Origin of the sequence: Arhodomonas aquaeolei DSM 8974 (assembly GCF_000374645.1) — a bacterium.
Classification (GTDB): Bacteria; Pseudomonadota; Gammaproteobacteria; order Nitrococcales; family Nitrococcaceae; genus Arhodomonas; species Arhodomonas aquaeolei.
Genome location: NZ_KB894813.1, coordinates 56,428 through 112,659, shown reverse-complemented (window position 1 = coordinate 112,659; position 56,232 = coordinate 56,428). Strand labels below are relative to the sequence as shown.

Here is a 56,232-nt window from a genome sequence, read left to right as displayed (position 1 = left end):
CCCGGGTCTCGAGCTCCAGCAGGTATTCGTCGGCGTTGCGGGCGAGGCCGCGGAGCTCGTCGAGCTCGTCGTCGTAGCCGTCGGCGATCACCCCGCCGTCGCGGATGACTACCGGCGGCTGGTTCACCACGGCGCGTTCCAGGTGCTCCAGTAGCGCCTCGCGGGGCGCGAGGTCGGCGCGGAGCTGGAGCAGTAGCTCCGCGTCCATCCCGGCAAGGGCGGTCTGCACCGCGGGGAGCCGGCGCAGGGCCTCGCGCAGGCCGGTGAGGTCCCGGGGCCGGGCAGAGCGCATGCCAATGCGCGCGGCGATGCGCTCGACGTCGGCGAGGCCGGCGAGGGCGTCGCGCACCGCGCCGGTGCCCGCCGTCTCCAGCAGCATGCCGATGGCTTCCTGGCGGGCATTGAGGACCGTGCGGTCGCGCAGCGGGCGGTGGATCCAGCGGCGCAGCAGCCGCGCGCCCATGCCGGTCACGGTGGTGTCGAGCACCCAGGCCAGGGTGTGCTCGGTACCGCCGCCGAGGTTGTAGTCCAGCTCCAGGTTGCGGCGGCTCGCCGCATCCATGGCCACCGATTCGTCGCGGTTCTCCACCTGGATGGCGCGGATGTGGGGCAGCGCCGAGCGCTGGGTCTCGCTGACGTACTGAAGCAGGCAGCCGGCGGCGGCGATGGCGCGGTCCAGGCCGGCCACCCCGAAGCCGGCGAGGTCCCGGGTGTCGAAGTGCCGGGTGAGGGTGCGCTCGGCGCCGTCGCGCTCGAACTGCCAGGGCGGGCGGCGGGTGAGCCCGGCGCGCTGGGCGAGGGGGGCCGGCGGAGCGTGCTCCTCGCTGACCAGCACCTCCGCGGGCTGGAGGCGCTCGATTTCGGCCACCAGGGCCTCCTCGCCGTTGACCTCGGTGACCACGAAGCGCCCGCTGGAGAGCTCCAGCGCGGCGAGGCCATACTCGTCGTCACCGGCGGCGACGCTGAGCAGGAGGTTGCTGCGGCGCTCCTCGAGCAGGGCCTCGTCGGTGAGCGTGCCCGGCGTGACCACGCGCACCACGCGCCGCTCCACCGGGCCCTTGCTGGTGTTGGGGTCGCCGATCTGTTCGCAGATCGCCACTGACTCGCCGAGGCGCACCAGCCGGGCGAGGTAGGATTCGTAGGCGTGGACCGGCACCCCGGCCATGGGGATGGGCTCGCCGGCAGATTCGCCCCGGGTGGTCAGGGTGATGTCCAGCAGCTCCGCCGCCCGGCGCGCATCGTCGTAGAAGAGCTCGTAGAAGTCGCCCATGCGGTAGAACAGCAGGATATCCGGGTGCTCGGCCTTGATCCGGAGGAACTGCTGCATCATCGGTGTGTGCTTGCGCGACGCGGTGGCGTTGTCGGTCATACTGGTGATGGCGTGCTTTCCGCGCTGGGTCGGTGGATCACGGCAGGTGTGGCTGCCGGCGACGGGTGCGCGGCAGTATACCGCCCGTACCGCGCGCTGTGCAGCGCGGTCGCGGGCACACCACGGCAGACGGGAGACAGGAATGACGGGAATCGACGGTGACGGTCCGGGCATCGGTGTGGACGACGCGGGGCTCGACGACCGTGCCCGGCGCCTGGGCGCGGCGCTCGCGGCGCACGGCTGGCTGGTCAGCGCCGCGGAGTCCTGCACCGGCGGCTGGATCGGCAAGGTGCTCACCGACATCCCCGGGAGTTCGGCGTGGTTCGAGCGCGGCTTCATCGTCTACGGCAACGCCGCCAAGCGCGACCTCCTCGGCGTGCCCGCGGCGACGCTGGAGGCGGATGGGGCGGTGAGCGAGGCCACCGCGGCGGCGATGGTACGCGGCGTGCTCACCGTTTCCGACGCCGCGCTCGCCGTGGCGGTCACCGGCGTGGCCGGCCCGGACGGCGGCACGCCGGAGCGCCCGGTGGGCACCGTCTGGTTTGCCTGGGGCCGCCGTGGTGGCGGCGTGCAGTGCCGCTGCCACAGATTCGACGGCGACCGCGAGGCGGTACGCCGGCAGAGCGTGGCGGTCGCGCTGGACGGGCTTATCGAGGCCACCGGGGCGTGAGCGGCGAGGTCCCGCACCAGCGCCTGTTCTTCGCGCTGTGGCCATCGGCGGGCGTGCGCCGGCGTCTCGAGGCGGTAGCGTGGCGGGTGCAGCGGGGGCGGCGGGTACCAGCGATCAACCTTCATCTCACCCTGGTCTTCCTGGGGCGCTGCGACGCGGCGGCACGGGTGCGTGCGGTCACCGCGGCGAACGTCCTTGCCGCCTCGGTACCGGCGGCGTTCCGGCTGCACCTGGACCGGGCGGGGGTGTGGCGGCGGCAGGGGATCGCCTATCTGGCGCCGGGCGCTCCGCCGGAGGCACTGGGGGATCTGGCAGAGGGGCTGGCCTCGACGCTGGCGGCCCACGGGCTGCCGCGGGAGCGGCGCCGGTTCCGGCCCCACGTGACCCTGGCACGCCGCGCCGGGACGCCGCCGCCGGAGCCCGATCCTGTCGACTGGCCGGTCACGGGATTCCGCCTGCTCTCCTCCGAGCAGGGGCCGGACGGGGTGCGCTATCGGTGTCTGGGGCACTGGCCGCTCGCCGGGCGCGGGGTGGGAGGCGAACCCCCTTTGTGAAATAATGACCGGTCATTTGGCATAGGCGCTGGGCTTCAGTCGCAGAGGAAAAACATGGACGAAGACCGCAAGAAGGCCCTCGGCGTCGCGCTGGGGCAGATCGAGAAGCAGTTCGGCAAGGGGGCCGTCATGCGCATGGGCGATGCGCGGGCGGTGGACGTGCCGGTGGTCTCCACCGGATCGCTGACCCTGGACCTCGCGCTCGGTGTCGGCGGTCTGCCGCGGGGGCGGGTGGTCGAGGTCTACGGGCCGGAGTCTTCCGGCAAGACCACGCTCACCCTGCACGCGGTTGCCGAGGCGCAGCGGGCCGGCGGTACGGCGGCGTTCGTCGACGCCGAGCACGCCCTCGATCCGGACTACGCCGAGAAGCTCGGGGTCGACGTCGACGAGCTGCTGGTCTCGCAGCCGGATACCGGTGAGCAGGCGCTGGAGATCGCGGACATGCTCGTGCGCTCCGGGGCGCTGGACATCGTCGTGGTCGACTCGGTGGCGGCACTCACGCCGAAGGCCGAGATCGAGGGCGAGATGGGCGACTCCCACGTGGGCCTGCAGGCGCGGCTGATGTCCCAGGCGCTGCGCAAGCTCACCGCCAACATCAAGCGCTCGAACACGCTGGTGGTGTTCATCAACCAGATCCGCATGAAGATCGGGGTGATGTTCGGCAGCCCGGAGACCACCACCGGCGGCAATGCACTTAAGTTCTACTCCTCCGTGCGCCTGGATATCCGTCGTCTCGGTGCGATCAAGAAGGGCGACGAGGTCATCGGCAACGAGACCCGCGTGAAGGTGGTGAAGAACAAGATGGCGCCGCCGTTCAAGCAGGCGGAATTCGAGATCCTTTACGGCGAAGGCATCTCGCGCCACGGCGAGCTCATCGACCTGGGCGTCAAGCACGGCCTGGTGGACAAGGCGGGTGCCTGGTATTCGTACAACGGCGACCGCATCGGCCAGGGCAAGGACAACGTCCGCAACTTCCTCAAGGACAACCCGGACATCGCCGACGAGATCGACGGCAAGCTCCGTGAGATGCTGCTGGGTCGCCCGGCTGCCGAGGAGACGGCCGAAGAGGAGAGCGGCGCCTCCGGCGGCGACGGCGCCTGAGCCGTCACGCATGGACGACGGGGACGACGGCGATCTCTGCGGGGAGGTCCGCGAACGCGCCGTGCGGCTGCTCGCCCGCCGCGAGCACTCGCGCCGCGAGCTCTGCCGCAAGCTCGAGCAGCGCGGCTACGACGCGGACCTTGTCGGGGAGGTGGTCGAGACGCTGGCCGGCGAGCGGCTGGTCAGCGACGAACGTTTCGCCGGGGAATACGTGCGCTCCCGCAGCGCCCAGGGATACGGCCCGCTGCGCATCCGTGCGGAGCTCGCCCGCCGCGGCGTTGACGATGCGCTGATCGACCCGCATCTGCCGGATGAGGACTTCTGGCTGGAGCAGTTGCGGGCGATCCACGACAAGCGGTTCGGGCCCCGCCCCCCCGAGGGGCTGCGCGAGAAGGCCCGGCGCGGGCGTTACCTGTCCAACCGCGGCTTCAGCGCGGACCAGGTACGGCGCGTACTGGGTGGGCTCGCCGACGACGAGTAGACCCGCCGCGTACTTGCAAATGGCTGAGGGGACATGATCAAGACGAGCGCAGAGATCCGCCAGGCCTTCCTGGACTTCTTCCACGAGCGCGGCCACGAGGTCGTGCCGAGCTCGCCGCTGGTGCCGGGCAACGACCCGACGCTGCTGTTTACCAACGCGGGGATGGTGCCTTTCAAGGACGTCTTCCTGGGCCGTGAGCAGCGCGGCTACACGCGCGCGGTAAGCAGCCAGCGCTGCGTGCGCGCCGGCGGCAAGCACAACGACCTCGAGAACGTCGGCTACACCGCCCGGCATCACACCTTCTTCGAGATGCTGGGCAACTTCAGCTTCGGCGACTACTTCAAGCGCGAGGCGATCGGTTATGCCTGGACCTTCCTCACCGAGGTCATCGGCCTGCCGGCCGAGCGGCTGTGGGTGACGGTGTACGAGGAGGACGACGAGGCCGCCGATATCTGGCTCAAGGAGATCGGCGTCGACCCGTCCCGGTTCTCGCGTATCGGCGCCCACGACAACTTCTGGTCCATGGGCGATACCGGTCCCTGCGGGCCGTGCTCGGAGATCTTCTACGACCACGGCCCCGAGGTGCCCGGCGGCCCACCCGGTTCTCCGGACGAGGATGGCGACCGCTACATCGAGATCTGGAATCTCGTGTTCATGCAGTATGACCGGGACGCCGACGGCAACATGGCACCCCTGCCCAAGCCATCCATCGATACCGGCATGGGCCTGGAGCGTATCGCCGCGGTGGTCCAGGGTGTGCACAACAACTTCGACATCGACCTGTTCAGGCGTCTGGTCACCGCCGCGGGTGAGGTCACCGGCTGCGAGGATCACACCAACAGCTCGCTGCGAGTGATCGCCGATCACATCCGCGCCTGTGCCTTCCTGATCGTCGATGGCGTGTTCCCGAGCAACGAGGGGCGCGGCTACGTGCTTCGCCGCATCATCCGTCGCGCGGTGCGCCACGGCTACAAGCTCGGTGTGAGCCGGACGTTCTTCCATCGCCTGGTGCAGCCGCTGGTCGACGAAATGGGGGCGGCGTTCCCGGAACTCGTCCGCGGCCAGCCACAGGCCGAGCGCATCCTCCGCCAGGAGGAGGAGCGCTTCCGCGAGACCCTGGAGCAGGGCCTCAAGCTCCTCGAGGAGGACCTGCGCGACCTCAGGGGCACCGTGATTCCCGGCGAGACGGTGTTCAAGCTCTATGACACCTATGGCTTCCCGGTGGACCTCACCGCCGACATCGCCCGCGAACGGGACCTCGAGGTGGATACCGAGGGCTTCGACCGAGCCATGGCCGAGCAGCGCGAGCGCGCCCGGGCGGCGAGCAACTTCAAGGCCGATCACGGTGGCGGCGCGGACTACGAGGGCAGCTCGGAATTCACCGGCTACGATCACCTGCGCGACAGTGCCCACGTCGATGCCCTGTACGCCAAGGGCCGGGCGGTGAATACCCTGGAGACCGGCGACGAGGGCATGATCATCCTCGACCGCACGCCCTTCTACGCCGAGTCCGGCGGCCAGGTCGGTGATCGCGGAACGATCAGCGGCGAGGGCTTCGAGTTCGAGGTTCGGGATACCGTGAAGTACGGCGACGCCCACGGCCATGTCGGCGTGGTCCGCCGGGGGCGCGTGCAGGCCGGCGACGGCGCTAGCGCCCACGTGGACGAGGCCCGTCGGCAGGCCACGGTGCTCAACCACTCGGCCACGCACCTGCTCCACGCCGCGTTGCGGGAGATCCTCGGCGAGCATGTCACCCAGAAGGGCTCGCTGGTGGCCCCCGATCGCCTGCGTTTCGACTTCGGCCACTTCGAGTCGGTGAGCGCGGAACAGCAGGAGAGCATCGAGCGCCGGGTCAACCAGTGGATCCGTGCCAACGAGCCCGCGGACGTCCGCCACATGACCTACGACGAGGCCATCGACTTCGGGGCGGTGGCGCTGTTCGGCGAGAAGTACGGTGACGACGTGCGGGTCATGCGCTTCGGCGATTTCTCCACTGAGCTCTGTGGCGGTACTCACGTCGGCCGCACCGGCGACATCGGCTTCTTCAAGATCATCTCCGAGGTCGGCATTTCCGCGGGCGTGCGCCGAATCGAGGCGGTGACCGGCGAGGGGGCGCTGGCCTGGGCCCAGGCCGCGGAACGGCGTATCGACGCGGTGGCTGAGCGCCTGCGCGCCAGCCCCGAAAACATCGAGGTGCGCCTCGGGCAGGTGCTCGATCGCAACCGCGAGCTGGAGAAGGCGCTGGAACAGGCCAGGGCCCGGCTCGCCAGCCAGACGGGCAGCGATCTGGTGGACAGGGCCGTCGAGGTCGGCGGCGTGCGCGTGCTTGCCGAACAGGTCAACGCCGCGGACGCCAAGGCACTGCGGAACACCCTGGACCAGCTCAAGAACAAGCTCGGCAGTGGCGTGATCGTGCTCGCCGGGGTCGACGGGGAGAAGGTCCGCATCGTGGCCGGTGTCACCTCGGACCTTACCGACCGGGTGCGCGCCGGGGATATGGTCAACCGCGTCGCCGAACGCGTCGGCGGCCGCGGCGGCGGTCGCGCCGACTTCGCCCAGGCGGGCGGTAACGACCCCTCCAGGCTGGGCGAGGCGCTCGGTGCCGTATCCGGCTGGGTCGGCGAGGCCCTCGGCGAGACGGCCGGGTAACTGACAAACCCATTCAGGAAACACGGACATGTCACTGATAGTTCAGAAATATGGTGGCAGCTCGGTCGGCGATATCGAGCGCATCGAGCATGTCGCCCGCAAGGCCATCGCCACCCGGGATGCAGGGCACAAGGTCGTGGTCGTGGTCTCGGCCATGAAGGGCGAGACCGACCGGCTCATGGAGCTGGCGCATGCGGCCTCGCAGTCCGAGTCCCCGCGCCCGCGGGAGCTCGATCTGCTGCTGTCCACCGGCGAGCAGGTAACGATCTCGCTGCTCACCATGGTACTGGAGCGCCTCGGTGCGCCGGCGCGCTGCTATACCGGGCCACAGGTACGCATCCTTACGGACAGCGCCTTCAGCAAGGCGCGCATCCAGGACATCGATGACGAGCGGATTCGTGAGGACCTCGACGAGGGCCGCATTGTGGTGGTCGCCGGTTTCCAGGGCGTCGACGAGAACGGCTCGGTTACCACCCTGGGCCGTGGCGGCTCCGATACCACGGCGGTCGCCCTGGCCGCGGCGCTCGAGGCCGACGAATGCCAGATCTACACCGACGTCGACGGTGTCTACACCACCGATCCGCGGGTCGTGCCCCAGGCGCGCCGACTCGATCGCATCACCTTCGAGGAGATGCTGGAGATGGCGAGCCTCGGCTCGAAGGTGCTGCAGATCCGCGCCGTCGAGTTCGCGGGTAAGTACAAGGTGCCCCTGCGTGTCCTCTCCACGTTCGAGGAGGGGCCGGGCACACTGATCATGTATGAGGAAGAAGGCATGGAAGAACCGCTTATCTCGGGGATCGCGTTCAACCGCGACGAGTCGAAGATCACGGTCATCGGCGTGCCGGATCATCCGGGTATCGCCGCGCAGCTGCTGGGCCCGATCTCGCGGGCGAACATCAACGTGGACATGATCGTGCAGAACATCAGCAACGAGGGGCTGACGGACTTCACGTTCACCGTTCACCGCAACGAGTACGAGAACGCCCTCAAGATCCTGCGCGAGCAGGCGGAACAGCTGAACGTGCGCGAGGTCTATGGAGATACGGGCATCGTCAAGCTCTCGATCGTGGGTGTGGGCATGCGCTCCCACGCGGCGGTGGCGAGCCGGATGTTCGACGCCCTGGCGGCGGAAGGGATCAACATCCAGATGATCTCCACCTCCGAGATCAAGGTCTCGGTCGTTATCGACGAGAAGTACCTCGAGCTCGGCGTGCGTGCGCTGCACCGGGCGTTCGAGCTGGATAACAAGGAGGGCGAGACGGTTCGCGTGGAAGGCGAGCCGCAGTAACGCCTCGACGAACGAGTCGTCCCGCCGTCCGGCATGGATCGCCGATGGACGGCGTGACGTTCGTGTTTTTCGGGTTCACTGTGTACAACGAGAGTATCGGCAGCTCGCGAAACCCTGCCGACCGCTATTGCGGGACATGACAGGGGGGCTAAGGGGGGCCGTTTCGGCAAGGAAGTGATCAAGGAATGTTGATTCTTACACGACGAGTCGGGGAAACGCTGATGATCGGCGACGATGTCACCGTGACGGTGCTCGGCGTCAAGGGCAATCAGGTGCGTATAGGCGTTAACGCGCCGCGGGATGTATCCGTGCATCGCGAGGAGATCTACGACCGCATCCAGCACGAGGATGAACCGGGCGCCCAGGACGAGAGTGCCGGCGAGAGGGACTGAACCGGGTTTACGCAGCGGGGCAATTTGCGTAAGCTTTGCCCCCGTTGCCGCCGACGCGGCATAGCCCCCGGAGAGATGGCCGAGTGGCTGAAGGCGCTCCCCTGCTAAGGGAGTATGGGCTAACGCCCATCGAGGGTTCGAATCCCTCTCTCTCCGCCAGATATGAAGCCCGGCAGGGTCTGCCACCCCTGCCGGGCTTTTTTCGTTTCCGCCCGCTGTCGCGTCCCGGGTGCCGCCGTGACTAACCCGTCCCGGATTAGTACCTTGGCGGGGCGGTCCGTGTGGCGGGCGCGGCCTTCGGCAGGGAAGGGGATAACGGTGAGAACAGGACTGCGCTGGTTTCGTGACGTCGTACTGCTCCTCGTGCTGGCACTCGCTGCCGCTACCGCCGCCGCTCAGACGGGCGCCGTCCCGGCCGGTGGTGGTGGGGCGTCCGCGGAGAACGGGGGCCGGCCGGACTACGCGGCGCTCGCGGATATGCTCGAGGACAAGCAGGCCCGCGAGCAGCTGATCGGCGAGCTGCGCCGTCTGGCCCGCAAACAGCAGGATGAGGGCGGCTCGCAGGGCGGGGAAGAGGGCGAGTCCGGTGCTATCGCGCCGGACAGCCCGGTCGCGCGTATACGTTCGCTGCCGCAGCGCGTCGCCTCGGTCACCGAGGCCGCGGTGCATGGCGTGATCGAGCGTGTCTCCAGCGCCGCCACCGCCGTTGCCGCCGCTGCGGCCGCACTCTGGCGGCCGGGTCGGGATTACGGCGAGCTGCTTCGCGGCGTGCTGCCCTTCGCGGGCCTGGTGGTGGCGACCTTCGTCATCTTCTCCGTGCTTCGCCGGCTCGCGGCCCCGCTGTACCGGCGCGTCGCCTCGTGGGCGGCGGCGGGCTACCGGCGTCACCCCGGCCGGGCACTGACCGGCGTGGTCGTGGGCGTGGTGGTCGACGCGTTGACCATCGTCGCAGCGGCGGTCGCCGCCTACGTCATTGCGTTGTCGCTGCCGGGTGGAGGCACCCGGCTTCCCCACTGGGCGGCGCTGTTCGTCAACGCCTTCATCGTGGTCGAAGGGCTGCGGGTGGTGGTGCGCGCGGTCCTCTCGCCGCGTTTCGACGGCCTGCGGCCGGTGCCGCTGGCCACGGAGCAGGCGCGCTACGTCTACGTGCGCGCGGGCCGGGTCATCGCCTGGCTCGGCTACGGTCTGCTGCTGGCCCTGCCGCTGGCGAACCGTCACGCCACGGTGGCGGAGACGGAGCGTACGGTGGGACTCGTCGTCATGGCGGTGGGTTACATGTACGTGCTGGTGCTCGTGTTCCGGCACCGGCGCTCGGTCGGCGGCGTGATTCAGCGCGCAGCGGCCCACGCGCGTACCGGCCCGGGACGGGCCCTGCTGGGCGGGCTGGCCCGGACCTGGCATCTGATCGCCGCCGTCTATGCCACGGTGCTGTTCGTGGGCGGTCAGGTCGATCCGGCGGGGACCCTGGCCTTCGTGGTGCGTGCCACGGGCATGAGCCTCGCGATGGCACTGGCGGGACTGCTGGCGGCGGACGGACTGGGCCGGCTCAAGCGCCGGCATATCCGACTGCCGGAGGACTGGCAGCGGCGCATGCCGATGCTGGAGCATCGCCTGAACGCCTACGTGCCCGCGATGGTGAGCGCTGCCCGCGGGGTGGTGACGTTCATCGTGGCCCTGGGGGTGCTGGATGCATGGTCGGTGATGGATATCGGCGCGTGGTTCGACTCGCCGTTCGGCCTCGCCGTGATCCAGGTGGCGGTCCGTGTGGCGATCACACTGCTTATCGCCGCGGCGGTATGGGTGGCCATCGCCAGCGTCATCGAGCATCGCATGAGTCCGGAGACCGGGACCGGCGAGCCCAGCGCGCGGGAGAAGACCCTGCTGGCACTGTTCAGCAACGCGGCGGTGATCGCCATCGTGGCGATGACGGTGATGATCACGCTCTCCCAGATCGGTATCAACATCGGTCCGTTGCTGGCCGGCGCCGGTGTGCTCGGTCTCGCCATCGGCTTCGGTGCCCAGAAGCTGGTCCAGGACATCATCACCGGTGTGTTCATCCAGCTCGAAAACGCCATGAACACCGGGGACGTGGTGACGATCTCGGGGGTGACGGGCACGGTCGAGAAGCTCACCGTGCGCTCGGTGGGGGTGCGCGACCTCGCCGGCACGTACCACCTGATCCCGTTCTCGTCGGTGGATAATGTCGCCAACTACATGCGCGGCTTCGCCTATCACATGGGCGAGTACGGCATCGCCTACCGCGAGGACATCGACGAGGCCATCGCCTCGCTGCGCTCGGCGTTCGAGGAGCTGCGCAGCGATGCCACGCTGGGCCCGGAGATCCTGGAGGACGTGGAGATCGACGGCGTCACCGCGCTCGCCGACAGCTCGGTGAATATCCGCGTACGCATTCGCACCACGCCGGGCAACCAGTGGGCGGTGGGACGCGCCTACAACCGCCTGGTCAAGCGCCACTTCGACCATGCCGGCATTGAGATCCCGTTCCCGCACATGACGATGTACTTCGGCCAGGACAAGGACGGCTCCGCGCCGCCGGCGAACGTGGTGCTCGGCGAGACCTCGACCGTCACGCGGCGGGACACCCGCCAGGACACACCGGCGGAGAACCGCCCCGAGGACCTCGGCACGAGCACCTCCGGGCCGGATGCGCCCGGGGACGGACGCTGACGCCGCGCCGACGATGGCTCAGCGGTGGCGCGCGGGGCCCTCGCGGAGGGCGTCGCGGGCCTCCCGGGCCTCCGGATCGTGGGGCAGGCGGCGGGGCCTGGCGAGCCACTCACGGCCGCGGAGCATGAGGTTGAAGTAGATGCCGGGCATCCATTTCTCCTTGAGCATCCACATGCTCCAGCGCGGCACCGTCGGATCCAGCGGGAATGTCGGCAGCAGCTTGCCGCCGTAGCCGAACTCCGCGAGGATCACCCGACCGCGAGCGACGGTCAGCGGGCAGGAACCGTAGCCGTCGTAGACGGCGCGGCAGCGCAGCCCGTCCAGGGTGGCGATGACGTTCTCCGCGACCACCGGTGCCTGCTTGCGCACCGCCGCGGCGGTCTTGGCGTTGGGCGCGCCACAGGCGTCGCCGAGGCCGAAGACGTTGCCGTAGCGCACGTGCTGCAGGGTCTCCGGATCGACGTCGATCCATCCGCCGGCATTGGCGAGCGGGCCCTCGCGCACCACGTCCGGCGCGGTCTGGGGCGGGCAGACGTGGAGCATGTCGAAGTCTTTGTCCACCAGCCGCTCGTTGCCACTGGCGTCCTGCACGCGGAAGCGCGCGGTCCGCGCCGGGCCGTCGACGGCGACGAGGTTGCTGTTGAACGCCAGATCGATGCCGTAGCGCTCGACGTAGCGCATCAGCGGCGGCACGAACGTCTCGACGCCGAAGAGCACGGCGCCGGCGCTGTTGAACTCGACGTCGATGGCGTCGAGCACCCCGCGGCGACGCCACTCATCGCACGCGAGATACATCGCCTTCTGCGGGGCCCCCGCGCACTTGATGGGCATCGGTGGCTGGGTGAACAGCGCCCGCCCGCCATGCAGGCCCTGTACGAGATCCCAGGTGTAGGAGGCCATCTCGTAGCGATAGTTGGAGGTTACACCGTTGCGGCCGAGGGTCTCCGACAGGCCCTCGATGGCGGCCCAATCCAGCCGGATCCCCGGAGCAGCGACCAGCGTCCGGTAACTCAGGCGCTCGCCGTCCTCCAGTACCACCCGGTTCTGCCCGGGCTCGAAGGCCGCGACCGCGGCCCGGATCCAGCGCGCGCCCGCGGGCATGAGGTCGGCCATGGGGCGTACCGTCTGCTCGCGCCTGAAGACACCGCCACCGACGAGCGTCCAGCCCGGCTGGTAGTAGTGCTGCTCGCGGGGCTCGATAACTGCGATATCCAGCGCCGGACGCCGGGCCAGCAGGCTGGCGGCGGTGGCAAGGCCGGCGGCACCGCCGCCGACGATGAGCACGTCGTACCGGCGGCCGTTGCCGGTGTCGGTGGCCTCGCCGGTGGTGTCGGCGGACCAGGCCGCTTCCAGTCGCGGGCGCAGGCCGGACAGGTCATAGCCCGCAGTGGCGCACGTGGCGAGCACCGCGTCCGGCGCGAGGTGGCGGGCCTCGTTCAGGGCCCAGAGGCTGGTGGAGCGTGAGCCGGTGCGGCAGAAGGCAACCACCGGGCCGCGGGCATTGGCGAGGATCGTCGCGAACGCGCGGACGTCGTCGTCCGTGATCTGACCGGAGACCACCGGGACGTAGTGATAGGCGATGCCGAGGCGCTCGGCGGCCGCCGCGAGCTCGGCACCGGCAGGCTGATCCCCGCTCTCGCCGTCGGGACGGTTGTTGATGACGGTCTGCACGCCCTCGGCGGCGAGCGCGCCGAGGTCGCTCGCCCGGAGCTGGGTGGTCACCGCGTAGAACGGCGACAGCGGTTTTCTCGTCTCCACGGTCTCTCTCCTCCCTGCCGTGGAACGCGCGGGCTCAGAGCGCGTTCAGCGGTATCTTGATATAGCGCACGCCGTTGGATTCCGCCGGCGGAAAGGCACCGGCGCGCATGTTGATCTGGACGGACGGCAGGATCAGCCGCGGCATGTCGAGGGTGGCGTCGCGTTCGGTGCGCATCTGCACGAACGTCTCCTCGTCCACGTCGTCATGGACGTGCACGTTGGTGGCGCGCTCCTCGGCCACGGTGGTCTCCCAGCGGTACTCATCCCGGCCCGGGGCCTTGTAGTCGTGGCACATGAACAGCCGCGTCTCGCCGGGCAGCGAGAGCACGCGGCGGATGGAGCGGTAGAGCTGGCGGGCGTCGCCGCCGGGGAAGTCCGCACGGGCGGTGCCGTAGTCGGGCATGAACAGGGTGTCGCCCACGAAGGCGGCGTCGCCGATGGCGTAGGTCATGCACGCGGGGGTGTGTCCCGGGGTGTGCAGGGCGCGGGCCTCGATTCCGCCGATGCGGAACGTCTCCTCGTCGGCGAAGAGGTGGTCGAACTGGCTGCCGTCGCGGGCGAACGCGGCCTCGACGTTGAAGAGGTCGCCGAAGACGTTCTGCACCGTCGTAATGTTGGCGCCGATGCCGATGGCACCGCCGAGCCGTTCCCGGAGGTAGGGGGCGGCGGTGAGGTGATCGGCGTGGACGTGGGTCTCCAGGATCCAGGTCGCGCGCAGGTCGTTCTCCTGGACGAACGCGACGATGCGATCGGCGCTGTCGTGGCTGGTGCGCCCGGAGTTGGGGGCGTAGTCGAGCACGGAGTCCACGATGGCGCATTCGCGGCTCGCCGGGTCGGCGACCACGTAGCTCACCGTGAACGTCTCCTCGTCGAAGAAGGCGGTGACGTCGGGCTGGCTCATCACGGGATACTCCTCTGTCCGGATGGTCCGATGCGGGACCCATAGGAGAGCTATAGGTCCGTCCGGGGGATAAGTCAATAAATGGTTATATATATATAATTAAATCAGATATAAGGCGGCCGATGTCCGTTCGGTGTCGGGCTCCGGGCGGCAGATCTCGTGGCGCAGAACGGCGATTCCCGTGCGGACGATGAGCCCGGCGACGACCGCGGTCACGAGCGCGAGCAGGGCACAGGCGAGCACGAGCACCCAGCTCCGGCTGTCGCTGGCATGGAGGCCGAACGCGGCGACCGTCATCGCCGCCAGCGGGAACGAATACGCCCACCACGAGATCGCGAAGCGCAGCCGCGTGAAGCGCCGCCACTGGGTGAGCAGGAGCAGCAGCAGGAACAGCCCGGTGTGGAAGAGCACGCGGGCAAAGGCATCCACGCCACCGGTGAGCTGCACGTAGGCCACGAAGCCCACCGCCGGCGGGGCGACGAGGATGAACAGCGTCGGCATCAGCGTCGCCGGCAGCGGCTGGTGGAAGATCATGCGGTAGACCACGATGGTCAGCAGCACCAGCCAGAACATCACGCCCACGCTGAAGAAGAACCACGACAGCTCCGCCAGTCCCAGGGGTACGCCGGCGATCGGCACCAGGATGTTGCCCACCGCGGGGATGAACCATGCCGGACTCACGTGGACGATCTCGAAGCGCTCCTGGTGGAGCCAGGCGCCGACGATGTAGAGGGTGAACGCGAGCTGCGCGGCCGCGCCCGCACCCCACAGCCACGGCGCCACGGCCGGGGCGTGGACCAGCGCCAGCGTGCCCAGCAGCACCAGGCTGATGGAGATCGTCGGGAAGAAGCTCAGCTTCACCGGGTGGTGCAGCTCGGCGAGGACATCGGCGCGCCGGCGCAGCAGTTTCGCCGCGTAGACGCCGAGCAGCACGATGAACACCGCCGCGACCGAGGTCGCGAGCACCGGCGCCACCGCCGCGGGCACACCGGTGACCCGGGCGGCGCGTTCCCAGGCGATGGCCAGGCCGGCGAGCCCCATGACGATGGCGAACATGCTCACCGGGAAATGACCGAGCCGATCCCCCGGTCCGGGGGCGAGTGCTTTCATGGCCTTACTCCCGCGGGCGCTGCCGCCGGGGCGCCGGCCGTGCGCGTGACCGTCGGGGGCGACCCCCGTACGGCCGCGGGGCACGCTCCGGCGCCGTGTCATGGTCTCAGGGCCGGAGCATGGCCCGCCGGTCCGCCGAACGGGTCCAGGCGTGGAGCGAGCCGTCGTAGAGCGCGGTGTCGTCCCGGCCGCCGATCTCACTGATCGCGAACCAGGCCATGGACGAGACGTGGCCGGAGTTGCAGTAGGCGATCACCGGCTGATCCTCGCCCACGTCCATCGCCGCGAGGATCCGGCGCACCGCCTCGCCGTCGCGCCAGTAGTGGATGCCGTCGCGGCTGACGGAAAACAGGTCGAACGGTACCGGACGGGCACCGGGCAGATGGCCGAGGCCGTCGACGTAGTCCTTGCCGGCGAGGCCGGTGTACTGCGTCAGCGGACGATTGTCCACCAGGGTGGCGCCGCCGTTCTCCAGGACGTCGGCCACGTCCGCGGTGGAGACCCGGATGCCGGGACGGGCCAGACGGGCCGCGAAGTCGCCGTCTCCCGGCAGGCCGGCCGGGGAGTCGGCGGTCCCGCCGCCGGCGGCGGCCCAGGCCGCGGCACCGCCGTCCAGCACCGCGACGTCGTCGTGACCGTAGTAGCGCAGGGCCCAGTACAGCCGTGCGGCGACGGTCATGTCCCCGGCGACCCGGGTGCCGGCGGGGGCGATCACGACGGTCCCGCCGGCGTCGACGCCGGCGTCGCGCATCAGTGCGGTGAAGGTGCCGGCGTCGGGGACGAGGTAGTCCACCGGGCCGTCGTCGGTCTCGCGCTCCACGGCGATGTCGCCGTAGGGCACGAACACGGCGCCGGCGATGTGGCCGACCCCGTCGAAGAGCGCCGGGTCCTTGGCGGTCTCGATCACGGTCACCTCTTCGCGGTGCGCCCCCAGCCAGTCGGCGGAGACCAGCGGAGCGGTGGCCGCGAGCAGGGCCGTCGGCAGCAGCATCAGCGCAGCCGCGGCGGCGTTGCGCAGCGTGCGCAGCAGTCGGACGTCGTTCATGGTGTCACCTCCAGGGGCGCGTTCGCCGGTTCAGAACGTGAACAGCCGGGTGGCCGGGTCGGCCATCACTGCACCGATATCCGACGGCGTGGCAGCGCCGACGCCGGGGCGCAGGTCCCGGTCGGAGAGGCCCTCCGTGGGCAGGTAGATGGCGCAGACGTCCACCCGCACACCGGCGTCGACGAGCCCGCCGAGCATCTGCCGGGGCGCCATGTCCGGTGGCTGGACGGTTTCGCCGCCCTCGTCGGAGGCGGACACCGCCATGCCGCCGGCGGCGTCGCACAGCAGGATCCGGGCGTCGCCGCCGTCGCGGACCCACTGGCGGGTGAGGATCAGCGCCATGGCCTGCGTCTGGGGGCTGTCCGCGGTGATGACGGTGAGCAGCCGCCGTTCCGCCGCGTCGGCGACGCCGGCGGTGACGAGCAGGGCGATGAAGACGAGCAGGGGCTTGAGGGGTGCGCGCATGGGGACCTCCCGTTTACCGGTTGCCGTGCCCCGGGGCGATTCCCCGGGGCCTGGCGGAGAGTCTCCGGCGCGCGGCGTGCCGCGGTCAGTGACTATGTCACAGTACCGCGGCGCTCCCGCCGGGAGCGCTCATGTCGCGGCCCTGGCGGACGGCCTCGTCGAGGGTGGGTGTGAAGACCAGGCGGTCCGGCACCGGCCGGATCCGGGCGCGGGCCAGGGTGCGCAGCGGCTGGAACTGCAGGTCGGCGACGATCACACGGGTACCGGCCTCCGACATGCGCTCGACGAAACGCTCGAGCGCGCTGACCCCGCCGGCGTCGAGCACCGGCACGCCGTCCATGTAGACGATCACCCCGTCCCGCCCCGCCGCCTCCGCCTCCAGCTCGGCGAACACCCGTTCCGCGGCGGCGAAGAACAGCGCGCCGGTGACCTTGAACACCGCCCAGCCGGCCGGGACGGCATGTGAGCGTAAGCGCGACGACGACGTGATGTCGGTGACGCGGGTCATGGTCGCGACGTCGCGCATGAACAGCAGCGCGGCGAGGACCACGCCGACACCGATGGCGATGACCATGTCGAAGACCACCGTCAGCCCGAGGCAGGTGGCGAGCACCGCGATGTCCCCGCCGGGGGCGCGGCGGACGAGCCGCACCACCTTGTGTGCCTCGCTCATCTGCCAGGCGACCATCATCAGCAGCGCCGCCATGGAGGCCATGGGCAGATAGGCCAGCCACGGCGCCAGGACCACCAGGGCAGCTAGGACCACCAGCGCATGGATCACGCTGGCGACGGGACTCTCCGCCCCGGCGCGGTAATTGGCGCTGGAGCGCGCGATCGCCGCGGTCGCGGTGATGCCCCCGAACAGCGGCGCCACCAGGTTGCCCAGGCCCTGGCCGAGCAGCTCGCCGTTGGCGCTGTGCCGCCGGCCGGTCATGCCGTCGAGGACCACCGCGCAGAGCAGTGACTCGATGGCGCCCAGCGCGGCGATGGAGAACGCCGCGGGCAGGAGCGCGCGCACGCGCTCCAGCGTCCACGCGACGGGCTCGCCGCCGGGGCCCGGCTGGTTCCAGGGCCAGGTGAACTCCGGCAGCACCGCGGGGATGCCCATGCCGAGGGTGCCGTCGGCATGGGTGAAGGTGAAGCGCGAGCCGATGGTCTCCACCGGATCGCCGCCGGCAGCGAACAGCGCGGCGACGGCGACGCCGGCGAGCACCGCGGGCAGGTGTCCGGGCACCGGCAGGCGCAGCCGCGGCCAGATCACGAGCACCGCGAGGGTCACCGCGCTCACGGTGGTGGTTGCCGGGTCCAGCCCCGGTAGTGCCGCGGCGAGGTGGGTGAGCTTCTCCGGGTAGAACTCCGGCAGCGCGCCGGTCTCCAGGCCGAAGAAGTCCGGGATCTGCAGCGTGGCGATCACCACGGCGATGCCCGCGGTGAAGCCCAGCGTGACCGGGGGCGGGATGTACTCGATCAGCCGGCCCAGCCGCGCCAGCCCCATGGCGACGAGGATCACCGCCGCCATCAGCGAGGCGGTGAGCAGGCCGGCCAGCCCGTACGTCTGCGAGATCGGGTAGAGGATAACTACGAAGGCGGCGGTGGGGCCGGAGACGCTGTAGCGCGAACCGCCGGTGAGGGCGATGACGACGCCCGCGACGATCGCAGTGTAGAGCCCGTGCTGCGGCGGTACGCCGCTGGCGATGGCGAGCGCCATGGACAGCGGGATGGCGATGATGCCCACGCTCACGCCGGCGAGGGCGTCGGCGCGCAGGCGGGTCAGGGTGTAGCGCTCGCGCAGGCAGGCCTGTCGGAACGCGCTCGCAATGGAGACGCGGGTCAGATGGGCGCGGTGGGGCATCGGGTGGTGGTCCGGGATGTTAAACGTATTTCTATTTTATGTGCTTATATATAACAATCAATGTTAATATGGTTAACATAATAGATCTGGAGATGGACCGTGGAGAACCGTACGGCGCGGCTGACGCTGCTGATCGATCCGAAGAAGAAGGCCGTTTTCGAGCGGCTGTGTGCGGAAGCGGACGTGACCCCCTCGCAGATGGTGCGTCAGTTCATCCGTGACTACATCGAGACGCGCCTGGGGCCGGACTGGCGCGAGCAGGTACTGGGAGAGGAGAGCGGAGCGGGGCATTCACCGGGGCATGGCAAGCGCTGACACCGCGGCCCGGTCCGGGGCGGTGGTGGGCGAATGCCACGGCACGACGCAGGGCACCACCGCGGCTGGCGCCGTCGTCCCGTGCTTTGGGTGGGACGGTGAGTCGTGATTCAGGGCACCAGCAGCCGGCGAACCGGTGCCGGCAGGGTCTCCGGATCGAGCGCGTCGAGGGTGTTCTTGGCGGCGAGCCCCAGCTCGGTATCGCCCTCGACGATCAGCTCGCGCTGGAAGAACGCGGTATCCGGGTCCAGTTGCCCGCGCACGAGGGCGACGAACACCGACAACGGTCCGTGGATGGTCGTCTCCGCCGGGGTTTGCGGCGGCAGGACCAGCAGCCGGCCGGCAATCAGCGTCATCGGCCAGATCACGCCGGCGTCGTCGGCGGCGACGGCGAGCACCCGGGCCTCCATGAAGTCGAAACGCGCGTCCGCGATCGCCTCCGCCAGGGCATGATTGAGCGCGTCCTCGATGATCGCGCGCTGCAGGCTGGTCGGCACCGTCCGGGTGAGTATCCGCGCGGCGTTGGGCAGGAGGGCGTGCAACCGCATGCGTGACTCCGCTGTGGGGTAGCGACAAAGCGCTTCAACATAGCACCGTGTGGCCACGACGGGTTTGCGCTGGCTCAAAGGCATGGCGGCGGCGATACGCTAGCGTGTGGCGATTGCCAACCCGCCGATCATTGAGGAGCCACGATGGAGCTCGTCTGCCCCGCCGGAAGCCTCCCCGCGCTGCGCAACGCCGTGGCGGCCGGTGCGGACGCCGTGTATACCGGCTTTCGCGACGCCACCAACGCCCGGCACTTCGCGGGCCTGAACTTCACCCAGAACGACCTGGAGCGCGGCATCGCCGAGGCCCACGCCCGCGGCTGCCGCGTGTTCCTCGCCGTGAACACCTATCCGCAGCCGGGCAGCTGGTCCGCGTGGGAGGCGGCCGTGGATCGTGCCGCGGAGCTCGGCGTCGATGCGCTCATCGCAGCCGACGTCGGGGTGCTCGACTATGCCAGCCGGCGCCACCCGGCGCTGCCGCTGCATCTGTCGGTGCAGGCGTCGGCGACCAACGCGGAGGCGTTGGCCTTCTACCACCGCCACTTCAATATCCGCCGCGCGGTGCTGCCGCGGGTACTGTCCGTGCGCCAGGTCGCCCAGGTGGCCGCGGAGTCGCCGGTGCCCGTGGAGGTCTTCGGCTTCGGCAGCCTGTGCATCATGGTCGAGGGGCGCTGCCTGCTCTCCAGCTACGCCACCGGGCGTTCGCCCAACACCTACGGCGCCTGCTCGCCGGCCTCCCACGTGCGCTGGCAGGTCACCGGCGACGGCCTGGAGGCGCGGGTCAACGGGGTGCTGGTGGACCGTTACGGCAGCGGCGAGCGCGCCGGTTACCCAACCATCTGCAAGGGGCGTTTCCAGCTCGACGGCGCGGCACCGTGGCACGTGCTGGAGGAGCCGACCAGCCTGAGCACGGTGGACATCCTCCCGGAGCTCGCGGAGGCTGGTGTCGCCGCGATCAAGGTCGAGGGCCGCCAGCGCAGCCCGGCCTATGTCCGCCAGGTCACCGAGGTCCTGCGCGAGGCCATCGATGCCTGCATGGCCGGGCGGACCGGTGCGCCCCGGAAGGAATGGCAGGAGCGCCTGCGCAGTGTCTCCGAGGGCGCGCAGGTCACCCTGGGCGCCTATCACCGGCAGTGGGGGTGAGCACGATGAACGCAACCGGCACACCGCGCCTGTCCCTGGCTCCGATCCCGTATTTCTGGAGCCGTGAGGCGGTGATGGCCTTCTACGAGGCCGCCCGCGACTGGCCCGTGGACGTGGTCTATCTCGGCGAGACCGTCTGCCCGAAGCGCCGCCGCCTGCGCAGCACCGACTACTTCGCCATCGGCGAGTCCCTCGCGGCTGCCGGCAAGGAGGTGGTGATCTCCACGCTCACGCTCATCGAGGCGGGCTCGGAGCTGGGCGGCCTGCGCAGCCTCTGCCGGGACAGCCCGTTCACGGTCGAGGCCAACGACATGGCCGCAGTGGGCGTACTCGAGCGCGAGAGCCGTGGATTCGTGGCGGGCCCCACCCTGAACCTCTACAACGCCGCGGCGCTCGAGCGCATGCGCGCCGCCGGCGCCAGGCGCTGGGTGCTGCCCGTGGAGCTCGGCGCGCAGACCGCCGGGGCGCTGACCTCGGCGGTGCCGGCGCTGGAGTCGGAGATCCTGGCGTGGGGACGGCTGCCCCTGGCGTGGTCAGCGCGCTGTTTCACCGCGCGGGCCGAGAACCGCTCCCGGGACGACTGCGGCTTCGCCTGTGGCGATGACCCGGACGGGCGGGTGGTGCGAACCCAGGATGGCCAGCCGTTCCTCACCCTTAACGGCATCCAGACCCAGTCGGCGATGACGCAGAACCTCGCCGCCGACTATCCGGCGCTGTGCAACGCCGGCGCCGGCGTGCTTCGGCTGGTCCCCCAGAGTCACGACATGGAACAGGTGGTCGCGGGCTTCGATGCGCTGCGCAACGGCGCCGCGCCGGAGAAAGTGGCCGAGGAGCTCGCGCCACTTACCGGCGTCGGCGGTTGCAACGGCTACTGGCATGGCGCCGCCGGACTGGTGGAAGGGGCGGCTGAATCCTGACCGGGGGTGCTGCTGCGCGCCCACCGTTGTGTGATATTCTCCACACATGCGTGTTGCACCGCGGTGCCGGCGGTGCCCGAAACGCCTCGTCGAATCATGCAGGCTATTGGGTGAAGGGATCATGCGACAGGGACAGCAGCACTCCGCCACAGGGGACAGCGGCAACGCCATTACCTGTCGGCGTTGCGGTTTGTACCGGATCTGTTTTGCGCGCCGGCTCGAGGGCGGCGAGCGTCACGAACGCCAGGGGGTCGTCCGGCGCGGTCATGAGCCGTTGCGGGCCGGCCAGCCCGTGGACGGTGCGCGCCTGAAGGGGCTCTCGGTGCTCCGCTCAGGGGCGCTCAAGCGCTGCCGCTACAGCCGCAACGGCGAGGAGATCATCGCCGGCTTCTACTTCCCCGGCGAGACGCTGGGCCTGGAATGGTCCCCGGCCGGCCAGGAGGAGGAGCGCTACGTGGCGCTGGAGCAGGCCCACGTCTGCCATATCCCCTGGCAGCGGATCGAGGGCCTCATGGAGGAGGACGGCGACGTCCGCGAGGCGGTCAACCAGATGCTCCGCGAGGAGATCACCGTCGAGCGTGAGCGGCTGCTGCGCGCGTGCCGCGGCTCCGCCCGCCAGCGCGTGGCCGCGTTCCTGCTGGATCTCGCCGAGCGCCGGCAGCGGCGTTCGTTATCCGCGGATCGGATCCGTCTGGGCATGGGCCGTCGCGAGATCGCCGCCTATCTCGACCTCACGATCGAGACGGTGAGCCGCACGCTCTCGCAGTTCAAGCGCGCGGGCATGATCCAGCTCGAGGGGCGGCGGCTGCAGCTGATGAACGGCGAGGCACTGGCCGCGGCGGCGGACGGTGTCGAGGGCGAGCGCCTCTGCGGCTGAGCGGCGTTCGGGGCGATTGTCTGAGCCCCGGAATGCTGGTAGTCTCTCGCCGCCGTCATGACGATGGCGGCGTCACAATGGTGGTGGCGTCGGTCCCCCCGCGACGACAGACTGCGAACCCCGTCAGGCCCGGAAGGGAGCAGCGGTAGCAGTGGACTCGGGCGCCGGGGTGCGGCTGGCGTCGCCGCCACCCAATCCCTCCGGCGGGTTTCCCCGCATCGGCGCGTGAACCCCGCCGTCGGGCGGTGCTAGAATCGCCGTCTCGACAGCTTCGGCGAATCCCATGGCCTACCAGGTTCTCGCACGCAAATGGCGTCCGCGCACCTTCGCGGAGTTGGTCGGGCAGACCCCCGTGCGGCGGGCGCTCGCCAACGCCATCGCGAACGATCGTCTCCATCACGCGTACCTGTTTACCGGCACTCGCGGCGTGGGCAAGACCACGATCGCGCGCATCTTCGCCAAGTGCCTGAACTGCGAGCGCGAGGGCGTTACCACCGAGCCCTGCGGCGAGTGCGAGGCCTGCCGGGAGATCGACGAGGGCCGCTTCGTCGACCTGATCGAGGTGGATGCCGCCTCGCGCACCGGCGTCGACGATACCCGGGAGCTGCTGGACAACGTCCAGTACACCCCCACGCGCGGGCGCTACAAGATCTACCTCGTCGACGAGGTCCACATGTTCTCGCGGCACAGCTTCAATGCGCTGCTCAAGACGCTGGAGGAGCCGCCGCCCCACGTGAAGTTCCTGCTGGCCACCACGGACCCGCAGAAGCTGCCCGTGACCATTCTCTCCCGGTGCCTGCAGTTCAATCTCAAGCACCTGCCGGCCTCGCTCATCGCCGAGCACCTGAACGACATCCTCGAGCGCGAGGGCATCGGCGCGGAGTCCGGTGCGGTGATGCGCCTGGCCCGCGCCGCCGACGGCAGCATGCGCGACGGCCTGAGCCTGCTGGACCAGGCGCTGGGGTATGGCGGCGGCCAGGTCACGGACGACGACGTCCGTGCCATGCTCGGCAGTCTGGACAGCGAGTTCGTGCTGTCGCTGCTGGAGGCGGTGGCGGACGAGGATGCCGGCGCAGTGATGGGGGTCATCGCCGAGATGGCCGAACGCGCCCCGGATTTCGCGGAGGGCATTAACGAGGTCCTCGCCGCGCTGCACCGGCTGAGCGTCATCCAGCTCGCCCCGGACGCCCTGGGCAGTGAGGCGCCGGAGGACGAGCGCCTGCACCGCCTCGCCGAGCGGCTGAGCCCGGAGGACGTGCAGCTCTTCTACCAGATCGCGCTCCATGGCCGCCGTGACCTGCCCTGGGCGCCGGAGGCGCGCACGGGCTTCGAGATGGCCATGCTGCGCATGCTCGCCTTCCGCCCGGCGGACGTGCCGGCCGGCGAGGCGGGGCAGGGCGGTGGCCGGCCCGCGTCGCCGCCGGCGGCTAAGCCCCGGAACGATCCCCACCGGGCAACGGATCCGGCGGCGGCGCCGCGCGCCGTTGCCACGGGCAGGACCGGCCCACCGGCGGCCGCGGAGGCACCGTCAGGGCGCCCCCGGTCCGCCGGGGCGCCGACGAGCGTACCGGCCGGCGAGCGCGCGGGGCCGGCCGCGGCCGCGTCGCCCGGGAGTGCGACAGTCGCGGAACCCCACGCCAGCTCTGTGGAACCACCGGCCCCGGCCGCGAAGGCTACGGCTACCGAGCCCGCGCCGGAAGCGGCGTCAGCGCCGGGACCGGCGGCGGGCTACGGCGACGACGTCGACTGGAGCACCGTGGTCGCGGGGCTCCGTGTCGGCGGCATGGTACGTGCACTCGCCCAGCACTGCCGCTGGGGCGGACGAGAGGGCGATTGCATCCGGCTGTATATTGAAGAGGGTCACCAGCACCTCAACAATGAGTCCATGCGCACCCGCCTGGCGCGGGTGCTGGGCGAGTACTTCGGCGAGAGCCTGCGCCTGGAGATCCGCGAGGGCAGCGCCGAGGGCGAGACGCCGGCGGAGGGCGCGCAGCGCGCACGCCAGGCCCGCGAGGTCGCCGCGCGGGAGAGCATCGAAACGGACCCCAACGTAACCGCGATCCGGGAGGCGTTCGACGGCGAGGTCGTCACCGAGAGCGTTCGCCCCCTGGACCGAGAACAGGAGTAACGGCAATGAAGGGTGGCATCGGGAACCTGATGAAGCAGGCCCAGCAGATGCAGGAGAAGCTCCAGAAAGCCCAGGAGGAGCTTCAGCACATGGAGATCACCGGCGAGGCCGGCGGCGGCATGGTCCAGGTGGTCATGACCGGGCGCCACGAGGTTCGCCGGGTGAGTATCGACGAGAGCGTCTACGACGATCGCGAGATGGTCGAGGACCTGGTCGCGGCGGCCTTCAACGATGCCGCCCAGAAGCTCGAGCGGGTGAGCAAGGAGAAGATGGAAGGCTTCACCGAGGGCATGGGCCTGCCCCCGGGGATGAACCTCCCGTTCTGAGCCGATGAGCTTCTCGCCCCTCGTCTCGGAGCTCATGGACGCGCTGCGCGAGCTGCCCGGGGTAGGTCCCCGTTCGGCGCAGCGCATGGCGCTGCACCTGCTCCAGCGTGACCGTGATGCCGCCCGCCGGATCGCGGCCGCCGTCACCGCGGCGGCGGACCGCGTGGGCGAGTGCGAGCACTGCCGCATTCTCACCGAGGAGCGGGTGTGCGCCCTGTGCGCGAGCACCCGCCGCGACCACGGCGTGCTCTGTATCGTCGAGAACCCGGCGGATGTCTATGCGCTGGAGGAGGCCACCGACTACGGCGGCCTGTACTTCGTGCTCAAGGGCCAGCTCTCGCCGCTGGACGGCATCGGCCCCGAGGAGCTGGGCCTGGACGTGCTCGAAGGCCGCTTCGCCGACGGCGGCGTGCGCGAGATCATCCTCGCGACCAATCCCACCGTCGAGGGCGAGGCCACCGCCCACTACCTCGCGGAGATGGCCCACGGTCACGGCGTGAACGTCAGCCGCATCGCCCACGGTGTGCCGCTGGGCGGCGAGCTGGAGTACGTTGACGCGGGTACGCTCTCCCACGCCTTCGCGGGACGGCGACGCTACGACTGACCGCCGGCCTCAGCCGTCCCCGGCCTCCGCGAGCAGCACTGCCAGGGTTTCGAGCCGTTCCGGTGCGATCTCGCCGCGCTCCCGCGCGGCGGCCACCGCACAGCCGGGCTCGCCGGCATGACGGCAGTCGTTGAAGCGGCAGCGCCCGGCATGCCGTGCCACCTCCGGAAACGCGGTGAGCACCGTCGCCGCGGGCACGTGGTCCAGACGCAGGGTGCGCACCCCCGGGGAATCGATGATCGCGCCGCCGTCCGGCAGCGGAAAGAGGGTGGTCGCGGTGGTGGTGTGGCGGCCCTGTCCGCTCGCCGCGGAGAGCGCCCCGATGCGCAGCGCGAGCTCTGGGAGCAGGGCGTTGATGAGCGAGGACTTGCCCACCCCCGAGTGCCCTACGAGTATCGCGGTGTGGCCGGCTAGGGCGGTGCGCAATGCCTCCAGCCCCTCGCCGGAGCGCGCGCTGACGTACAGCGGTGTCAGCCCGAGCTCATCACGGTAGAAGGCGAGCGTCGCCTCGACCCGGCCGCGCGCCGCGTCGTCCAGGGCGTCGGCCTTGTTCACCACCAGCAGGGGCGCGACGTCCGCATGGGCGGCGAGCACGAGATAGCGGTCGAGGAGCAGGCGCTCGAGGCCGGGGGGATCGGCGAGCACGATCACGAGGCGGTCGACATTGGCCACGAGCGGCCGCGGACGGCCGCGGAAATCGCCGCGTTCGATAACGCTCTCCCGGGGCACGACCGCCTCGATCACGCCACCGCCGTCGGTGTGCGCGACGCGCACGCGGTCGCCGCACACGGGGCGGGCGTTGGTGCGGCGGCGCATCAGGCAGGCGAGCAGCTCACCGTCGCCGGTCTCGACGATGACCTCCCGGCCGTAGCTCACGACCACGCGCGCTGTTGTGTTTCCGCTCATCGCCTCCAGCAACCGTCGCCCCGCGGCCGGCACCGCAGGATAGCCTCTGATAGAATGCGGCACAATTCGCGCGGACCACGGGAATCAGGCATGCCGCACTCCCCGGACAACCTCATCTGGATCGATCTGGAGATGACCGGTCTGGACACCGACCGGGACCACATCATCGAGATCGCCACGATCGTCACCGACCGGACCCTGAACATCCTCGCCGAGGGCCCGGTGCTCGCGATCCACCAGAGCGATGAGGTCCTCAACGCCATGGACGAGTGGAACACCCGCCAGCACGGCAGCTCCGGGCTGACCGACCGGGTGCGCCAGAGCTCGGTGGACGAGGCCGAAGCGGAGGCGGAGACCCTGGCGTTCCTGCGCCAGTGGGTGCCCGCCGGCGTCTCGCCGATGTGCGGCAACAGCATCTGCCAGGACCGGCGCTTCCTGCACCGCTGCATGCCGGAGCTCGAGACCTACTTCCACTACCGCAACCTGGACGTGAGCACACTCAAGGAGCTCGCGCGGCGGTGGACGCCGGAGATCCTGAACGGATTCAGCAAGCGCAGTTCGCACCTGGCCATGGATGACATCCGCGATTCCATCGCCGAGCTGCGTTATTACCGCGAGCACTTCCTCTGCGTGCCCCGGGACGAGGACGGCTACTGACGCCGCTCCGGGCACGCCCGACCGTCACCATGCGCCGGCGCCCGCCGGGCGCGGCGCCCCAGAGGGGGAACGCACCGATGCGCTTCGAGGGTTCCGAACGCTACGTCGCCACCGGCGACCTCACCATGGCGGTCAACGCCGCCGCCACGCTCAAGCGCCCGCTGCTGATCAAGGGCGAGCCGGGTACCGGCAAGACGCTGCTCGCCGAGGAGGTGGCGACGGCGCTGGGAATGCCGTACTACGAGTGGCACATCAAGTCGACGTCCAAGGCCCAGCAGGGGCTCTACGAGTACGACGCGGTCTCGCGCCTGCGCGACTCCCAGCTCGGTGACGAGCGGGTCCACGACATCGCCAACTACATTGTCCCGGGCCCGGTCTGGCGCGCCTTCGAGTCGGAGCGGCCGCCGGTGCTGCTCATCGACGAGATCGACAAGGCGGACATCGAGTTCCCCAATGACCTGCTGCGTGAGCTCGACCGCATGGAGTTCCACGTCTACGAGACGCAGCAGACGGTGACCGCCCGTCACCGCCCGGTGATCATCATCACCAGCAACAACGAGAAGGAGCTGCCGGACGCCTTCCTGCGCCGGTGCTTTTTCCACTACATCAGCTTCCCCGACCGGGAGACCATGGAGCGCATCGTCCAGGTGCACTTCCCGGGCCTCAAGGGCGGCCTGGTGCGCGAGGCCCTGGAGCTGTTCTTCGGCCTGCGCGAGATGCCCGGCGTGAAGAAGCGGCCCTCGACCTCGGAGCTGCTGGACTGGCTCAAGCTGCTGATGGCCGAGGACGTGGATGCCTCGGTGCTGCGCGAGAGCAACCAGGAGAAGACCCTGCCGCCGCTGTACGGGGCGCTGCTGAAGAACGAGCAGGACACCCAGCTGTTCGAGCGGCTGATGTTCATGGCCCGCCGTCGCCGGCAGGGCTGAGCCGGAGGGGCATCATGCTGATCTCGTTCCTGCAGGCGCTGCGCGAGGCGGGGCTGCGGGTGAGTGTCACCGAGTTCCTCACCCTGCTCGAGGCGCTGCAGGCCCGGGTCACGCCGGGCAGCGTCGAGGACTTCTACTTCCTGGCACGGGCGTGCCTGGTCAAGGACGAGACGCGTTTCGACCGCTTCGATCAGGTCTTCTCCGCGTGGTTCAGCGGCGTCGAGGACATCGCCTCGGCGCTGGGCGCCGACATTCCCGAGGAGTGGCTGCGGCGCCAGGCGGAGCTGAGCCTGAGCGAAGCGGAGAAGGCCGAGCTGGAGGGCATGGGCTGGGACGAGCTCATGCGCACCCTGCGCGAGCGCCTCGCCGAGCAGAGCGAGCGTCACCAGGGAGGCAACAAGTGGATCGGCACCGCGGGCCGCTCGCCCTACGGCGCCTGGGGCTACAACCCGGAGGGCGTGCGCATCGGCCAGGACCGCTCCCGTCACCGCCGCGCGGTGAAGGTCTGGGACCAGCGCACCTTCCGCAACCTGGACGGCGACCAGGCCCTGGAGTCGCGTAACCTCAAGCTCGCGCTGCGGCGCCTGCGCCGTTTCGCCCGCGAGGGCGCCGGCGAGGAGCTGGACCTGGACGACACTATCCACGCCACCGCGCGCCGCGGCGGCCAGCTCGACCTGCGAATGGTGCCCGAACGCCACAACGCCGCGCGGGTGCTGGTGTTCTTCGATATCGGCGGGTCCATGGACGACCACGTCGCGATCTGCGAGGCACTGTTCTCGGCGGCACGCAGCGAGTTCAAGCACCTGACCTACTACTACTTCCACAACTGCCCCTACGAGACGCTCTGGCGCGACGCCACCCGTCGGCACGCGGACGCGGTGCCCACCCACGAGATCCTGCACACCTTCGATCCCGACTACCGCGTGATCATCGTTGGCGACGCCGCCATGAGCCCCTACGAGGTAAAGCTCCCCGGGGCTGGTGTCGAACACTGGAACGAGGAATCCGGCGAGACCTGGCTGCGGCGGATCGTGGATACCTTCCCGCATCTCGTGTGGCTGAACCCGGAGCCGTCCCGGTTCTGGGATGCGACCCAGTCCAATACCATGATCCGCGAGGTCATCGGCGAGCGGATGTATCCGCTCACCCCGGACGGCCTCGAGGCCGCGATGCAGGCACTCAACCGATGAGGGCGTGATCCATGCGAGAAGTCCTGGTGCTCCGCCACGCCATCGCCGAGGACCGCGACGAGGCGGCACGGCTCGGCGTTACGGACGAACGGCGCGCGCTTACCGAGCGGGGTATCCGCCGGATGCGGGAGGTCGCCGCCGGGCTTGCCCGCGTCGCCGATCCCCCGGCGCGGATACTGCACAGCCCACTGCGCCGCGCGGTGGAGACTGCGGAGCTCCTCGCGGTGGTGTTCCCTAAGGCACGCCTGGTCGAGACGCGGGCCCTGGCGCCGGGCGCGGGCGAGGCGGCGGTCTACGAGATGCTTGCCCAGGGCGAGGACGGTGTCGCCATCGTCGGCCACGAGCCCGATCTCGGCGAGTGGCTGGGCTCGGCACTCGGGGGCCGGACGGGGCCGGCGATCCCGCTCAAGAAGGCGGGGAGTGCCCTGGTGCGTTTCCCGGGGGTACCAACGCCCGGGCGCGGTGGGCTGCGCTGGCTGCTGCCGCCGCGTCTCGCCCGGCAGTTGGGCGAGACGTGATGGCGGATAACGGCGAGCGGCGCGAGGTCGCCGCGGTGGACCTCGGCTCCAACAGCTTCCACCTCGTGGTCGCGCGTGTGCGTGACGGCCACCTGACGGTGCTCGACCGCCTGCGTGAACCCGTTCGCCTCGCCGCCGGACTCACCGCGGAGAAGGGGCTGGACACGGCCGCACGCGAACGCGCGCTCGCCTGTCTGGCCCGTTTTGGTCAACGGCTCCAGCCATTGCCGCCGGAGGCCGTACGGATCGTGGGGACCAACACCCTGCGTAGCGCCCGGGCGGCGACGGCCTTCGTCGAGGAGGCGGAGGCGCTGCTCGGCCACGAAATCGAGGTGATCTCGGGCTTCGAGGAGGCCCGGCTGATCTATCTCGGCGTGGCCCACAGCCTGGCCGAGGGCGGCGAGCGCCGGCTGGTCGTGGATATCGGCGGCGGCAGCACCGAGCTGGTACTGGGTGAGCGGCTGGTACCGGGCTACATGGAGAGCCTGCACATGGGCTGCGTGAGCTTCACGCAGCGGTTCTTCCCGGACGGGCGGATCACCCGGCGTGCCATGGAGGAGGCGCGGATGGCCGCGCTCATGGAGCTGGAGCCGGTGCAGGGGCATTTCCTCGCCCGGGGCTGGGACCGCGCTGTCGGTGCCTCCGGCACCATCCGCGCGATCGCCGGCGCGCTGCGCGAGCAGGGCTGGACCGACGGCACTGTGACCTTCGCCGGCCTGCAGCGTCTGACCAAGGCGCTGTGCAAGGCCGGCAGCCTGGACGATATCGATTTCAAGGGTGTCAGCCAGCGCCGGGCCCAGGTGCTGCCCGGCGGCGTCGCGGTGCTGGGGGCCGTGTTCGAGGCCCTGGGGATCGAGGGCATGGAGGCCGCCGACGGTGCCTTGCGCGAGGGCGTACTCTACGATCTGGTCGGGCGTATCCGCCACCAGGACGTGCGCGAGGCGACAGTGGAGGCGCTGGCGGCGCGCTATCACGTGGACGTGGCCCACGCCCGGCGAGTGGAGCGTACCGCCACGGCGCTGCTGTGCGATGTGGCGGCCGAATGGGCGCTGGAGGACGCCGCCGCGGCGCGCATGCTTGCCTGGGCGGCCTGGCTGCACGAGGTCGGCCTGGACATCTCCCACAGCCAATACCACAAGCACGGCGCCTACATCCTGCATTACAGCGACATGCCCGGCTTCTCCCGGGAGGAGCAGGTCAAGCTCGCCGCCCTGGTAAGGGTGCACCGGCGCAAGTTCGCGGCGTCCGCCTTCCGTGACCTCCACGGCGAGCGCGCGCGGCGGGCCCGGGGCCTGGCGGTGCTCCTGCGCCTGGCGGTGCTCCTGCACCGCGGGCGGGGCGCGGCGGCGCTGCCGGCCGTCCGCCTCGCGGCGGAGGGCGCCGACCGTCTGCGCCTGACCTTCCCTGAGGGCTGGCTGGACGATTACCCGCTGGCCGCCGCCGACCTGGCGGCGGAGCAGGATTACCTGGCCTCCGCCGGGGTGGAGCTGGTTGTCGGGGGCTGAGCCGCCGGGACCGCCGCCACGGGGACTGCGGCGGCGGTCCGGTCCAGGCGGAACCGCCTCATGGCAGGGCAGGGTGGCCGCGATGCCCGCTCAGCCGCCCTCGCTGTAGCGGCGCAGCAGCTCGAGCTGCGCGGCGTAGGGCGCCTCGCCTTCGGCCGGCGTGCAGCGGTGGTACTGGCCGTCGGGCTGCAGCTCCCAGGCCTGGTAGTTGTCCTCGAGGTAGCACTGCAGCTCCTCGAGAATGCGCTGACGCAGGTCCGGGTCGACGATGGGGAAGCAGGTCTCCACCCGGCGGAAGAAGTTGCGCTCCATCCAGTCGGCGCTGCTGCAGTAGAGTTCGGGGGCGTCACCGTTGGCGAAGTAGAACACCCGGGTGTGCTCCAGGAAGCGGCCGATCACCGAGCGCACGCGGATGTTGGTGGACACGCCTGGCACGCCGGGGCGCAGCGAGCACATCCCGCGCACGATCAGGTCGATCTCCACGCCCTCCATGGCCGCCGCGTACAGGGCCTGGATGGTGCGTGACTCCACCAGTGAATTCACCTTGACGATGATCCGGCCCGGCCGTCCGGCGCGGGCATGGGCCGCCTCGCGCTCGATCTTGGCGAGCATGCTCTCGTGCAGCGTGAACGGCGACTCCAGCAGCTTCGAAAGCGTGCTCACCTTGCCCAGGCTGGTGAGCTGCAGGAACACCCGGTGGACGTCCTCACCCATCACCGGGTCGGCGGTGAACAGCCCGTAGTCCGTGTACAGCCGCGCCGTGCGCGAGTGGTAGTTGCCGGTTCCCAGGTGCATGTAGTGGCGCAGCTGGCCGCCCTCGCGGCGCACGACCAGGATCATCTTGGCGTGGGTCTTGTGTCCGACCACGCCGTAGACGACGTGCGCGCCGGCCTCCTGGAGGCGGTTGGCGAGCTTGATGTTCGCTTCCTCGTCGAAGCGCGCGCGCAGCTCCACCACCACGGTCACCTCCTTGCCCGCGCGGGCGGCGGCGACCAGGTGATCCACGATCACCGAGTCCGGGCCCGTGCGGTAGAGGGTCTGCTTGATGGCGAGCACCTCCGGGTCCGATGCCGCCTGGCGGATGAACTCCACCACCGGCGCGAAGGACTCGTAGGGGTGGTGGAGGAGCACGTCGCGGTCGCGGAGGACCTTGAACAGGTCGCTGGCGTGGGCGAGCTGGGCCGGCAACCCCGGGGTGAATGAGGCGTACTTGAGCTCCGGACGGTCGATGAGGTCGTAGACCGCGAGCAGGCGGTTGAGGTTCACCGGTCCGTTGACCTGGTAGAGGTCGTCCCGCGTCAGCTCGAACTCCTCGAGCAGGTAGTCCGACATGTGTGCCGGACAGTTGGCCGCCACCTCCAGGCGCACGGCGTCGCCGTAGCGGCGCGAGGGCAGCTCGCCCTCCATTGCCCGGAGCAGGTCGTCCACTTCCTCCTCGTCGACGAACAGGTCGCTGTTGCGCGTCACCCGGAACTGGTAGCAGCCGCGCGCGTCCATCCCGGGGAACAGGTCGTTGACGTGGGCGTGGATGATCGAGGAGAGGAATACGAAGTCCCAGCCGCCGTCCTCGGAGAGCTCCGGCGGGAGCTGGATGATGCGCGGCAGTGCCCGCGGTGCCTGGACCACGGCAAGCCCGCTGTTGCGCCCGAAAGCGTCCTTGCCGTCCAGGGCCACGATGAAATTCAGGCTCTTGTTGAGCACCTGCGGGAACGGGTGTGCCGGATCGAGCCCGAGGGGGCTGAGGATCGGGAGCAGCGAATGGTAGAAGTAGTCCTTCACCCAGGCCGCCTGCTCGCGGCTCCACTCCGAGCGGCGCAGGAAGCGGATCCCCGCGTTGTCGAGGGCGGGGATGAGCTCGTCGTTGAGCACGCGGTACTGCTCGGCGACGATCTCGTGGGTGCGTACGCCGATCTCGCGCAGCACCTCCTGCGCGGTCCGGTTGTCCGGGCCGGACTGGGAGGCGCCCATCTCCATGGCCTGTTTCAGGCCCGCGACCCGGATCTCGAAGAACTCGTCGAGGTTGCTGCTGGCGATACAGAGGAACTTGACCCGTTCCAGCAGCGGATTGGTGGTATCGCGGGACTGCTCAAGGACCCGGCGGTTGAACTCCAGCAGGCTGAGCTGGCGGTTGAAGTACAGCTCGGGGCTCCTGAGATCGGGCGTGTCCATGGAGGGCACTCTACTCCGTCGTCGTTGATGTGTCTGGGTTTGCCGCGGGCGTATACGCCCACTCGCGCCATGATAGGGGAGGCGCTTGAAAGTCGTGTTAAACGCCCCCAGCCCTTATTCGACAACCCATCCCCAAGGACCTCGATAATGCCTCACGACGAGAGCAACAAAAAGCGGTTCCGGCGCTGGCCGCCCCGTGTCGGGCGCAGCCGTCCCCGTCCGTCCGGGCGCGACGACACCGTCTCCGAAGAAGGCGCCACTGCGCGCAGCCTCACGCCGACCCCGGCGCCCGCGCCGGAGTCCCCTGAACCCGCCGGCCCGGCCTACCGCCAGACGGGGAACAAGGAGGTGAAGGTGAGCTTCCGTAACCGTCGCCGGCGTACGCACATCCCGCGGGAGGCGGGAGAGTAACCCCCGGCGTTATATCGCGTTCCTTTCGCAGCCTCTGCCCCGGGACGCCGGGCGCCGCCGCCCGGCGTCCCGGGGCCGTTGCAGTCCCCCGGCGGAATCGTCCGCACCGGGTGATGAGATCTGTTTACGTCGGGCGGGTGCGACGCCTCCGTCCGAACGCACCCTACGGTTGTGCTGACCGACAGTGATTCCCGGGCGGGAAGCGGGTGCGGCGGTTGCCATACGCTAGCGTATGGAGTAATCTCGCCGATGCTTGCCATACGGCAGCGTATGGACTAGGGTTCGCCTTATGAGCACGATCAGGCAGACACTGACCGCAGACGACTGGGCCGAGGCCGCGCTCGACGCGCTGGCCGAGGACGGTGTGCGTGCAGTGGCCGTGGAGCCGCTGGCACGGCGCCTGGGCGTGACCAAGGGCAGCTTCTACTGGCATTTCGCGAGCCGCCGGATGTTGCTCCAGGCAGCCTTGGCCCTGTGGGAGCGCCGCGAGACCGATGAGGTCCTCGCCCGCGCCGCCGAAGAGACCGATCCGCGCAAGCGCCTGGCACGGCTGTTCCGCGAGGCGGACGGCAGCCGCCGGGCGGGCCGGCTCTATCTTGCGCTGGCCAACGCCACCGACAGCCCGCTGATCACCGAGGTGGTCCGCCGGGTGATGGCGCACCGGCTCGCCTTCCTGCGCGAGTGCTATGCCGCGATGGGTGCGGACGCCGAGACGGCGGCCGCGCGCGCGGCGATGGCGTATTCGATGTTCCTCGGCATGCTTCAGCTGCGCCGGGATGCCCCCGAGGCCATCCCGGAGGGCGAGCGCTTCCATGAGTACATGCATCTGGTCGGGGAGGCGCTGATCCCCGGCTACGAGCGCGCGCTGGTCCGGCGCTGAGCCGGCTGCGCCCGCGCGCGTCCGAACAAGGAATGCGGGCCCCGCCGGGGCCGGGAGGAGTGTCTCATGTACGCCCTGATCGCCATCCTGGCCGCGGTCGCGGCCATCCTCGTCGTCTGCTATCGCGGTATTGGCCTGCGTGGCGCGACCGCCGTGGCGGCGCTCTACCTGGCCGGCCTTTGGATCACCGGCGGGATCGGCGTTATCGCCGCCATCGTGCTCGCCGTGCTCGGTGCGGTGCCGGCGGTGGTGCTCAACAGCCCCTCTCTGCGCCGGCGCGTGATCACGCGCCACCTTTTCCCCGTCTTTCAGCGGGTGTTGCCCGGCATGAGCCGGACCGAGCAGGAGGCCCTGGAGGCGGGTGACACCTGGTGGGAAACGGATCTCTTCCGCGGCAACCCGGACTGGCGGCGCCTCCACGGTATGCAGGTGACCTCGCTGACCGACGCGGAGCAGGCCTTCCTGGACGGCCCCGTGGCGACGCTGTGCGGCATGCTCGACGAGGACGACATCGTCCGTCGCGAGCACGATCTCCCCGAGGCCGCCTGGCGCTATATCCGCGACGAGGGCTTCTTCGGGATGATCATCCCCGAGGCCTACGGCGGCCTCGCGTTCTCCTCGCTGGCGCAGTCCACCATCGTCTCCCGCATTGCCAGCCGCAGCCTCTCGGCGGCGGTGACCGTCATGGTCCCCAACTCCCTGGGGCCCGGTGAGCTGCTGATGAAGTACGGCACCGACGACCAGAAGTCGTACTGGCTGCCGCGGCTCGCGGATGGCCGGGAGATCCCGTGCTTCGCGCTCACGGGCCCGGACGTCGGCTCCGACGCGGGCGGCATGCCGGACTACGGCATCGTCTGCCGCGGCGAGCACGAGGGCGAGGAGGTCCTCGGCGTGCGCGTGAGCTTCAGTAAGCGCTATATCACGCTCGCCCCGGTGGCCACGGTCGTGGGGCTGGCCTTCCGCCTTTACGACCCGGAGCACCTCGTCGGCGACGAGGAGGACGTGGGCATCACCTGTGCGCTCGTGCCGGCCGGTCACCCCGGTGTGCGTATCGGCGACCGTCATTTCCCCATGGGGCTCGCGTTCATGAACGGTCCGGTCGAGGGCGAGGACGTGTTCATCCCGCTGGAGTGGATCATCGGCGGCCGCGAAATGGCCGGCGCCGGTTGGCGAATGCTCGTGGAGTGCCTGTCGGTGGGAAGGGCGATCTCGCTGCCGGCGCTGGGCGCCTCCGCCAGCCAGATGGCGTACCGCACCACCGGCGCGTACGCGCGCATCCGCCGCCAGTTCAACCTCTCCGTGGGCCAGTTCGAGGGCGTGCAGGAGGCCATGGCGCGTATCGGCGGCGGCACCTACACCCTGGAGGCGGCGCGGCGGCTCACCGCCAGCGCTGGCGATATGGGGGTCAAGCCGTCGGTGGTCTCCGCCATCGCCAAGTACCACATGACCGAGTGGATGCGCCGGATCATCGACGACGCGATGGATATCCACGGCGGCCGCGGCATCATCTACGGGCCGCGCAACTACCTCGGCTATGCCTACCAGGCGACACCGGTGGCGATCACCGTCGAGGGCGCGAACATCCTCACCCGAAGCATGATGATCTTCGGCCAGGGTGCGATCCGCTGCCATCCTTATGTCCTCGAGGAGATGACCGCCGCCCAGAACGACGACCTGACGTCCTTTGACCGGGCGCTGTTTGGGCACATCGGCTATTCCCTGAGCCGCGGCACGCGCGCGCTGCTGCTCGGGCTTACCGGGGCACGCCTGGCGCGGGCGCCGGAGGGCGGGCCGCTCGCCGGCCGCTACCGCGCGCTCACCCGGATGAGCTCGGCGCTGGCATTCGTCTCGGATGTCGCGATGGGCGTGCTCGGCGGCGAGCTCAAGCGCCGCGAGAGCCTGTCCGCGCGCCTCGGCGACGTGCTGAGCCAGCTCTACCTCGCCTCCGCCGTGCTCAAGTTCCACCGTGACGGCGGCAGCGATCCGGACGAGCTGGACCACGTGTGCTGGGCGGTGGACCACGCCCTCGCGGAGATGACCCGGGCGTTCGACGAGTTCCTGGCCAACTTCCCGAACCGGGGCATCGCGCGGGTCCTGCGCTGGGTGGTGTTCCCGCTCGGGCGGCCGTACCGCGCCCCCGCGGACGCCCTCGGGCGGGCCGTGGCCGAGCGCATGATGGCGCCCGGCGGGGTTCGCGACCGGATCACCAACCTGGTCTATATCGGCGGTCCGAACGACGCCGTCGGCCGCGTGGAACACACCTTCGGGCTGCTGCAGGAGGCGGAGCCGCACTACGTGCGCTTCCGCAAGGCGGTCGCCCGCGGTGAGGTGGGCGGGCACACCTTCGACGAGCAGATCGCCAACGCCGTGGAGGCGGGCGTGCTGGATACGGATACGGCGGCGCTGGTGAGCGACTACGAGCGTGCCCGCGCCGATACCGTGCGCACCGACGCGTTCCCGGCGGAGGCGCTGACGCCGCGCAGCGTGCTGGAGGCGCGTGCCGGACACGGCCGGGACGTGGCCTGACCGAAACGAGCAGAGGAGAGAACAGATGAGCGAGGCGATTTCGGTGCGGCGGGCGGCGGTGCTCGGCGCCGGGGTCATGGGCGCGCAGATCGCGGCCCACCTGGCCAACGCCGGCATCCCGACGGTGCTCTTCGAGCTCGCCGGCGATGGCGACGACCGGCGCTCCGGGGCGCGCGAGGCCATCCGCCGGCTCGGGAACCTGCAGCCGGCCCCGCTGGCGAGTCCGGCGTACGCCGAGCGCATCCGGCCCGCGAACTACGAGGACGACCTGGCCGCGCTCGCGGACTGCGACCTCGTCATCGAGGCGGTGGCAGAGCGGCTGGACGTCAAGCTGGACCTGTTCCGCCGCGTTGCCCCGCACCTGCCGGCGGGGGCGGTGGTCGGCAGCAACACCTCGGGACTGTCCGTGGAGGCGCTGGCCGAGGCCCTGCCGGAGGCGCTGCACGGGCGTTTCTGCGGCATCCATTTCTTCAATCCGCCGCGCTACATGCACCTCGTGGAGCTCATCCCCACGGCACGGACCGAGCCGGCGGTGGTGGACGGCCTGGAGGCATTCCTGACCACGGCCCTCGGCAAGGGCGTGATCCGCGGGCGTGACACCCCGAACTTCGTCGGCAACCGGATCGGCGTGTTTGCGGTGGTCGCGGCCATGGCCCATGCCGAGCGCCTGGGGTTAGCGCCGGACGTGGTGGACGCGCTGACCGGTCCGGCGATCGGCCGGCCCAGGAGCGCGACCTTCCGCACCGCCGACCTCGTGGGCCTGGACACCCTGCGGCACGTGGTCGAGGGCAATGTGCCACGGCTGCAGGATGACCCGTGGGTGGATTACCTCCGCCTGCCCGACTGGATGGTACGGCTCATCGAGGCGGGGGCCCTCGGGCGCAAGGCCGGCGCGGGCGTCTACCGCAAGGGCCGCGAGGGCATCGAGGTCGTGGATCCGGTGCAGGGTGACTATCGCACGGCCCCGGGGGAGATCGACCCGGCGGTGAGCGAGATCCTCGCCGAGAGCGACCCGGCCGCGCGGCTGCGTGCGCTGCGCGCCTCGGAACACCCCCAGGCCGAGTTCCTGTGGGCGATCCACCGCGACACCTTCCATTACGCCGCCCACCTGCTGGGCACCATCGCCGACAATGCCCGCGATGTGGACCTCGCCATCCGCTGGGGGTTCGCCTGGCAGCAGGGGCCGTTCGAGACCTGGCAGGCCGCCGGCTGGCAGGAGACGGCGGAGGCCATCGACGCCGACCGCGAGGCGGGCCGGACCCTGGCGGACGTCCCCCTGCCGGACTGGGTGTTCGCCATCGAGGCCGCACACACGCCGGCCGGGGCCTGGTCGCCCGGGGCCGGCGATTACCGTCCGCCCTCCGGCCTGGCGGTCTACCGCCGCCAGTATTTCCCGCCGGCGCTGCTGGGCGGGCCGCATCCGCCCCGGGGCGAGACCGTGCTGGATCATCCGGGGGTGCGGCTGTGGCATCTCGAGGGTGACGTCGGCGTGCTCAGCTTCCGCGGCCCGAAGCACGCGGTGGGCCGGGACGTGCTCGACGGCGTGATGGAGGCCGTCGAGGCCGCGGAGGGACGTTACGACGCCCTCGTGCTGTGGCAGCCCTCGGCCCCGTTCTCCGTTGGCGCCAACCTCAAGGAGGTGAGCGGGGCGCTGGAGGCCGGCGACTTCGACACCCTGGAGCGGATGGTCCGGCGCTTCCAGCAGGCCACCGCCCGGGTGCGCGATGCCTCGATACCGGTGGTCGCAGGCGCCCGGGGCATGGCCCTCGGGGGCGGCTGCGAGTTCCTCATGCACTGTGACCACGTGGTCGCCGCGCTGGAGAGCTACGTCGGACTGGTCGAGGCGGGCGTCGGCCTGATCCCCGCGGGGGGAGGCTGCCGGGCGCTGGCGCGCCACGCGGCGGCCACGGCGGTGGACGGCGATCCCTTTCCGGCGATCCAGCGGCGCTTCGAGACCGTGGCACGTGCGGAAGTGGCGGCGAGTGCCGTCGAGGCCGTGGACTACGGGTTCCTGCCGGCGCACACCACCGTCGTGCCTCATGAGGACGAGGTGCTTCATGTCGCCATACAGCACGCCCGGGCACTCGCTGCCGGCGCCTACCGCCCGCCGTTGGTGCCGCCGGTTCGGGTCGCCGGGCGCGACGGGTTGGCGACGCTGGAGGCCATGATCGTGAACCTCCGTGACGGCGGCTTCATCTCCGGACACGACGCCCGGGTCGCGCACCTCGCAGCACGGGCGCTCACCGGCGGCGAGGTGGACACCGGCTCGAGCGTCGACGACTCGTGGCTGCTGGAGCTGGAGGTGGACGGCTTCATGACGCTGCTCAGGAGCGAGGCCACCCAGGCGCGGATCGCGCACATGCTCCGCACCGGCAAGCCGCTGCGCAACTGAACGAACCGACAACCGCCTGGACGTCGCCGGCGACGGCGGCACGGGGAGGGGAACCGTCAATGAGTGAAATGCAGGACGCCTATATCGTCGCCGCGGTGCGCACCCCGGTGGGGCGGGCGCCCCGGGGCGCGCTCAGCGGCACGCGCCCGGACGACCTCCTGGCCCATGTGCTCCGCGGGGCCGTGGATGCGGTGCCGGAGCTGGCGCCGGAGGGCATCGAGGACGTCATCGCCGGCTGCGCCATGCCCGAAGGGAGCCAGGGACTCAACGTCGCGCGGATCGCCGCGCTGCTCGCGGGGCTGCCGAAGAGCGTGCCCGGGGTGACGGTCAACCGCTTCTGTGCCTCCGGGCTCGAGAGCATCGCCCAGGCCGCCGGGCGCATCCGCAGCGGCGAGGCGGACTGCATTCTCGCCGCCGGCACGGAGAGCATGAGCGCCATCCCCTGGATGGGTCACCGGCCGTCGCTGAACCCGACGATCTTCGAACGCGACGAGGACGTGGGCATCGCGTACGGGATGGGCCTGACCGCTGAACGGGTCGCGGAGCGCTACGGCGTCAGCCGGGAGGACCAGGACGCCTTCGCACTTGAGAGTCATCGCAGGGCGGTCACGGCCATCGACGGCGGCGCCTTCGCCGACGAGATCCTGCCGGTGACCGCGCGCAGCTACGCCCCGGCGGCGGAAGGGGCGAGCGTGCGCATCAGCGAGCGCGCGGTGGCGACGGACGAAGGCCCGCGGCGTGACACCGACGCGGCCCGGCTCGCGAAGCTGCGCCCGGTGTTCGCCGCGCGGGGCTCGGTGACCGCGGGCAACAGCTCCCAGACCAGTGACGGTGCCGGGGCGGTGGTGGTGATGAGCGGCCGCCGGGTACGCGAGCTGGGCATTACCCCGATGGCCCGTTTCGCGGGCTACCGCGTGGTGGGTGTGCCCCCGGAGATCATGGGCATCGGTCCGGTCGAGGCGATCCCGGCGGCCCTGCGCGCCGCGGGCATCGGCCGGGACGATCTCGGCTGGATCGAGCTCAACGAGGCGTTCGCCGCGCAGAGCCTGGCGGTGATGCGCGAGCTGGAGCTGGATCCGGCCCGGGTCAATCCGCTGGGCGGCGCCATTGCCCTGGGGCACCCCCTGGGTGCCACCGGTGCCGTCCGAACCGCCACCCTGCTGCACGGGCTGCGCCGGCAGGGATTGCGCTACGGCATGGTCACCATGTGCGTGGGCACCGGCATGGGCGCAGCGGGGGTGTTCGAGCGATGCTGACTACCACGATCAGAGGGTGCCGTGCCGCGGCACTGGTGCTCGCGGGCGTTCTGCTGGCGGGGCCGGCGACGGCCGCGGAACTCGCCGGCGTGCACATGCCGGAGCGCATGGAGGTGGACGGGGAGAGCCTCTCCCTCAATGGCCTCGGCCTGCGCGAGAAGTTCTTCTTCGACATCTATGTCGGCGGGCTCTACCTGCCCGAGACCACCGGCAGGGCGGACGACGTGCTCTCGCTGGACGGTCCCCGGCGGGTGGTGTTGCACCTGGTCTACGATCACGTCTCCCGGGAGAAGCTGGTGGAGGCCTGGAACGACGGTTTCGAGGACAACCTCTCAGAGGACCGCCGCAAGGCCCTGGCGGAGCGGATCGAGGCGTTCAACGAGCTGTTCGGCGACGCCGAGGCCGGGGATGAGATCGCCATCGATTACCTGCCGGGGCAGGGCACGCGGGTGGTGTACAACGGCAAGGTCACCGGGACCGTACCGGGCCGTGCCCTCGCGCGGGCATGGCTGGCGATCTTCGTCGGTGCCCACCCGGCGGACGAGGACGTCAAATCGGGCATGCTCGGCGGCTGATCCCGCCGCGCTGCCCGACCGGCTCACTCCCCGGCGGGGGCGAAGCGCTCGACGAACGCCTGCGGCGCGCGGGCGATGCGCCGCTCGCTGTAGTCGAAGAACACGATCCCCGTCTTCGCCCGCGCGATCTCATGGCCGTCCCCGGCGTGCTCCAGGCGGTAGAGGATATCGCAGCCGTAGCGGTTGAAGTCATCCAGCGCGACGTGGATGCGCAGCGGGTCGTTGGCGAAGGCCTCGGCACGGAAGACGACCACGGCGTCGGCGACGATGATCCCCAGCCCTTCGATGTCGCTCTCGGAGTAGCCGTGATGGCGCAGCAGCGCCGCGCGGGCCTCCTGGGCGTAGACCAGGACCATTTCGTTGCCCATGTGGCCGCCGAAGTTCAGGTCCGTGACACGTACGTCCAGCTCGTGGCAGAAGGCGAAGCGTTCCGGCAGCGGCAGCTTGAGGCGGGCCATCAGTGGGTCTCCCCCGGGGCCCCGCCGCGGGTGTGTTCTTCCATGGCCGCGGCCAGTGTGTCCATGGACACGGCGCCGGGGAAGGCCCGGTCGCCGACGATCAGGGTGGGCACGCCGGTGAGTCCGGTGCTGCGGGCCGCCTCCACGTCCTCCAGCAGGCCCGCAAGGGCCTGGCGGTCGTCCACCGGCATCAGGCAGTCGCCGACGTCATGATCCGCCGCTATCGATTCGAGCACGGCCGTCTCGCCGATGTTGCGGCCGTCGACGAAGTAGGCGTGGAAGAGGGCGTTGTGCAGTGCCAGAAAACGCCCGGGCCGGCGTTGAAGCACTGTGCGTGCCAGCAGCAGGGCCTGGCGGGAGTTGGTGGTGAAGGTACGCTCGGCCATGGGCAGGCCGTCCGCCTCGAGCATTGCCGTGAGCGCCTCGTTCATCCGCCGCCACTGTTCCGGTGGATAGCCGAGCTCGGAGACCGGCCGCCCGCCGGCGGGGCTGTCCGGGTGGATCTCGACGAAGCGGTACTCCACCGCCACCGGGTAGCGCTGCGTGATCCGCTGCAGGCGATGGGCGCCCACGTAGCAGAACGGGCAGATGTAGTCGAAATAGAAGACCACCGGGATGCGGTGATCCTCGCCGCCGGTAGCGCTGCCGTTAGTCGCCGCCACGGTTTCAGGGCACCCGGTTGATGCCGTTGAGCGCCGCCACGCGGTACGCCTCGGCCATCGTCGGGTAGTTGAACGTGGTGTTGATGAAATACATCAGCGTGTTCGCCTCGCCGGGCTGGGCCATGATCGCCTGGCCGATGTGCACGATCTCGGAGGCCTGGTCGCCGAAGCAGTGGATGCCGAGGATCTCCAGTGTCTCCACGTGGAAGAGGATCTTGAGCATGCCGACCGTCTGTCCGGAGATCTGCGCCCGGGCGAGGTCCTTGAAGAAGGCGTGACCGACCTCGTAGGGGATCTTCGCCTCGGTGAGCTCGCGCTCGCTGCGGCCCACGGAGCTGATCTCCGGGATGGTGTAGATCCCGGTGGGGGTGTCCTGGGCGAGGCGGTAATCGCACTCGCCGAAGATGATGTGATGGGCGACGTAGCGGCCCTGGTCGTAGGCGGCGCTGGCGAGGCTCGGGTAGCCGATCACGTCGCCGACGGCATAGATATGCGGCTGCTCGGTCTGGAAATCCTCGTTGACCTCCACCTGGCCACGGCCGTTGGGCTGGACCCCGAGGGCCTCCAGGCCCATGCGATCGGTGTTACCCGTGCGCCCGTTCGCCCAGAGCAGGATGTCGCTCTTGATGCGCTTGCCCGACTGGGTCTCCAGGATGACGTGATCGTCCCCCGGGACGACCCGGGCATACTCCTCGCGGTGACGGATGAGCACGCCGAGCTCGCGGAGGTGGTAGGAGAGGGCGTCGGAGATCTCGTCGTCGAGGAAGGCGAGCATGCGCTCGCGGGTGTTGATGAGATCCACCTTCACGCCGAGACCGCGGAAGATCGAGGCGTACTCGCTGCCCACCACGCCGGCACCGTAGATGGTGATGGTATGCGGCGTATGGTCCAGGGAGAGGATCTGATCGCTGTCGAATACCCGCGGGTGGGTGAAGTCCACGTCCGCCGGATTGTACGGGCGCGAGCCGGTGGCGAGGATGAAGTGATCGGCGGTGAGGCGTGTGATCCGGTTGTTGGCGCCCTCGACCTCCAGGGTGTGCTCGTCGGCGAAACGCGCCGTGCCGCGGAACACCGGCACCTCGTTACGGCTGTAGAAGCTCGTGCGCAGCCCCACCTGCTGGTCGATGACCCGCTCGGCGGTGCGCATCACCGTGGGGAAGGAGAAGTGTCGCGGCTCGCTGACCTCGCGGAAGAGCGGGCTGTTGTTGAACTCCATCATCCGGCGGACGTTGTGGCGCAGCGCCTTGGAGGGGATGGTGCCCCAGTGGGTGCAGCCGCCGCCGACCTCGCTGTGGCGCTCGACCACCGCCACGCGCTTGTCCGCCTTGGCGAGTTTCATCGCCGCGCCCTCGCCGCCGGGGCCGCTGCCGATGACGATGGTATGGAAGTGCTTGCCGCTCATATGGACCGTCCCGCTGATCGAGTGCATGGCGCATCGGGCCCGGGCCGTCCATGGCTCGGCGGCCGGGCCGAAGCGGGCATTATAGCCGGGCGGGCCGTCCGGGTCGAAACGGCCGGCCGCGGCCGCCGCTCCGCCGACCGCGCGTCGGAGCTATCGTGGAAACGCTTTCCATAAAATTGCCGGTGCCCGTCAGCGGCGGTAGACTGAGGGCAGCGACGGGGTCGGTCGTGGGCTTGTGCCGTCCCCCGTCACAACGCCCTGACTATCACGGGAGAGACAGTCGATGAGCGAACGTATCGAAGCGGCGGGCCTGAAGGTCGCCCGCCCCCTCCACGAGCTGCTGGAAAACGAGATCGTGCCGGGCACCGGGGTCGACGCCGCGTCGGTCTGGCGGGCCCTGGCGGACATCGTCGCCGACCTGGGGCCGCGCAACCGGGAGCTGCTTGCCCGCCGCGACGAGATCCAGGCGCGGATCGACGCCTGGCACCGGGAGCACAACGGCGCCTTCGACGCCGCGGCGTACCGGGCCTTCCTCGAGGAGATCGGCTACCTCCTGCCCGAGGGCGGGGACTTCCAGGTCAGCACGGAAAACGTCGACCCGGAGATCGCCGAGGTCGCCGGCCCGCAGCTCGTGGTCCCGGTGAGCAACCCGCGCTACGCCCTCAACGCCGCGAACGCCCGCTGGGGCAGCCTCTACGACGCGCTCTACGGCAGCGATATCATCCCCGAGGACGATGGCGCCGAGAAGGGGAGCAGCTACAACCCGGTGCGTGGCAGGAAGGTGATGAGCCACGCTTCGGCCTATCTCGACGAGATCGCGCCGCTCGCGCGTGGCAGCCACGCAGACGTCGCCGGCTTCGGCCTGAGCCCGGACGGCGCCGAGCTCGTCGTCACCCTCGGCGATGGCAGCGAGACGGGCCTGCGGGATCCGGCCCAGTTCGCCGGCTATACCGGCGGCCAGCCCCTGGCCGGCGTCCTGCTGGCCAACAACGGCCTGCACGCCGAGATCCAGATCGACCCCGAGCACCCCGTCGGCCGCGACCATCCCGCCGGCGTCAAGGACGTGCTCATGGAGGCGGCGGTCAGCACCATCCAGGACTGCGAGGACTCCGTCGCCGCGGTGGACGGCGAGGACAAGACCAACGTCTACCGTAACTGGCTGGGCCTGATGAAGGGCACGCTCGAGCACGTCTTCGACAAGGGCGGCCGCCAGGTCACGCGCCGGCTCAACCCGGACCGCCGCTACCAGCGGCCGGACGGCGGCGAGCTAACCCTGCAGGGGCGCAGCCTGATGCTGGTGCGCAACGTCGGCCACCTCATGACCACGCCCGCGGTGCTCGACGCCAGTGGCGAGGAGATCCCCGAGGGCATGCTGGATGCCCTGTTCACCGCCCTGATCGCGGTGCACGACCTCAAGGGCAACGGCTCGGTGCGCAACTCCCGCGCCGGCAGCGTCTACATCGTCAAGCCCAAGATGCACGGCCCGGAAGAGGTCGCCTTCGCCTGCGAGCTGTTCAACCGCGTCGAGGATGCGCTGGGGCTGGCGCGCAACACCCTCAAGATCGGCGTCATGGACGAGGAGCGGCGCACCACGCTCAACCTCAAGGCCTGCATCCGCGAGGCCCGCGAGCGCCTCATCTTCATCAACACCGGTTTCCTCGACCGCACCGGCGACGAGATCCACACGGACATGGAAGCCGGTCCGATGATCCGCAAGGGCGAGATGAAGTCCTCGCGCTGGCTCAATGCCTATGAGGACTGGAACGTGGACGTGGGTCTCGCCTGCGGCCTGCGCGGCCACGCCCAGATCGGCAAGGGCATGTGGGCGATGCCGGACCTGATGGCGGACATGATGGAGGCGAAGATCGGCCATCCCCGCGCCGGCGCCAACTGTGCCTGGGTGCCGTCGCCCACGGCCGCGACCCTGCACGCCATCCATTACCACCAGGTGGACGTGATGGCCCGCCAGGGCGAGCTCGCCGGCCAGCGCCGGGCCGGGCTGGACGACCTGCTCACCATCCCGGTGGCGGAGAACGCGGACTGGAGCGCGGAGGAGATCCAGCAGGAGCTCGACAACAACGCCCAGGGCGTGCTCGGTTACGTGGTCCGCTGGATCGATCAGGGCATCGGCTGCTCGAAGGTCCCGAACATCCATGACGTTGCCCTCATGGAGGACCGGGCGACCCTGCGCATCTCCAGCCAGCACATGGCGAACTGGCTCTACCACGGCGTCGTCACCGAGGAGCAGGTGATGGCCACCATGAAGCGCATGGCCGAGGTGGTGGACCGCCAGAACGCGGGCGATCCCAACTACGAGCCCATGGCGCCGGGCTATGACGGGGTGGCGTTCAAGGCCGCCTGCGACCTGGTGTTCAAGGGTCGCGAGCAGCCCAACGGCTACACCGAGCCGGTACTCCACGCCCGCCGCCGCGAGCGCAAGGCCCGCGGCTGAGCCCCGGCCTGCCGCCGGTCCGGATCACTCCGGTGCCGGCGGCAGGCCGTCGCCCACCGGCTGCGGCAGCGGCCGGGGGCGGCGATCCTCGTCGATGGCAACGAAGGTGAAGGTGGCCTCGGTCACCTGCGTCGCCGATTCGGAGAAACGGTCCCGTCGCCACGCCTCCACGGCGATGGTCAGCGAGGTGCGCCCGGTGCGCAGCAGCTCCGCGTAGAGGCTGACCTCGTCACCCACGTGCACGGGGGCGATCAGGCTCATGGCATCCACCGCCGCGGTGGCGACACGGCCGCGCGCGGCGCGGGTCGCCACGCTGGAGGCAGCCAGGTCCATCTGCGACATCAGCCAGCCGCCGAATATGTCCCCGGAGGGGTTGGTGTCGGCGGGCATGGCGATGGTGCGGATCTGCGGCTCGCGTGCAGGCGGGCCGGGTCGTCGGGTATCGGGCATCTCGTCTCCTTGATTGCGGTTGGCCGTTGCGGCCGTGGATTGCATTTTCACGACGTGGTGGACATATTGGCACGGGCGCGGTCGGCAATGCCGGGGGACAATCCGGGGTGCCGCCCGTATCCACTATTGCATTTCATGGGGGGAGAGCATGCGTTTGAAAGCGCCGATCATCGTCGCCTGTCTGGCGGGCCTGTTGCTCGCCGGGGGCAGTGCGGGTGCCGCGGACTACAAGTCCGAGTATACCGTTTCGACCGTCCTGCCCACCCCGTTCCCCTGGGGCGAGGCCGCCGAGCGCTGGGTGAAGCTCGTCGAGGAGCGCAGTGACGGGCGTATCAATCTCAAGGTCTATCCGGGGGCGCAGCTCGTCTCGGGGAACCAGACCAAGGAGTTCGCGGCCCTGCGCAGCGGGCTGATCGACTTCGCGGTCGGTTCCACCATCAACTGGTCGCCCCAGGTCAGCGAGCTCAACGTCTTCTCCCTGCCGTTCCTGATGCCGGATTATGCCGCCATCGACGCGCTGACCCAGGGCGAGGTGGGGGAGCGCATCTTCGAGGCCATCGAGCGTCAGGGCGTCGTGCCGCTGGCCTGGGGCGAGAACGGTTTCCGCGAGCTCACCAATTCCGTGCGGCCCGTGACCCATCCGGACGACCTGGAGGGGATGAAGATCCGCGTCGTGGGCTCGCCGCTGTTCCAGGACACCTTCGAGGCCCTGGGCGCGAACCCGACCCAGATGAGCTGGGCGGACGCCAAGCCGGCGCTGGCCACCGGCGCGGTCGACGGTCAGGAGAACCCGCTGTCGGTGATCCAGATCGCGAAGATGTGGGAGGTGGGCCAGGAGTATCTCACCCGCTGGCATTACATGGCGGATCCGTTGATCTTCGCCGCGAGCCGTGGCACCTGGGAGAGCCTGCCCCAGAAGGACCGCCGGATCATCCGCGAGGCGGCCATCGACGCCGGGCAGTGGGAGATCGAGCGTTCCCGGGCCAGCGTGGAGGAGCGTCTTGCCGCGCTGCGGGAGCAGGGTATCGAGGTCACCGAGCTGACCGACGCCCAGCGCGAGGCCTTCCGCAAGGCCACCGCCAGCGTCTACGAGACCTGGGCGCCGCGGATCGGCGAGGACCTCGTGGAGACCGCGAAGGAGGCCGTCGCCAACCGCGACGCCGAGTGAGCGGCCCGCGGGCCGCACGAAGCCGGGGGCCGGTGCCCCCGGGTGATCCAACCGGACGCCGGGCCGCCCGAGGGTGCCCCGGTGTCCGTCGTTCGGGGACCCGGAATGCCTGAGCCGGACAACGACCGTCGTGATCGTCCGCGCGTGCCGCTGGCCGTCGAGGAGGCGGCGGCCGCGGCGGCCATGGCGATCATCTGCCTCATCAGCCTCGCCAACGTGGTGGTTCGCTATGCCACGGACGCCTCCTTCGCCTTCACAGAGGAGGTCTCGGTGTTCCTGCTGGTGTTCATGGCCTTCTTCGGCTCGGCGGTGGCCTTCGCGCGCGACGAGCACATCCGCATCGGGTTCTTCCAGCAGCGCCTGCCCCGGCCGCTTCGCTGGGCGGCCACGGTGGCGACCTTCCTCGCGACCCTGACGGTGCTCGGGCTGATCATCTACTACGGCACCGGCTTCGCCTACGACGAGTGGCGCTGGCAGTCCTCGTCCCCGGGGCTCGGCGTGCCCAACTGGATCTACAGCGTCTGGCTGCCCCTGGGGGCGCTGGTCGTGCTGCTGCGGGTAGTGGGGCGCTTCCTGCGCCAGCTCCGCGGCGGGAGGCCGGACTGATGCTGCCGACGCCGGACGTCATGCTCTTCCTCGTGCTGGCGGCGCTGATCGTGATCGGCTCGCCCATCGCCATCGCGCTGGCGCTCGCCGGTGCGGTGGGGATCGTTATGGGACTGCCCGCGCAGATGCTCGGCACCCTTGGGACGAACACCTATAACGCCATCGCCAAGTACCCGCTGGTGGCGATCCCGCTGTTCGTGCTCACCGGCACCATCTTCGAGCGCGCCGGTGTCGCCGCCAACCTGGTGCGCTTCGCCCGCGCGCTGATCGGTCCGCGTCCTGGCGGGCTGGCGGTGGTGGCGACCCTGGTGTGCCTGATCATGGGCGGGATGTCGGGCTCCGGGCCGGCGGACGCCGCCGCGGTGGCGATGGTAATGGTGCCGAGCATGACCCGGGCCGGCTATCCGCGGGCCTTCAGCGCCACCGTGATCGCCGCCTCGGCGTCCACGGCGATCCTCATCCCGCCGTCCGTGGCGCTGATCCTGTATTCGATCCTGGTCCCCGGTGTGGACCTGCGGGCGCTGTTCGCCGCGGGCGTTTTCCCGGGCCTGCTGGCGGGGTTGGCGGTGGTGGTCCCGGCGATCTGGCTGGCGCGGCGTAACGGCTTCGAGCGGCGCGACGCCGAGGAGCGGCCGCCGCTGCGGGAGAGCTTCGTCGGTGCGCTGCCGGCGCTGTTCGCCCCGGTGATCATCCTCGGCGGCCTGCGCAGCGGGCTGTTCACGCCGACGGAGGCCGCGGTGGTGGCGGTGGCCTACGGCGTGTTCATCGGCATGGTGGTCTACCGCAACCTGGACCTGCGGACCCTCTACCGGGCGCTGGTGGACTCCGCCGTGCTCTCGGCGGTGATCCTGCTGATCATCTCGCTGGCCGGGATTTTCGCCTGGGCGGGCAGCACGCTCGGGGCCTTCGACGACGTCGCGCACGCGATGCTATCCGTGTCGGACACGGGCTGGATCGTGCTCGCAATGGTGATGCTGCTGCTCCTCGTCGCGGGAATGGTGCTCGACGGGGTATCCATCTATCTCATCCTCATCCCCATGCTCATGCCGGTCATGCGTGCCTTCGACTGGAACGCCACCTGGTTCGGCATCCTCATGGCGATGACCATCGCGGTGGGGCAGTTCACGCCACCGGTGGCGGTGAACCTGATGGTGACCACCAAGGTCGCGGAGGTGCCCATGGAACGCACCCTGGGCTGGGCGGCCTGGATGGTGGCGGCGATGGTGGTCGCACTGGCGCTGGTGATCGTCTTCCCGGGCGTCGCGCTGTGGCTGCCCGAGGCACTGGGCTACCGCGTATGAACGCGTTTGTCCGCATGAGCGAGCGCACACCGGGGCTGGCCGCGGCGGCGCGGGCGAGCCTGCCGGTGTTCTTCGGCTACGTGCCCCTGGGCATGGTCTTCGGTGTGCTCTTCGTCCAGCTCGGCTACGCCTGGTGGTATGCGACGCTGATGAGCATCGCGGTGTTCGCGGGCGCTGCGCAGTTCATGGCGGTGACGCTGCTTGCCGCGGGGGCCGGCGTCGGCGAGATCGCGGTGACTACGGTGGTGATCAACGCCCGCCACGCCTTCTACGGGCTGTCCCTCGGGCCGCGGCTGCCGCGTCGGGGCGTGACGCGCTGGTACCCGGTGTTCGCGCTGACCGACGAGACCTACTCCCTGCTCACGAGCATCCAGGCACCACCGGGGGCGGACCCGGCGCGATTCCGCGTGACTGTCGCCGCGCTGAACCAGTTCTGGTGGGTGCTCGGCACGAGCCTCGGGGCCTGGCTGGGCAGCGGGCTGGGCGGTGACGTCGCGGGCCTCGACTTCGCGCTCACCGCGCTGTTCGTGGTCCTGACCATCGAGCAGGCCATGACCGTGCGCGCCGTGCGGCCCTTCGTCATCGCCGCGGCCGCCGCCGCGGCCGGCTTCGTGTTCGGCGGACGGGACTACATGCTCATCGTCGCGCTGGCGTTCGTGACCGCGGTGCTGTTGGCCGATGGTTCCCGGGAGGCGGCATGAGTGGTGCGGACGGCTACCTACTGGCGGTGATCGCCGCGATGACGGTGGCGACGTTCTTCACCCGTGCGGCACCGTTCCTGGTGCTTGGGCGCTACATGGAGCATCCGCTGGTGCGCCACCTCGGGCGCTACCTGCCGCCGGCGGTGATGCTGCTGCTGGTGGTCTACGCGGTCCGCGACGTCGAGCCGCTCGCGCCGCCCTTCGGTCTCTACCATCTCGCCGCGATCGCGGTGACCGCGCTCTGCCACCTGCGCTGGCGCAACGCGCTGGTGAGCATCGCCGCGGGCACCGCGGTCTTCATGGTGCTCACCCGCCTCGCCCCCCTGGGGTGAGCGGGTCCGCCGGGAGCCAGCCGGCGCCGTAGTCCGCCCGGCGGAAGACCAGTCCGAGCCCGCCGGAGCGGGCGAGGGTGAACAGCAGGAAGGCGAACCACAGGCCGTGGTTGCCCCAGCCGCGGGTCAGCCACCACGCCGGAAGGTAGACCGCGATCACCGCCACCAGCATGGTGTCGCGCATCGCCCGGGCCCGGGTGGCGCCGATGAACAGCCCATCCAGGAGGTAGCTCCACACGGCGACCAGGGGCAGGGCGATGAGCCAGGGCAGGTAGTCGGCGGCGATAGCCCGCACCCGGGGGAGGTCGGTGAGCAGGGCGATGATCGCCTCACCCGCCATCGCGAAGGCGACGCTCGCCAGCACCGCACTCACCAGAGACCAGAGCGTGGCGGCGCGGACCACGGCGGCCAGCCGCCGGCGGCTGTCACGCCCGAGTGCCTCCCCGACCAGCGCCTCGGCGGCATGAGCGAAGCCATCCAGGGCGTAGGAAGTCAGCATCAGGAACTGCATGAGCACGGCATTGGCGGCGAGGATGTCGTCGCCGAACCGTGCCCCCTGGGCGTGGAAGAAGGCGATCGCAAAGAGCAGGCAGAGCGTGCGCACGAACAGCGCCGCGTTCACCCGCAGCAGCCGCAGATAACGTGTAGGCTCGGCGAGCCGTGCCGGTAGCAGTCGTCCGCCGAGGCGGCGCAGGTGCGCCGCGGCGAGGGCCAGTGCGGTCGCCAGGGCAAGGTAGTCGGCGATGACGCTGGCGAGGGCGACGCCGGCGACCGTCCAGCCGAGGCCGACGACCAGCCAGAGGTCCAGCACGATGTTGATCACGTTATTGACCAGCATCAGCACCAGGGTCACCCGGGTGCGTGCCAGCCCGAGGAACCAGCCGATGAGCACGTAGTTGGCGAGTACCGCGGGGGCACTGGCGATGCGCCAGGTGGCGTAGGTATTGGCCAGCCCGGTTACCGCCGGGCTGGCGTCGAAGAGGCTCAGCGCGGCGGGGACGACCCACGGAGCCAGGGCGATCAGGGCGGCGCCGATGGCAGCGGCGATGACCAGGCCCTGGGCGAGCAGCTCGCGTAGGGCGTCGGCGTCGTTGCGCCCGTGGGCCTGGGCGACGAAGCCGGTGGTGCCCATGCGCAGGAAGCCGAAGCCCCAGTAGAGGAAGCTGAACAGGGTCGCACCGAGGGTGACCGCGCCGAGGTAGTCGCTGTCCGGCAGATGGCCCATCACCGCCGTGTCCACCAGCCCCAGCAGCGGCACGGTGACGTTGGACAGGATCAGCGGCCAGGCGAGGGCGACCACCCGGGAGGATGCCTTTCGATTCAGCGTTTTTGCCTTTGTGCCCTGCATTCGCTATGTTCTCCGGGCGCCGGGACGCAGGCGCCGAGATCCGACACATACCGGAGGTAGACCGCCCCCATGCTTTCCCTCACCCCGGCCCAGCTGCGCCGTGCCCTGGCGGTGCTGGTGACCGCTCACATCCTGATCATCGCCGCCAGCAATTACCTGGTGCAGCTCCCGATCCAGGTCTGGGGTGTCCATACGACGTGGGGTGCATTCTCCTTCCCGTTCATATTCCTGGTCACGGACCTGACGGTGCGGGTGTTCGGCAAGGGGCCCGCGCGGCGGATCATCTTCATGGCAATGCTGCCGGCGCTGCTGGTGTCCTATGTCTTCGGCGCCGCCTTCCAGCAGGGGCAGTTCCAGGGCCTGGCAGGGCTCGTCGGGCTGAACGTGTTCGTCGCCCGTATCGCCATGGCGAGCTTCATGTCCTACGTGCTCGGCCAGATCCTCGACATACATGTCTTCGACCGCCTGCGCCAGCGCCGTTTCGCCTGGTGGGTGGCGCCGGCCTCGTCCACGGTGCTGGGCAACCTCGCCGACACGGTGGCGTTCTTTTCACTGGCGTTCTATGCCAGTCCGGACCCGTTCATGGCGGCGCACTGGACGGAGATCGCCGCCGTGGACTACACCACCAAGCTGGTGGTGAGCCTGGCGTTCTTCGTGCCGCTGTACGGGGTGGTACTGGCCGGGCTGCAGCGCTGGGTGCTCGGGCGCGAGGCGAGGGTGCGCGTCGCCGGCTGAGCGCCGGCGACACGGATCGGAATCACGGCCGTGCCGGGTACCAGACCAGGGGCTGGGCGGTGCGGCCGTGGTCGATCTCGAAATCGTGCCGGCGGTACCACTCCAGCAGGGCCTGCTGATCCAGTCCGGTATCGTCGTACGCCGTCGCCTGCCCGAGCAGGGTGACGTTGTAGCGCTCGCAGATCCCCTTGAGCAGCTCCAGCAGCCGGGTTGCCTCGCCTTCGCCGCGGTGGCCGGGATCGGTCTCGATGCGGCAGAGCACGAGGTAGTCGGATTCGGTGTCCACCGCGCCGATCGCATGCCCGATGCGGCGGTGGCGCAACCCCGTGTTGTCCTGCCCGATCGGCTCCGCCTCTTCCGTGGCGTCGAGCCAGGCCTCGAAGGCCGCGTTGATGTCTGCTACCGGCGCCATGCTGTGCATCATCCCCTGTGAACCCCGGACCGTTGTTGTTGCGCGGGGCGAAACGTACCACCCCGGCGACTGGAAGGCGAGCGGTGTCCGCGCGCCGTCGACGGGCGCGAATGGTACCATCGCCGTACAAGCCCTGCAGGGAAGGTGGCCAAGGTGAGGAATACCCCGCGGAACAGCGATCCCGTCCGCTGGCTGAGTGGTGATCATGCCGTATTCGAGGAGCTGCTGTGGCTCCACCAGGAGGCGCTTCTGGAGCGCCGCTGCGCTGTTGCGGTGGAGATATGGGATGCCTGGTTCGAGCGTCTGCGCGCGCATGCGCGGGCCGAGGAGGCGTGGCTGCTGCCGTGTCTCGAGAGCGCGGACTGGGAGACGCCGTGGCCCGCGCGGGTCTATCGGGCGGAGCACGCGCGGCTCCAGCAGCTCGCCGGCGCGCATCGTGCCGCCGTGGCGGAGCATGCCGCCGGCAACGGACCGGGGCGGCGTGAGGCACTCGGGCTGATCGCGGCGGCGCGGCGGGTGGCGGACATGAGCGCGCACCACGAGCAGCGCGAGGAGGAGGGTCTGTTCCCACTGCTGGAGGCCAACCTGCCGGCGAAGGCGTTACAGGCGCTGGGCGAGTCGGTGGCGGCGGAGCTGTCGGCGGCGCCGCTGCCGGCGGTGGCGGCGTTGCGCGGGCGGCTGGACTCGGCGGTCGCCGCCTCCGCCTGACGGCGCCCGTGGGGCGCCGCCGGCGGATGCGGCGCGTCAGTCCTCGTAGCGGCGGAATACCAGGGTGGCGTTGGTTCCGCCGAAGCCGAAGCTGTTGGACATCACCGTGTTGAGCGGCTGCTCGCGGTACTCCGAGACGATGGGCATGCCCTCGGCGTCCGGGTCCAGGTTCTCGATGTTGGCGGAGGCGGAGACGAACCCCTCCTTGAGCATCAGCAGCGAGTAGATCGCCTCCTGCACCCCCGCCGCACCGAGCGAGTGGCCGGTAAGCGACTTCGTCGAGCTCACTGCCGGCATCGACTCGCCGAAGACCTCGTGGATCGCCTGCAGCTCGGTGATATCCCCTGCCGGGGTGCTGGTGCCGTGGGCGTTGACGTAGTCCACCGGGCCTTCGGTGTGAGTGAGGGCCTCGCGCATGCAGCGCACCGCGCCCTCGCCGGAGGGTGCGACCATGTCGTAGCCGTCCGACGTCGCGCCATAGCCGACGAGCTCGGCGTAGATCGGCGCGCCGCGCTCCAGGGCGTGATCGAGGGCCTCGACCACCACCATGCCTGCGCCGCCGGCGATCACGAAGCCGTCACGATCCGCGTCGTAGGGGCGGGACGCCCGCTCGGGGGTGTCGTTGTACTTCGAGGACAGGGCGCCCATGGCGTCGAAGAGCATGGTCATCGACCAGTGCTCCTCCTCGCCGCCGCCGGCGAAGACGACGTCCTGGCGGCCGAGCTGAATCTGCTCCATGGCGGAACCGATGCAGTGGGCGCTGGTCGCGCAGGCCGAGGAGATGCTGTAGTTGACGCCACGGATGCCGAACGGCGTGGCCAGGCATGCGGAGACGGTGCTCGCCATGACCTTCGGCACGGCGAAGGCGCCGAGCTTGCGCACGCCACGCTCGCGCAGCGTGTCCGCGGCCTGGACGAGATTGGAGGTGGAACCGCCTCCCGAGCCCGCGATCAGACCGATGCGCGGATCGGAGATCTGCTCCGCGTCCAGGCCGGCGTCGCGCATGGCGTCCTCCATGGCGACATACGCATACCCCGCGGCGCCGCCCATGAAACGGCGCGGCTTGCGCGGGACGCGCTCGTCGAGGTCGATGTCGACCACGCCGGCGACCTGGCTGCGCAGACCGTACTCGGCATACGCGTCGCGGAAGCGGATGCCGCTGCGGCCCTCGCGCAGGGATCGGGTAACCGTTTCACGATCATTGCCGAGACAGGAGACGATGCCCAGTCCGGTGACGACGACTCGTCGCACGATACCTTCCTCGCTGTTTGCTCAACGCACCTACAGCGCGCTATCCGGGTCCATGAACAGGCCGACCTTGAGATCGGTGGCCCGGTAGATCTCCTCGCCGTCGGCGAGGACTCGGCCGTCCGCGATACCCATCGTCAGACGCCGCCGGATCAGGCGCTTGATGTCCAGTAAGTAGGTCACCTGCCGGTTACGGGGCAGGATCTGACCGGTGAATTTTACCTCGCCACAGCCGAGCGCGCGCCCCTTGCCCTGGCCGCCGGTCCAGCCCAGGTAGAAGCCGAGGAGCTGCCAGAGGGCGTCGAGCCCGAGGCAGCCCGGCATCACCGGGTCGCCGGGGAAGTGGCAGTGGAAGAACCACAGGTCCGGATGGACGTCGAGCTCGGCCTGGACCTCGCCCTTGCCGTACGCCCCGCCTTCGGAGGATATCCTGCTGATGCGGTCGAACATGAGCATGTTCGGCACCGGCAGCTGCGGGTTGCCCGGACCGAAGAGCTTGCCGTGGCCGCACTCGAGCAGCTCCTCGTAGCTGTAACTGGGTTGTCCTGTCATGCGTCTCCCAACCGTATCCACTGGGGGAACCGGATCGCGCCGCGGGCGGTCCGGCCGATGGCCCTGGCAGGTCCCTGCCCGGTGTTGCGGCGGTGCCGCCTTGACGGGGGTGGTTGCCGGCGTCTAGAAAGAGGTCTAGTAATTTCGCGCTAACCCTACTGTGAGACCCGCGGCGAGGCAAGACACGATCGCGCCGTGATGACGTCGGCACATCCCTGGCCGGCGATTATCCGGTAGAATGATTGATCCTGGCTATCGACTTCCGCGCCCGCGTCGATTATACAAGCCACCACAGGCGCGTTATCCTTCGCGCGTTTTTTCAGTTCCCCTGGAGGCATTGATGAGCGAAAACATCGTCAGCATCACCGACGGCAACTTCGAGGACGAGGTTCTCAAGGCCGATGGCCCGGTCCTGGTGGACTTCTGGGCCGAGTGGTGCGGCCCCTGCAAGATGATCGCCCCCGTGCTCGAGCAGGTCGCCGAGGAGTATGCGGGCAAGCTCAAGGTCTGCAAGCTCAACATCGACGACAATCCGGAGACCGCGCCCAAGTACGGCGTGCGTGGCATCCCCACGCTGATGGTCTTCCGCAGCGGCGATGTCGCGGATA

Annotated in this window: 53 protein-coding genes, 1 tRNA gene and 1 other RNA gene (2 of these 55 cut by a window edge); 37 read left to right on the top strand and 18 right to left on the bottom strand. The window is 70.0% G+C overall.

Features of this window, described 5'->3' with window-relative positions; all coding sequences use genetic code 11:
* Positions 1-1,369, bottom strand: partial view of a DNA mismatch repair protein MutS gene (gene mutS, locus C516_RS0113800; protein WP_018718998.1) — the 5' portion only. Its footprint begins 1,205 nt before the window's first position; 1,369 of the gene's 2,574 nt are visible here — the first part of the coding sequence; the start codon lies at positions 1,367-1,369; its stop codon lies off the left edge, out of view.
* A 142-nt stretch (positions 1,370-1,511) separates the two neighbouring features.
* Between mutS and C516_RS0113795 the strand changes: the two genes are divergently transcribed.
* The 9 genes from C516_RS0113795 to C516_RS0113755 all read left to right on the top strand — a co-directional run bounded on the left by C516_RS0113795 (position 1,512) and on the right by C516_RS0113755 (position 11,192).
* The gene (locus C516_RS0113795; RefSeq protein ID WP_018718997.1) at positions 1,512-2,039 is read left to right on the top strand and encodes a CinA family protein; all 528 of its coding nucleotides are present in this window, start codon (positions 1,512-1,514) and stop codon (positions 2,037-2,039) included.
* Positions 2,036-2,593: an RNA 2',3'-cyclic phosphodiesterase gene (gene thpR, locus C516_RS0113790; protein ID WP_018718996.1), complete on the top strand. Its 558-nt coding sequence runs from the start codon at positions 2,036-2,038 to the stop codon at positions 2,591-2,593. The genes C516_RS0113795 and thpR overlap by 4 nt, the downstream gene beginning before the upstream one ends.
* 54 nt (positions 2,594-2,647) lie before the next feature.
* The gene (gene recA / locus C516_RS0113785) at positions 2,648-3,694 is read left to right on the top strand and encodes a recombinase RecA (RefSeq protein WP_018718995.1); all 1,047 of its coding nucleotides are present in this window, start codon (positions 2,648-2,650) and stop codon (positions 3,692-3,694) included.
* Between the two features lie 10 nt (positions 3,695-3,704).
* Positions 3,705-4,175: a regulatory protein RecX gene (locus C516_RS19600; RefSeq protein WP_018718994.1), complete on the top strand. Its 471-nt coding sequence runs from the start codon at positions 3,705-3,707 to the stop codon at positions 4,173-4,175.
* A gap of 33 nt (positions 4,176-4,208) precedes the next feature.
* Positions 4,209-6,824 carry an alanine--tRNA ligase gene (alaS, locus tag C516_RS0113775; RefSeq protein WP_018718993.1) on the top strand — a complete coding sequence of 872 codons (2,616 nt, stop codon included), beginning with the start codon at positions 4,209-4,211 and terminating at the stop codon, positions 6,822-6,824.
* A 28-nt stretch (positions 6,825-6,852) separates the two neighbouring features.
* Positions 6,853-8,112 carry an aspartate kinase gene (locus C516_RS0113770; protein WP_018718992.1) on the top strand — a complete coding sequence of 420 codons (1,260 nt, stop codon included), beginning with the start codon at positions 6,853-6,855 and terminating at the stop codon, positions 8,110-8,112.
* Positions 8,113-8,297: 185 nt separating this feature from the next.
* On the top strand, positions 8,298-8,504 hold the full coding sequence (csrA, locus tag C516_RS0113765; RefSeq protein ID WP_026321190.1) for a carbon storage regulator CsrA: 207 nt from the start codon (positions 8,298-8,300) through the stop codon (positions 8,502-8,504).
* A gap of 69 nt (positions 8,505-8,573) precedes the next feature.
* Positions 8,574-8,663, top strand: a tRNA-Ser gene (locus tag C516_RS0113760).
* Between the two features lie 159 nt (positions 8,664-8,822).
* Entirely contained in the window at positions 8,823-11,192 is a 2,370-nt protein-coding gene (locus C516_RS0113755; RefSeq protein WP_026321189.1) for a mechanosensitive ion channel domain-containing protein, read from the top strand.
* An 18-nt stretch (positions 11,193-11,210) separates the two neighbouring features.
* Here the strand turns inward: C516_RS0113755 and C516_RS0113750 are convergent, their stop codons facing one another.
* The 6 genes from C516_RS0113750 to dauA all read right to left on the bottom strand — a co-directional run bounded on the left by C516_RS0113750 (position 11,211) and on the right by dauA (position 18,323).
* Positions 11,211-12,950 (bottom strand): TIGR01244 family sulfur transferase, encoded by a 1,740-nt coding sequence (locus tag C516_RS0113750; RefSeq protein WP_018718989.1) that lies wholly within the window; start codon positions 12,948-12,950, stop codon positions 11,211-11,213.
* Between the two features lie 34 nt (positions 12,951-12,984).
* Complete coding sequence (locus tag C516_RS0113745) at positions 12,985-13,851, bottom strand: MBL fold metallo-hydrolase (RefSeq protein WP_018718988.1); 867 nt, start codon at positions 13,849-13,851, stop codon at positions 12,985-12,987.
* 99 nt (positions 13,852-13,950) lie between these two features.
* Positions 13,951-14,961: an SLAC1 anion channel family protein gene (locus tag C516_RS0113740; protein WP_018718987.1), complete on the bottom strand. Its 1,011-nt coding sequence runs from the start codon at positions 14,959-14,961 to the stop codon at positions 13,951-13,953.
* A gap of 106 nt (positions 14,962-15,067) precedes the next feature.
* Positions 15,068-16,006, bottom strand: coding sequence for a sulfurtransferase (locus tag C516_RS0113735; protein WP_018718986.1), 939 nt, complete (start codon positions 16,004-16,006; stop codon positions 15,068-15,070).
* A gap of 30 nt (positions 16,007-16,036) precedes the next feature.
* Positions 16,037-16,471, bottom strand: a complete 435-nt coding sequence (locus tag C516_RS0113730) for a hypothetical protein (RefSeq protein WP_018718985.1) — start codon at positions 16,469-16,471, stop codon at positions 16,037-16,039.
* Positions 16,472-16,568: 97 nt separating this feature from the next.
* A complete protein-coding gene (gene dauA, locus C516_RS0113725) occupies positions 16,569-18,323 on the bottom strand; it encodes a C4-dicarboxylic acid transporter DauA (protein WP_018718984.1) in 1,755 nt (584 codons plus the stop codon).
* A gap of 99 nt (positions 18,324-18,422) precedes the next feature.
* On the opposite strand from dauA, the gene C516_RS0113720 reads away from it, so the two are divergent.
* A complete protein-coding gene (locus C516_RS0113720; RefSeq protein ID WP_018718983.1) occupies positions 18,423-18,638 on the top strand; it encodes a hypothetical protein in 216 nt (71 codons plus the stop codon).
* A 110-nt stretch (positions 18,639-18,748) separates the two neighbouring features.
* Here the strand turns inward: C516_RS0113720 and ubiT are convergent, their stop codons facing one another.
* Positions 18,749-19,186 carry a ubiquinone anaerobic biosynthesis accessory factor UbiT gene (ubiT, locus tag C516_RS0113715; protein ID WP_018718982.1) on the bottom strand — a complete coding sequence of 146 codons (438 nt, stop codon included), beginning with the start codon at positions 19,184-19,186 and terminating at the stop codon, positions 18,749-18,751.
* A gap of 144 nt (positions 19,187-19,330) precedes the next feature.
* Here ubiT and ubiU point away from each other — a divergent pair, with 144 nt between their 5' ends.
* The 7 genes from ubiU (at position 19,331) to recR (ending at position 25,178) form a co-directional block, all read left to right on the top strand.
* The gene (gene ubiU / locus C516_RS0113710; protein ID WP_018718981.1) at positions 19,331-20,326 is read left to right on the top strand and encodes a ubiquinone anaerobic biosynthesis protein UbiU; all 996 of its coding nucleotides are present in this window, start codon (positions 19,331-19,333) and stop codon (positions 20,324-20,326) included.
* Positions 20,327-20,331: 5 nt separating this feature from the next.
* The gene (locus tag C516_RS0113705) at positions 20,332-21,243 is read left to right on the top strand and encodes a U32 family peptidase (protein WP_018718980.1); all 912 of its coding nucleotides are present in this window, start codon (positions 20,332-20,334) and stop codon (positions 21,241-21,243) included.
* 121 nt (positions 21,244-21,364) lie between these two features.
* Positions 21,365-22,120: a helix-turn-helix domain-containing protein gene (locus tag C516_RS19595; protein ID WP_156831246.1), complete on the top strand. Its 756-nt coding sequence runs from the start codon at positions 21,365-21,367 to the stop codon at positions 22,118-22,120.
* An 87-nt stretch (positions 22,121-22,207) separates the two neighbouring features.
* Positions 22,208-22,304, top strand: an RNA gene (gene ffs, locus C516_RS20885) — signal recognition particle sRNA small type.
* Positions 22,305-22,403: 99 nt separating this feature from the next.
* Complete coding sequence (gene dnaX / locus C516_RS0113695) at positions 22,404-24,248, top strand: DNA polymerase III subunit gamma/tau (RefSeq protein ID WP_018718978.1); 1,845 nt, start codon at positions 22,404-22,406, stop codon at positions 24,246-24,248.
* Positions 24,249-24,253: 5 nt separating this feature from the next.
* Positions 24,254-24,574, top strand: a complete 321-nt coding sequence (locus tag C516_RS0113690; RefSeq protein ID WP_018718977.1) for a YbaB/EbfC family nucleoid-associated protein — start codon at positions 24,254-24,256, stop codon at positions 24,572-24,574.
* Positions 24,575-24,578: 4 nt separating this feature from the next.
* Positions 24,579-25,178, top strand: a complete 600-nt coding sequence (recR, locus tag C516_RS0113685) for a recombination mediator RecR (RefSeq protein WP_018718976.1) — start codon at positions 24,579-24,581, stop codon at positions 25,176-25,178.
* A 9-nt stretch (positions 25,179-25,187) separates the two neighbouring features.
* On the opposite strand, the gene rsgA is transcribed toward recR, so the two are convergent.
* On the bottom strand, positions 25,188-26,084 hold the full coding sequence (gene rsgA, locus C516_RS19590) for a ribosome small subunit-dependent GTPase A (RefSeq protein ID WP_084594214.1): 897 nt from the start codon (positions 26,082-26,084) through the stop codon (positions 25,188-25,190).
* Positions 26,085-26,174: 90 nt separating this feature from the next.
* On the opposite strand from rsgA, the gene orn reads away from it, so the two are divergent.
* The 5 genes from orn (at position 26,175) to ppx (ending at position 30,880) form a co-directional block, all read left to right on the top strand.
* Complete coding sequence (orn, locus tag C516_RS0113675; RefSeq protein ID WP_018718974.1) at positions 26,175-26,741, top strand: oligoribonuclease; 567 nt, start codon at positions 26,175-26,177, stop codon at positions 26,739-26,741.
* A gap of 77 nt (positions 26,742-26,818) precedes the next feature.
* A complete protein-coding gene (locus tag C516_RS0113670; RefSeq protein WP_018718973.1) occupies positions 26,819-27,667 on the top strand; it encodes an AAA family ATPase in 849 nt (282 codons plus the stop codon).
* Positions 27,668-27,681: 14 nt separating this feature from the next.
* Positions 27,682-28,857 (top strand): vWA domain-containing protein, encoded by a 1,176-nt coding sequence (locus tag C516_RS0113665; RefSeq protein WP_018718972.1) that lies wholly within the window; start codon positions 27,682-27,684, stop codon positions 28,855-28,857.
* A gap of 11 nt (positions 28,858-28,868) precedes the next feature.
* Positions 28,869-29,375 carry a SixA phosphatase family protein gene (locus C516_RS0113660; protein WP_018718971.1) on the top strand — a complete coding sequence of 169 codons (507 nt, stop codon included), beginning with the start codon at positions 28,869-28,871 and terminating at the stop codon, positions 29,373-29,375.
* Entirely contained in the window at positions 29,375-30,880 is a 1,506-nt protein-coding gene (gene ppx / locus C516_RS0113655) for an exopolyphosphatase (RefSeq protein ID WP_018718970.1), read from the top strand. The genes C516_RS0113660 and ppx overlap by 1 nt, the downstream gene beginning before the upstream one ends.
* 90 nt (positions 30,881-30,970) lie before the next feature.
* On the opposite strand, the gene ppk1 is transcribed toward ppx, so the two are convergent.
* A complete protein-coding gene (gene ppk1 / locus C516_RS0113650) occupies positions 30,971-33,049 on the bottom strand; it encodes a polyphosphate kinase 1 (protein WP_018718969.1) in 2,079 nt (692 codons plus the stop codon).
* 147 nt (positions 33,050-33,196) lie between these two features.
* Between ppk1 and C516_RS21090 the strand changes: the two genes are divergently transcribed.
* From C516_RS21090 to C516_RS0113620, 6 genes are all read left to right on the top strand, one after another.
* A complete protein-coding gene (locus tag C516_RS21090; RefSeq protein ID WP_018718968.1) occupies positions 33,197-33,460 on the top strand; it encodes a hypothetical protein in 264 nt (87 codons plus the stop codon).
* A 289-nt stretch (positions 33,461-33,749) separates the two neighbouring features.
* Complete coding sequence (locus C516_RS0113640) at positions 33,750-34,340, top strand: TetR/AcrR family transcriptional regulator (RefSeq protein ID WP_018718967.1); 591 nt, start codon at positions 33,750-33,752, stop codon at positions 34,338-34,340.
* 66 nt (positions 34,341-34,406) lie between these two features.
* Entirely contained in the window at positions 34,407-36,866 is a 2,460-nt protein-coding gene (locus C516_RS0113635) for an acyl-CoA dehydrogenase (RefSeq protein ID WP_018718966.1), read from the top strand.
* 25 nt (positions 36,867-36,891) lie between these two features.
* Positions 36,892-39,258 (top strand): 3-hydroxyacyl-CoA dehydrogenase/enoyl-CoA hydratase family protein, encoded by a 2,367-nt coding sequence (locus C516_RS0113630; RefSeq protein ID WP_018718965.1) that lies wholly within the window; start codon positions 36,892-36,894, stop codon positions 39,256-39,258.
* Between the two features lie 59 nt (positions 39,259-39,317).
* On the top strand, positions 39,318-40,514 hold the full coding sequence (locus tag C516_RS0113625; protein WP_040409566.1) for an acetyl-CoA C-acyltransferase: 1,197 nt from the start codon (positions 39,318-39,320) through the stop codon (positions 40,512-40,514).
* On the top strand, positions 40,508-41,089 hold the full coding sequence (locus C516_RS0113620) for a chalcone isomerase family protein (protein ID WP_018718963.1): 582 nt from the start codon (positions 40,508-40,510) through the stop codon (positions 41,087-41,089). Before C516_RS0113625 ends, C516_RS0113620 begins: the two co-directional genes overlap by 7 nt.
* 23 nt (positions 41,090-41,112) lie before the next feature.
* Here the strand turns inward: C516_RS0113620 and C516_RS0113615 are convergent, their stop codons facing one another.
* The 3 genes from C516_RS0113615 to sthA are packed head-to-tail and all read right to left on the bottom strand — an operon-like array spanning position 41,113 to position 43,611.
* Positions 41,113-41,547, bottom strand: a complete 435-nt coding sequence (locus C516_RS0113615) for an acyl-CoA thioesterase (RefSeq protein WP_018718962.1) — start codon at positions 41,545-41,547, stop codon at positions 41,113-41,115.
* Positions 41,547-42,209, bottom strand: a complete 663-nt coding sequence (locus C516_RS0113610) for a DsbA family oxidoreductase (RefSeq protein ID WP_018718961.1) — start codon at positions 42,207-42,209, stop codon at positions 41,547-41,549. Before C516_RS0113610 ends, C516_RS0113615 begins: the two co-directional genes overlap by 1 nt.
* Before the next feature lie 4 nt (positions 42,210-42,213).
* A complete protein-coding gene (sthA, locus tag C516_RS0113605) occupies positions 42,214-43,611 on the bottom strand; it encodes a Si-specific NAD(P)(+) transhydrogenase (protein WP_018718960.1) in 1,398 nt (465 codons plus the stop codon).
* Between the two features lie 283 nt (positions 43,612-43,894).
* On the opposite strand from sthA, the gene C516_RS0113600 reads away from it, so the two are divergent.
* Complete coding sequence (locus C516_RS0113600) at positions 43,895-46,063, top strand: malate synthase G (RefSeq protein ID WP_018718959.1); 2,169 nt, start codon at positions 43,895-43,897, stop codon at positions 46,061-46,063.
* 24 nt (positions 46,064-46,087) lie between these two features.
* On the opposite strand, the gene C516_RS19585 is transcribed toward C516_RS0113600, so the two are convergent.
* Complete coding sequence (locus C516_RS19585; RefSeq protein ID WP_018718958.1) at positions 46,088-46,513, bottom strand: acyl-CoA thioesterase; 426 nt, start codon at positions 46,511-46,513, stop codon at positions 46,088-46,090.
* A 148-nt stretch (positions 46,514-46,661) separates the two neighbouring features.
* On the opposite strand from C516_RS19585, the gene C516_RS0113590 reads away from it, so the two are divergent.
* The 5 genes from C516_RS0113590 to C516_RS0113570 all read left to right on the top strand — a co-directional run bounded on the left by C516_RS0113590 (position 46,662) and on the right by C516_RS0113570 (position 50,621).
* Positions 46,662-47,681: a DctP family TRAP transporter solute-binding subunit gene (locus tag C516_RS0113590; RefSeq protein ID WP_018718957.1), complete on the top strand. Its 1,020-nt coding sequence runs from the start codon at positions 46,662-46,664 to the stop codon at positions 47,679-47,681.
* 105 nt (positions 47,682-47,786) lie between these two features.
* Positions 47,787-48,287, top strand: a complete 501-nt coding sequence (locus C516_RS0113585) for a TRAP transporter small permease (RefSeq protein ID WP_018718956.1) — start codon at positions 47,787-47,789, stop codon at positions 48,285-48,287.
* Complete coding sequence (locus tag C516_RS0113580; protein WP_018718955.1) at positions 48,287-49,588, top strand: TRAP transporter large permease; 1,302 nt, start codon at positions 48,287-48,289, stop codon at positions 49,586-49,588. The genes C516_RS0113585 and C516_RS0113580 overlap by 1 nt, the downstream gene beginning before the upstream one ends.
* Positions 49,589-49,602: 14 nt before the next feature.
* Positions 49,603-50,289: an AzlC family ABC transporter permease gene (locus tag C516_RS0113575; protein ID WP_026321187.1), complete on the top strand. Its 687-nt coding sequence runs from the start codon at positions 49,603-49,605 to the stop codon at positions 50,287-50,289.
* Entirely contained in the window at positions 50,286-50,621 is a 336-nt protein-coding gene (locus C516_RS0113570; protein ID WP_018718953.1) for a branched-chain amino acid transporter permease, read from the top strand. Before C516_RS0113575 ends, C516_RS0113570 begins: the two co-directional genes overlap by 4 nt.
* Here C516_RS0113570 and C516_RS19580 read toward each other — a convergent pair.
* Complete coding sequence (locus C516_RS19580; protein ID WP_051088244.1) at positions 50,596-51,969, bottom strand: MATE family efflux transporter; 1,374 nt, start codon at positions 51,967-51,969, stop codon at positions 50,596-50,598. The genes C516_RS0113570 and C516_RS19580 overlap by 26 nt on opposite strands.
* Positions 51,970-52,038: 69 nt before the next feature.
* On the opposite strand from C516_RS19580, the gene C516_RS0113560 reads away from it, so the two are divergent.
* A complete protein-coding gene (locus C516_RS0113560; RefSeq protein WP_018718951.1) occupies positions 52,039-52,704 on the top strand; it encodes a 7-cyano-7-deazaguanine/7-aminomethyl-7-deazaguanine transporter in 666 nt (221 codons plus the stop codon).
* Between the two features lie 22 nt (positions 52,705-52,726).
* Here C516_RS0113560 and C516_RS0113555 read toward each other — a convergent pair whose 3' ends face one another.
* Positions 52,727-53,116 carry a GNAT family N-acetyltransferase gene (locus tag C516_RS0113555; protein WP_156831245.1) on the bottom strand — a complete coding sequence of 130 codons (390 nt, stop codon included), beginning with the start codon at positions 53,114-53,116 and terminating at the stop codon, positions 52,727-52,729.
* A 153-nt stretch (positions 53,117-53,269) separates the two neighbouring features.
* Between C516_RS0113555 and C516_RS0113550 the strand changes: the two genes are divergently transcribed.
* Positions 53,270-53,824 carry a hemerythrin domain-containing protein gene (locus tag C516_RS0113550; RefSeq protein WP_163138792.1) on the top strand — a complete coding sequence of 185 codons (555 nt, stop codon included), beginning with the start codon at positions 53,270-53,272 and terminating at the stop codon, positions 53,822-53,824.
* 36 nt (positions 53,825-53,860) lie between these two features.
* Here the strand turns inward: C516_RS0113550 and fabB are convergent, their stop codons facing one another.
* Both fabB and fabA read right to left on the bottom strand, forming a co-directional pair.
* Positions 53,861-55,075 (bottom strand): beta-ketoacyl-ACP synthase I, encoded by a 1,215-nt coding sequence (gene fabB, locus C516_RS0113545; RefSeq protein WP_018718948.1) that lies wholly within the window; start codon positions 55,073-55,075, stop codon positions 53,861-53,863.
* Between the two features lie 30 nt (positions 55,076-55,105).
* Positions 55,106-55,624: a bifunctional 3-hydroxydecanoyl-ACP dehydratase/trans-2-decenoyl-ACP isomerase gene (fabA, locus tag C516_RS0113540; RefSeq protein WP_018718947.1), complete on the bottom strand. Its 519-nt coding sequence runs from the start codon at positions 55,622-55,624 to the stop codon at positions 55,106-55,108.
* 340 nt (positions 55,625-55,964) lie between these two features.
* Here fabA and trxA point away from each other — a divergent pair, with 340 nt between their 5' ends.
* Positions 55,965-56,232: the 5' portion of a thioredoxin TrxA gene (trxA, locus tag C516_RS0113535; RefSeq protein ID WP_018718946.1), read on the top strand. It continues 59 nt past the right edge of the window; 268 of the gene's 327 nt are visible here — the first part of the coding sequence; it begins with the start codon at positions 55,965-55,967; its stop codon lies off the right edge, out of view.

Coding starts and splice junctions, on each gene's coding strand:
- C516_RS0113795 (WP_018718997.1), top strand. CDS start 1,512: ATGACGGGAATCGACGGTGACGGTCCGGGCATCGGTGTGGACGACGCG.
- recA (WP_018718995.1), top strand. CDS start 2,648: ATGGACGAAGACCGCAAGAAGGCCCTCGGCGTCGCGCTGGGGCAGATC.
- C516_RS19600 (WP_018718994.1), top strand. CDS start 3,705: ATGGACGACGGGGACGACGGCGATCTCTGCGGGGAGGTCCGCGAACGC.
- alaS (WP_018718993.1), top strand. CDS start 4,209: ATGATCAAGACGAGCGCAGAGATCCGCCAGGCCTTCCTGGACTTCTTC.
- C516_RS0113770 (WP_018718992.1), top strand. CDS start 6,853: ATGTCACTGATAGTTCAGAAATATGGTGGCAGCTCGGTCGGCGATATC.
- csrA (WP_026321190.1), top strand. CDS start 8,298: ATGTTGATTCTTACACGACGAGTCGGGGAAACGCTGATGATCGGCGAC.
- C516_RS0113745 (WP_018718988.1), bottom strand. CDS start 13,851: ATGAGCCAGCCCGACGTCACCGCCTTCTTCGACGAGGAGACGTTCACG.
- C516_RS0113740 (WP_018718987.1), bottom strand. CDS start 14,961: ATGAAAGCACTCGCCCCCGGACCGGGGGATCGGCTCGGTCATTTCCCG.
- C516_RS0113735 (WP_018718986.1), bottom strand. CDS start 16,006: ATGAACGACGTCCGACTGCTGCGCACGCTGCGCAACGCCGCCGCGGCT.
- C516_RS0113730 (WP_018718985.1), bottom strand. CDS start 16,471: ATGCGCGCACCCCTCAAGCCCCTGCTCGTCTTCATCGCCCTGCTCGTC.
- dauA (WP_018718984.1), bottom strand. CDS start 18,323: ATGCCCCACCGCGCCCATCTGACCCGCGTCTCCATTGCGAGCGCGTTC.
- ubiT (WP_018718982.1), bottom strand. CDS start 19,186: ATGCGGTTGCACGCCCTCCTGCCCAACGCCGCGCGGATACTCACCCGG.
- ubiU (WP_018718981.1), top strand. CDS start 19,331: ATGGAGCTCGTCTGCCCCGCCGGAAGCCTCCCCGCGCTGCGCAACGCC.
- C516_RS0113705 (WP_018718980.1), top strand. CDS start 20,332: ATGAACGCAACCGGCACACCGCGCCTGTCCCTGGCTCCGATCCCGTAT.
- C516_RS19595 (WP_156831246.1), top strand. CDS start 21,365: ATGCGACAGGGACAGCAGCACTCCGCCACAGGGGACAGCGGCAACGCC.
- dnaX (WP_018718978.1), top strand. CDS start 22,404: ATGGCCTACCAGGTTCTCGCACGCAAATGGCGTCCGCGCACCTTCGCG.
- C516_RS0113690 (WP_018718977.1), top strand. CDS start 24,254: ATGAAGGGTGGCATCGGGAACCTGATGAAGCAGGCCCAGCAGATGCAG.
- recR (WP_018718976.1), top strand. CDS start 24,579: ATGAGCTTCTCGCCCCTCGTCTCGGAGCTCATGGACGCGCTGCGCGAG.
- rsgA (WP_084594214.1), bottom strand. CDS start 26,084: ATGAGCGGAAACACAACAGCGCGCGTGGTCGTGAGCTACGGCCGGGAG.
- orn (WP_018718974.1), top strand. CDS start 26,175: ATGCCGCACTCCCCGGACAACCTCATCTGGATCGATCTGGAGATGACC.
- C516_RS0113670 (WP_018718973.1), top strand. CDS start 26,819: ATGCGCTTCGAGGGTTCCGAACGCTACGTCGCCACCGGCGACCTCACC.
- C516_RS0113665 (WP_018718972.1), top strand. CDS start 27,682: ATGCTGATCTCGTTCCTGCAGGCGCTGCGCGAGGCGGGGCTGCGGGTG.
- C516_RS0113660 (WP_018718971.1), top strand. CDS start 28,869: ATGCGAGAAGTCCTGGTGCTCCGCCACGCCATCGCCGAGGACCGCGAC.
- ppx (WP_018718970.1), top strand. CDS start 29,375: ATGGCGGATAACGGCGAGCGGCGCGAGGTCGCCGCGGTGGACCTCGGC.
- ppk1 (WP_018718969.1), bottom strand. CDS start 33,049: ATGGACACGCCCGATCTCAGGAGCCCCGAGCTGTACTTCAACCGCCAG.
- C516_RS21090 (WP_018718968.1), top strand. CDS start 33,197: ATGCCTCACGACGAGAGCAACAAAAAGCGGTTCCGGCGCTGGCCGCCC.
- C516_RS0113640 (WP_018718967.1), top strand. CDS start 33,750: ATGAGCACGATCAGGCAGACACTGACCGCAGACGACTGGGCCGAGGCC.
- C516_RS0113635 (WP_018718966.1), top strand. CDS start 34,407: ATGTACGCCCTGATCGCCATCCTGGCCGCGGTCGCGGCCATCCTCGTC.
- C516_RS0113630 (WP_018718965.1), top strand. CDS start 36,892: ATGAGCGAGGCGATTTCGGTGCGGCGGGCGGCGGTGCTCGGCGCCGGG.
- C516_RS0113625 (WP_040409566.1), top strand. CDS start 39,318: ATGAGTGAAATGCAGGACGCCTATATCGTCGCCGCGGTGCGCACCCCG.
- C516_RS0113620 (WP_018718963.1), top strand. CDS start 40,508: ATGCTGACTACCACGATCAGAGGGTGCCGTGCCGCGGCACTGGTGCTC.
- C516_RS0113615 (WP_018718962.1), bottom strand. CDS start 41,547: ATGGCCCGCCTCAAGCTGCCGCTGCCGGAACGCTTCGCCTTCTGCCAC.
- sthA (WP_018718960.1), bottom strand. CDS start 43,611: ATGAGCGGCAAGCACTTCCATACCATCGTCATCGGCAGCGGCCCCGGC.
- C516_RS0113600 (WP_018718959.1), top strand. CDS start 43,895: ATGAGCGAACGTATCGAAGCGGCGGGCCTGAAGGTCGCCCGCCCCCTC.
- C516_RS19585 (WP_018718958.1), bottom strand. CDS start 46,513: ATGCCCGATACCCGACGACCCGGCCCGCCTGCACGCGAGCCGCAGATC.
- C516_RS0113590 (WP_018718957.1), top strand. CDS start 46,662: ATGCGTTTGAAAGCGCCGATCATCGTCGCCTGTCTGGCGGGCCTGTTG.
- C516_RS0113585 (WP_018718956.1), top strand. CDS start 47,787: ATGCCTGAGCCGGACAACGACCGTCGTGATCGTCCGCGCGTGCCGCTG.
- C516_RS0113580 (WP_018718955.1), top strand. CDS start 48,287: ATGCTGCCGACGCCGGACGTCATGCTCTTCCTCGTGCTGGCGGCGCTG.
- C516_RS0113575 (WP_026321187.1), top strand. CDS start 49,603: ATGAGCGAGCGCACACCGGGGCTGGCCGCGGCGGCGCGGGCGAGCCTG.
- C516_RS0113570 (WP_018718953.1), top strand. CDS start 50,286: ATGAGTGGTGCGGACGGCTACCTACTGGCGGTGATCGCCGCGATGACG.
- C516_RS19580 (WP_051088244.1), bottom strand. CDS start 51,969: ATGCAGGGCACAAAGGCAAAAACGCTGAATCGAAAGGCATCCTCCCGG.
- C516_RS0113560 (WP_018718951.1), top strand. CDS start 52,039: ATGCTTTCCCTCACCCCGGCCCAGCTGCGCCGTGCCCTGGCGGTGCTG.
- C516_RS0113555 (WP_156831245.1), bottom strand. CDS start 53,116: ATGGCGCCGGTAGCAGACATCAACGCGGCCTTCGAGGCCTGGCTCGAC.
- fabA (WP_018718947.1), bottom strand. CDS start 55,624: ATGACAGGACAACCCAGTTACAGCTACGAGGAGCTGCTCGAGTGCGGC.